Source organism: Burkholderia sp. IT-111MI5 (assembly GCF_949752865.1).
Lineage (GTDB): Bacteria > Pseudomonadota > Gammaproteobacteria > Burkholderiales > Burkholderiaceae > Burkholderia > Burkholderia pyrrocinia_C.
Genome location: NZ_CATKIF010000015.1, coordinates 1 through 57,103, shown reverse-complemented (window position 1 = coordinate 57,103; position 57,103 = coordinate 1). Strand labels below are relative to the sequence as shown.

Sequence of the window (57,103 nt, the reverse complement as noted above, 5' to 3'; positions counted from 1 at the left end):
CGCTCGACCCGGTCGTCCGGGTTCTGGTCGACGACGATCACTTCGAGGTCGGCGTAGGCCTGCCGCAGCAGCGAATCGAACATGCGCTCGATCTCGTCGCTACGGCCGAGCGTCGCCATGATGAGAGAGAATTTCATCGCGTAGGTCCGGACGGGAAAATGGATCGGGGCCGCAACACGCGCGGCACAGCGCGCGCTTTCCGGCGTGCCGCCCGCGGAACGAACGCGAACGACGCGAGGTAGCCGACGAACAGGTACGACGTTTCGCTCTGGTGCATCGGGTTGATCAGCGACCATGCCGCGATCGGCGCGAGCAACACCATCGCGCGCCGGCCCTGGCCGAGGCCCGCAAAGAACACCGCCCATGCGAGCAGCCCGATCGGGCCGGCCACCAGCATCAGATCCAGCGGCGCGCAAAACACGGCGCTCGTGCCCTCGCCGAGCCCGCGGACGGCGACGGCCGAGTGCGAGAAGTAATGCTCGACGAAGCCGAAGCCGTGACCGATCCAGTCGCGGCCGACCAGCTTGATCGATTCCATGAAGGCAAGCCCGCGCTCCTGTTGCAGCCGGACCTGAAGCTGGTCGCCGGTCAGTTCGCGCGTGAACATGTACAGATAGAACCCGGCCCCGGCGGCCATCGTCAGCACTTTCGCGAAAAAATGGCCGCGCACCTGCAGCAGGATCACGATCGCGCATGCGATCAACACCGTCTTCGATTCGCTCAGCAGCGTCACGACGAGTGCGAGCGCAACGAACCTCACGACGTCGGGAATGCGGCGCGGCGACTGCAGGAAACAGGCGTAGGCGGTCAGGAAGAAAAACGCCGCGAACCAGTTGCGCTCCTTGAACGAACCGTGAATCGCGTTCTGCATGAAGTCGACTTTTTCGTACAGCACCGGGACGTCGAAATACTGCAGCGCGTACTGAAACGCCAGGAACCCCGCGATCGCGACATAGCCGAACGGCAACGGCCGCGTGCGTGCCCGCGCGCCGTAATAGCGGCCGATCAAATAGAACGCGGGCATCACGAACCCGAATTTCACGATCTGCTCGGTCGCCTTGAAACGCGGATAGCCGGACAGGAACGTCGTCGACAACGCGACGCCGACGAACAACGCGAAGGCCCAGATTTCCCATGCGCCGACGGGAATCCGGCGCCGCACCAGCAGCACCGGCAGCACGAGCACCGCGAACAGCTGACCGAGTTGCGCGCCGCCGATCTTCAGGAACTGGATCGAACTCAGCAGCAGCAGCACGAGCAGGACCGCGTCCGCGAGGTCGAAGCGCACCTGCGGCCCGCTCGTCGCCCCACCGAGTGACGACGCGCGTTGCCGCGGCACCTGCAGCGCGAGGCGGCTCATGTCCGTTGCCTCGCATCGCGTAATGCGATCAGCATCGCCACGGTTTGCCGGGCGGCCTGACGACGCAACGTCCAGGTTGCGCCGACATAAGCGGCGCCGAAGGCGACGATCAGCAGCGGCAACCTGACCAGGGCCGGCACACCGCCGAGGTGCGCGCCAAGCCGCGATACGATCAGCGCGCAGCCGAACGCAATCAGATACGGCGGCACCAGCCGACCCAGCAAGCGGCCGGGATCGATCGACAGCTCGACCACGACGGCACCGAAGCTGAGCGGCGTGATGAACAGCACCGCGCCGACATACAGCCACGCCAGCCCGGCGACGTCGTGCGACGGCAGGCAGACCATCGCGCCCAGCACCAGGACGAGCTTCACGACCGTCAGCCACATCGTGACGTTCGGCCGCCCGCGTGCCGACAGGAATGCACCGTTGACGAACTGGACCGTCTGAATCGCGCCGAGCCCCATCAGCGGCGTCATGATCGCGGCACTGTCGGCCCAGCGCGCGCCGAACAATACGACCGTGATGTCGTGGCTCGACACGGCCATCAGCACGAACAGCGGCGCCGCGACCATCGCGGCAAGCCCCGTGACGTCGAGGTAGGTGGCCGCCATTTTCCCGGCGTCGTGCGCGACACGCGACAGCACCGCGAGCGCGACGTCGGTCGCGGCGCGGCACAGCAGTTCCAGCGCCGTCTGGTACAGCCGTGCCCCGATCGCATAGATGCCCAGCCCGGCCGCGCCGTACAGCGCGACGACGATCAGGTCCACGGTGCGCGTCGCGCACCAGTCGATCAGCCTCGACGCAACGACGTGGCCGCCGAAGCGCGCAATGGGCCAGAACGTCGACGCGTTCCGGCGGCCGCGCGGACGCCAGACCGGTTTGCGCCAGAGCCAGAGCGCGGACATCGTCATGAAGGTCGCCGCCTGCGCAATCAGGCTCCACGCACCGGCGCCCGCGATCGCCAGCGCGACCGCCACGGCGCCTGCGACGCTCACCGAGCCGAGTTGACGCATCGCAAGCGTACGGAAATCCAGCCGCCGCTTGTACAGCCCCTCCTGGAACGAACTCGCCGAGCCGATCGGCACGAACACGCACGCCACCCGCAGATACGGCGCCAGGCCCGGTACGCCCAGCCACGTTTCGACGCGCCCGGCGAGGACGAACAGCGCGGCCGCGAGCACGATCGCCATGCCGATCGAGCACACGAACGGCCATTCGAGATCGTCGTCGTCGAGCGACGCGCGCTGAACCAGCGCGTCGCCCAGGCCGCCCTCGGCGATCATCAGGACCAGCGACAGCGACAGCGTGACCGCGGCCGCAAGCCCGACGTCCGCCGGGCCGAGCCAGCGCGCGACCAGCAGATAGGTGACGAGCGTGACGAGCTTGCCGCCCCATGCCTGCACCAGCGCCCACGCGAGGCTTCGCACCGTGCGCGCACCGAGCCGCTCGCCAGCGGGCGACGCGCGGTCGCTCGCGGCGCGCAGCGCGATGTCGCGAATCGCGGGCTCAGTGCTCGGTTTCATACGCGTATTTCCCTTCGCCATACGCGCCGTAGACGGCCTGACGCCGCGGCACGTCGTTCAGCACGACGCCGCTGATCGCGATGCCGGCGTTGCGCAGGCGACGCTCTGCCTCGCGAATTTCCGGCATCGAACTGCGGCCATGCCGGACGCACAGCAGCGTCGTCGCGCCGTGGCGGCCGATGGTCGCCGCATCGTGCAGCGCGAGGATCGGCGCCGTATCGACGATGACGATGTCGTAGAGACGCGCTGCCGTGTCGAGCAGCAACTTGAAGCGGCCGTCGTTGAACAGCTCCGACGTGCGGGCGACGGCACCGCGCGCGAGCACGTCGACGCCGGCGACCGCCGATTTCTGGACGCCGCGCTCGAGCGTGCCGCTCGCGATCGCGTCGGGCAGGCCGGGCGCCGCCGGCAGCCCGAAGTGGCGATGCGACTGACCGCGGCGAATATCGGCATCGATCAGCAGCACGCGCTTGCCGCCCGACGCGAACAGCGAAGCCAGGTTCGCGCAGAGGAACGATTTGCCCGCACTGGGCTGCGGGCTCGTGACCATGATCACGTTGTGCCCCGACTCGGACATCGTGAACTGCAGCGTCGTGCGCAGGCTGCGGATCGCGTCGACGGTCACGTCCTCCGGAATTTCCGATGCGAGAACATGCGCGCCCTGTCCCGCATGCTGCTGGTTGCGCACGAGACGCCGCTGCTCCCGGCTATGCGGCACCACCGCATAGACCGGTACGCCCAGCGCCTGCTCGAGGTGCTCGGAATGTTCGACGCGGCCCCATACCGCCCGCTGGGCGAACGGGGCGGCGATGCCGAGGGCGATCCCGACACACAACGACAGCGCGACCAGCAGCAGGCGCCTGGGCTTGACGGGCTTCACCGGCAGGACCGGCAAGTCGACGGCGCGGACATTGCCGATCTCGCTGCGCCTGGCGATCTCGAGCTGTTGTCCGGTGTTCAGCAGGTTCGTATACAGCTCGGTGTTGACGCGCACGTCACGCAGCACGCCGAGGCCCTCGCGCTCCGTATCGGGCAACCTGGCTTCGAGCGCCTTCAGCTCCTTCGCCTTGCCCGCCAGTTCCGCCAGGTTGGCGTCGAGCGCCTGCACGGCCGGATGGCCGTCGGCGAACCGCGCGATCAGGTCGACGCGCTTTTGCTTGAGTTCGAGCGTGCGCGTCTCGATGTCCACTTCCTGGCCGAGCAGCAGCTTGCCCTGTTCGTCGAGATCGACCGTCCCCGTGCGCGCGCGAAACGCCGCGTATTTGTCCTCGGCATCCTTCAGCGCCTTCATGACGGTCGGCATGCTGCTCTTCAGCGATGCCAGCGTCGCAGCGGCCTCCTCGCTCCGGTACTCCTTGTTCTGCTGGACGTAGCCGTCGACCACGGCCCGCAGGATGTCCCGGATGCGGGTCCGGTCGTCGCCCTCGAGCGTGACGGTCAGGATGCCGGATTGCTTGGCCTTTTCCTCGACGGTCAGATCGTCCTGGAGCTGGGAGACCGCTTCGAGCTGCGGGATGCGCCTGAGCCGAAACGCCGTGCCCGGCCGGGCGTCGAGGGCCGCGACCAGCAGCGTCAGCGGCTGCGCCTTGTACTGCCCGTGCGCCGGCACGCCGACCTCGCCTTTCAGCACGACGTCGCCGTCCTCGTCCCTGACCACGTAGCGTCCGCCGCCTTCGGCGGTCACGTCGAACCAGAGCCCGTCCAGCGCGTCGATGCCGTCGTGGCTCTTCTTGCCGGCCGTCTCGAACGTGACGACGTCGAATCGCTCGCCGCCCCAGGCAAACCGCGACAATCCCCAAAGCGGTCGCGCCACGCCGTCGTCCCGATAGCGACGCGCGACCCAGCGGCCGATCAACGGGACATAGCGCGGTTCGGCGATGAGGTTCAGATGCTGCTTCGTGACGACCGAGTCGATCACCATGCGCGCGCGCACGAGTTCGAGTTCGGCAGCGGTCGTGCTCCCGTTGTCGAGCAACGCCGCGATGTCGTGCAACGGCGAATTGCCCGCCGTGGTCGATTCGTTGACCTGGATCGTCGCGTCGACCCGATAGACCGGCGTCGCGAATACGACATACAGCAGCCCGAGCAGGAACACGCCGGCCGCGATGCCCAGCACCATGCGCCACCGGGCCAGCACGATGTCGACGTAGGACGAAAGGGGCGCATCGTCGTACAACGCCGCGTCGTACAGCCGTGCATCGGAAAGGTCTGTCATGGCAAATCCAGTGTCGATCGGGTTCCGGCGGTTCATTTCGCGACCAGCGCGCCGGTCATGCCGGCATTGATGGCGGGCAACAGCAGCGACAGCACGCGGCTGAGTCGGACGAGGCCGTTGCCGTCGACATAAACGACATCCTTCGGCGCCAGCCTGAAGTCGTTCGCGAGCACCATCGCGACCGGCGACTTCGCGTCGAGATGAAACACGTCGGGGGTACTCGAGCCGCGCCCGCGAATCACGTAGACCTGCGCCGTGTCGGCGGTGCCGCTGTTGAAGCTGCCGGCTTGCTGCAACGCATCGCCGAGCGTCAACGAGCCGTCGCGCAGCGGCAGCGCGAGCGTCGGCTTTGCGACCTCGCCCATCACGAACGCGCCGTTGTCCTCGCGCGACTGCACGCGCAGCACGTCCCGGTTGCGCAACAGGATGCTGGCCGGGTCGATACGTCGTGCGACGAACCGGGACAGGTTCAGCACGTAATGCTCGTCGCCGCGCATCAGCTCGATGCGGCTCCGATCGGCCGTTGGCTGAAGCCCGCCCGCGCGATCGATGGCCTCGATCAGCGTCATCGGCACGTCGTTGATCGGCTGGACGCCCGGATTGCGCACCTCGCCTTCGACGTAGACCTGCTGGCTGCGGTACGACGTGACGCGCACGGTGACCTGCGGGTCGCGGAAGGTTTTCGTCAACGCGACGCGGAATGCATCGCGAACCTCGGTCGTCGTCCTGCCCGAGACCGCGAGCGTGCCGACATAAGGAAACTGCACGCTGCCGGTTTCATCGACGACGAAGCCGCCGACGGGGTCGCTCTGCCGTTGTGTCGACGACGACTGATTCGTCGGCGCCGCCGCGGAAAGTTCGGGGTGATCCCACACCGTGATCTGCAACACGTCGCCGGCGCCGATCCGATAGCCGCCCTTCGCGCGCTCGCGCAACAGCGCGTCGACGTGCCCGATCGAGTCGCTGTCGTCGCGCATCGATTGCAGCAGGTTGACGTCGATTTCCCGGATCGGCACATCGAGCGACTGCGCCGGTTCGCCGTTTCGCGCGCTGGCCACCGGCAGTTCCTGCGAGCCGGTCATCCGCATGCCGGGCGCAACGGCACATGCCGTCAGGAACACGGACAGCACGAGCGGGGCCAGCGCGCGGCCCCGTCTGCTGCCTGTCGATACACCGTCGAATGATTTGCCCATTGCTGCCTCGTATGTCGCGCTGTCGTCAATTCCGTCCGTGGCACCGTGCTCGCGGATGTGTTCATTTCGTCGCGTGAGGGTTCGGCCTGCTTCGCCCTCATGCCGCACCGCCCGGTCGATCACCATGACGAACGGGACCAGGGCGGCGCCATGCCCGGCCAGTCGTCTGTCGCGTTGTCGTTTCCGCCGCGCGGCCGAATCGGGACGCGTGCCGCGCCGCGCGTGCGATGTGCCGCCGGCATGCCCAGCGCGTCGATCGACAACGCCCGCATCTGCCGCTCGATCGGCAGCGGCGCGTAGTTGCCGACCGCCGGCGCCGCGACGCCCGACGCGACCGCCGGCTTTGCGATCGATCCGCGCCACGGATTCGAGGTCTGGGAAGCGCTATCCGCGAGGCCCGCGATCCACCGCGGCGCATTCGTCGAAGGGCGCGCCACCGGCGCATTGCCGTGCGCAGCCGATGCACACGACAGGCCGAGGAGCATCGCGAATCGACCGACGTGGCGTCGCATCAGCCGTGCCCCCGTGCGGCAGCTGCGGGAATCCGCACAATCCAGTGCGCCACCGCGCGCTCGATGTGGCGCGCCACGGCATCGAACACTTGCGCCGACTTGCCGACCGGATCCGCGATATCGCATTTCGCGGCATGGTCGAGCTGGAAGACGCGACCGCGCGCGAACGGGTAACGGCGCTCGATCTCGCGACACTGCACGAGCGTCATCGCGAGGATCAGCTGCGATGCGCGCACGTGGCCGAGATGCACCGGTTGCGCGATATGCGACGTGATGTCGAAGCCGCGTTCGCGCATCACGTCGATCGCGGCCTGTGCGGCCGGCCGGCCCGCCAGCGCGATCAGTCCTGCGCAACGCACCTGCACGGACGGCAGCGCGCGTGCCAGCATCGCGCTCGCCATCGGGCTGCGGCATGCGTTGCCGTCGCAGACGACCAGAATGCGTTCGATCATGGCCGGGCTCAGTACGCGTTCGGATGGACGAAGCCCTTCAGCACCGTGGCGGCGACAATCTTCATGTCGAGCCCGAAGGACCAGTTGCGCAGGTAATAGAGGTCGTGCTGGACACGGCCGACCATCTTGTCGAGGTGATCCGTCTCGCCGCGATAACCGTTGACCTGCGCCCATCCGGTGATGCCCGGCTTGATCCGGTAGCGATGGATGTATCCCTCGACGAGCGGCCGGTACAGGTCGTCGTGCTCGATCGCGTGCGGTCTCGGCCCGACGACCGACATGTCGCCGCGCAGCACGTTGAAGAACTGCGGCAGCTCGTCGAGGCTGGTGCGACGCAGGAACGCGCCGACGCGCGTGATGCGCGCGTCGCCGCGAGTTGCCTGCCGCACGATGCCGGCCGGTTCGGCATGCACGCGCATCGTGCGGAACTTGTAGATCCTGAACACCCGGCCATCGGCGCCTTTCCGGTACTGCGTAAACAGCACCGGGCCCGGGGACGACAGCTTGACCGCCAGCGCGATCAGGCCGAGCAGCGGCGCCAGCGCGACGAGCGCTGCCGCCGCGAATACCCGGTCGAACAGCGCCTTCTGCATCAACGCGTGATGCGACATCGGCGATGCGACGAGGTTGATTGCCGGCATGCCGACGAGATCCATCATCGTTCCGCCGAGCAACGCGATGCTGCACATGTCCGGCATGAAGCGGATATTGATCAGATCGTCGCCGAACGTCTTCAACACGCGCCGGATCGTCCGTTCCTCGGAGATCGGCAACGCGAGCCAGATTTCCGTCGCGGCTTCGGCACGCACTGCCGCGGCGAATTCGGTGAAATCCGCGATCGCCGGGATGATGCCGCTGGACGATCCCGCGGGATCGTGGAGCACGACGGCGCGAAACCCGCTTGCCGGCGACAGCGCAAGCGTTTCGATCACACGCACGGCATGCGCGCCGTTACCGACGATCGCCACCTTGCGAAGATTCAGGCCCGCATGCCTGACGCGCGCGAGCATCGTATAGGCAGCCACGCGAATGACGATGAATCCGCATCCCGCGATCGCCGTCCAGTAGACGAACCACAGCCGCGACACCTGATCGGCGCGATGCATCGCGAACAGCAGCACGAGGTTGCATGCCTGCACGGCGACCCATGCGGCACTGATGCGGCTGATCATCGCGATCCACGACCGCCCGCGCCACGACTGGTACACCTGACATGCCGGAAAGACGGCGAGCGTCAGCATCGCGACAAACGGGACGACCATCGCGTCCGGCCGGCCGAGCGTATCGTCATCGAACCGCACGTGCGACGCGGCCGCCGCTCCGAGCACCACCACGAGCGCATCGAGCAGGCGCGCGATAATCGACTGAAATCCGAACATGGATATTCTCCAGGCGGCGCATGGTGGCGCCTTATTTGCGGTCAAACGCGTCCGTGCCGCTCACCACGCCGACGGACATTTCCCGAGCGACGCCGGACATGCTCCGCCCTCGGTATCCCGATGCATCGACAACGCTCATCCCGGGCATCATTGGCCCGTCGATGAATTAATCAAGAAATTCGCATTCCTATATGAAATTGAATGCGCCTTTATCGAACGGACGGTTCAATTCACGCCGGGAATCCAGACCGCGGACGAACTACCGGTTACTTGGGCTCACGCCCCCGCGTCGATGCATGGCCGCCGCGAGGACGTGTCAACACGATTCGGCATGGCAATGGAAATGCCGCGCCCGAACCATCCTGAATGGATTGGCGAATTGACGCGATTTATCGATTGAATGTCCGGAATCGACCGCTTCGCCCCCGCGTCGCGTCCGGATATAGGAGTGTTGATCTGATTCATGATTGGTCTAGCGTTATGGTATTAACTACTTCTGCACATGGCATTTGACGCACGATCCGTGCCACCGAGACGTTCTCTCGTGCTGCAGCGCGGAAAATCCTCGATAAACCAATGACCTATGTCCCAAATTTGAAAGGTATGAATAAATCAAAATAATCCTGTGTAACGTTTGCGCGACTGCGGCGTTCGCATACGTTACGTAACGACACGCCGTAACGCGGCCGACATGAACGGCATTCGGGAGGCTCAGGTCGCTGTCATGTGCATTGCCATCGACAGGCGCACGTCTCTTCCGCGCACGCTTGGCCGTGCGAGTCCGGGGCTGGGCCCGGTCAGGGCTGCAACGACCATGGACCGATATCGTTGCCGACATGCGGGAGGGGGATGCGGATGCTCGCGAATAAGGGCTGAATCGAGGCGAGTCAGTTCTCGAAGCATGATCGGGCTTCGAGCGATCAGCTATCGAAAATAGGGGTAGACATTCGAGTTCTGACACGGCATGAGCGTTTTTCCCGATTTCCCCCGGGAAATGGCCGATGCGGCAAGAGAGACGTATGGCGCGCTTCTTTCATCGCCTCCGGGCGATTTTTTTAATGCGTGTGCCCTTTATATCGACAGGGGCATAATTTCCGGCTCACCGGCAGCCAACTTTGCGGAAGGCCCGTCCCGCGCTCACGGCTTCGAATGCCGCACGTTCATTCCGCTCTCCGAACGGGTACGCTCGTACCGATTCGACACGACGTCGACATTCAGACGAACGCCCCCGCCGCTTCGGCATCGCCTGCGAGCCAGTCGTTCATCACGCGCGCATCCGCCTGCCGGTCCAGCGACAGACACACGTCGCCCAGTGCATCGACCTGCGCGCGGTCGAGCGCCATGCCCGCCAGCGCCCGATATTTCGCCAACAGCGCCGCGTCCGACAGCGGATTGCGCGGGTCGCCGAGCGCGATCGGCACGTGGCGCGATTCCCGCCGTCCGTCGGTGCGATGCAGGATCACCGTCGGCTCGTCGAGATCGCCGAGCGCAGGATCGACGTCGACCGCAACGCGCGCGAGCAGCGCGGTCACGCGCGGATCGGTGCGTCGGTCCGCGCGATACACGCCGATCCCCGTGTCGCCGAATGCCAGCGCCGTCGCCACCGCGTACGGCAGGCTCATCTGCGCGGACGACAGCGTCGACAGGTCGCGACCGCCGCACATGCGGGCCACGAACGCGCTCGTGCGCACGACCACCCGCTCGATCTCGCCGGCCTCGACGAGGCGGCCGTCTGCGAGCTGCAGCGCCGCGTCGACGGCCGCATGCGCGCTGCGGCACGATGCGTGCGGCTTGATCGAACAGCGCATCAGCTTCCAGTGCGCGCCGAGGCCGTCGGTCAATGCGTCGGGCACATGCGACTGTGCGGCGAACGTGTTGAAAAAACCGCCCCACACGTCGTCGAACACGTGCGCGGGGCCGCTCACGCCTTCGCGCGCGAGCAGCGCCGCGAGCACGCCGCCCTCCGCCGCACGCCCGGCGTGCAGCCGCTTCGTCTGCGCTCCGTCGTGGATGAAGCCCCACAGGCCGCCCGCAAAACTCGCCGCATGGCCGAGCGCGTCGCGCGTGCGCGCGGCGTCGAGCCCGAGCACGCGCGCGCTCGCGGCCGCCGCCCCGAACACGCCGCAACTGAGCGTCGAGTGCCAGCCCGCCCCGTTGTGAACCGAGTAGCCGCCCGCTGCCTCGAGCACGCGCCGGCCGACGTCGTAGCCGAGCACGATCGCCGCCACGCATTCGCGGCCCGTCACCGGGCGCCCCGCGCACGACAGCGCGGCGAGCACGGCCGGCAGCACGACCGCGCCCGAATGATCGCAGCCACCGGAATCGTCGAGTTCGAGCGCGTGCGCGGCAATCCCGTTGACGAACGCCGCATCGCGCGCGCCAGCGGTCCGCCGCGTGCCCCACAGCGACGCGCCGCCCTGCGCGACGGCGCCGGTCAGCGCACGGGCGCTGCGCGTCTCGACGGCGGACGTGCCCGCCAGCGCGGCACCGAACGTGTCGAGCACATGGCGCTTGGCCTTCGCGACGACGTCGTCCGGCAACGCGTCGGCGGGCGTCTGCGCGACGAACGCCGCGAGCCGCGTGGCGCGCGTATCGGCTGTCATCGTCATCGCGCCGACTCCTCCGCCACGCAGTGCGCGAAAACGTCGACCGGATGTCCCGGGGCATTGACGGGCGCTTGGGCACGCCACCAGCGCGCGACGTCGCGCCCCGTCGCGAACCAGACGTCGCCCGCGTCGCGCAGATGCGCGATCAATGCGCGCAGCAGGTCGATCCGCCCGGCCGTGCCGATGATCTCGGGATGCAGGCGCAGCACGCAGCACAGCCCGAAGCGCCGAAACCCGTCGACGTCGCGCCGCCAGTTGTCGAGCACGTCGCGGTACGCCGCGATGCGCGGCTGACCGGCCGGCACGGGCGGCGACAGGTTGAACTCGAAGTACGGCTCGTCCTCGAGTTCGTAGTGCAGTGGCAGCTCGACGAGCCGCGCGCCGTCCGCGCCGCCGTCGCCGCGCGGATGCACGTACGGCAGATCGTCGCCGCGCCACGACGACGACCACGTGAAGCCTTCCGCGACGAGGAAATCCGCAAAACCATCGGCCCAGTTACCGGTGAACGAGCGAAAGCCCTGCACGTCGCAGCCGATCGTGTCGGCGAGTGCCGCCCGCCCGGCGCGGCACGCGTCGATCTGCGCGGCAAGCGGCAGCGCATCGAAATCCTCGCAGCGATAGCCGCTGACGCCGAGCTCGTGGCCGGCCGCGGCGATCGCGCGCACCGCTTGTGCATGCGTTTCGGCGACGATGCCCGGGACGAACCAGCTCGCCGGTACGCGGAACGCGTCGAATGTCTCAAGCAGCCGGTCGACGCCGCGGGCCGCGCCGTAACGCCAGACCGACAGCGATTTCTCGCGGCCGACGATGCGCGGCTCGCGCGTCTGGATGCCATGAATGTCGTTGAAGTCGACCGTGATCGCGACCGCGCATCGCGCGCCGCCCGGCCATGAATGGGTCGTCGTCACAGGCTGCTCCGTTGCGTGGGTTGCGCGTCTCGCGCGTGCTGCACAAGCCACCAGTCGGCCACTTCGCGGCAGCGCGCGAACCATACGCCGTCCTGTGCGCGCATGTGGCCGAGCCACGCCTCGAGCAGCGCGATGCGGCCGGGCTTGCCGCACACCTTCGGATGCAGCAGCGTCGTCAGGCACAGTCCTTCGCGGTATACGCCGTCGAATTCGCGCGTCCAGTTGTCGAGCGTCGCGCCGTAGCCGGCGATCCGGTCGAGCCCGGCCGGATAATCGGGGTTGCGGTGATACGCAAGCGACGCGTAGTCGTCGGTCTCCCAGCGGCCGGGTATCTCGACGAGCGGCGCCTCGCCGTCGTCACCGTGCAGCAGGTACGGCCGGTCGTCGCCGCGCATCGAGCTCGAATAGCGCACGCCAGCTTCGCGCAGCACGGCGACCGTCGCCGCGCTCCAGTCGCCGGACGGCGTGCGGAACCCGACCGGCCGCACGCCGAGCGTACGTGCGAAGACGTCGGCCGACTGCGCCATGATCTCGCGCTGCCGCTCGGGCTCGAGCGTCCAGAACGCTTCGTGCCGATAGCCGTGGTAGCCGATCTCGTGGCCGCGCTCGACGATCGCCGCGCATTGCGCCGGCCAGGTCCGCGCGACCCACGCGGGCACGAAGAACGTCGCGGGCAGGTCGAACGCCGCGAGCATGTCGAGCAAGCGGCCGAGCGCGCGCCACGGCCCGTAGCTGCCGAGCGTGAAATACGCGGGGTTGCGCCAGATCGACCCGTTCAGCATCGCGTCGCCGGTCGGGCCGTCGAGATCGAACGCGAGCGCGACGCACGCGCGCTTCGCGTCCGGCCAGCGGGGAGCCAGGGCCGTCATCGCACGCTCAGTGAGTGCCGTTGATCATCGCCTTCGTCACCGCGTGCTCCTGCAGCCCCCACTTCGCCAGGATCTTCTGGTAGGAACCGTCAGCGATCAGCTGGTTCAGCGCCGTCGTCAGCGCGCTGCTCAGCGCGGTGTTGCTCTTCGCGACGCCGATGCCCGTGTATTGCGACAGGAACGGCTTGCCGACCGGCGCGTATGCATTCTGCTCGAGGCCGTTCTGGTACGGCAGCGTCTCGCCGCCCTGCACGGCCGCGTCGATACGGTTCTGGCGCAACTGCATGCGCGCGTCCGACGAGCCGTCGGTGCCGACCACGACGATCGCCGGCTTGCCGGCCTTCACGCAGTTCTCCGCGCTCCACGCGGTCGTGTTGTCCGGGAACGACGTGCGCCGGCTCGAGCCGACGCGCTTGCCGCACAGCGCGCTCATCTGCGCGAACTCGCCGGCGCGTGCCTTCAGCGTATAGAACTGCGGGCCCGTTTCGATGTAGTCGACGAACGTCACCGCGTCGCGGCGCGTCGGCAGGTCGGTCATGCCGGACAGGATCATGTCGACGCGCTGCGTCGCGACCGCGCTCATCATCTGGTCGAAGCTCGTCTCGACCCAGTTCAGCTTCGCGCCCATCTTCGCGGCGATCGCTTCGCCGAGATCGACGTCGAAGCCCGCGAGCTTGTCGGTCGCCGGGTCCTTGTATTCGAACGGCGGATAGTTCGGCACGATCGCGACGTTCAGCGTGCGCTTCGCGCCCGCGGCCTGCGCGACTGCGAAGGAGGCATGCAGCGCGAACGCGCCGAATGCGACGGCGGCCAGCGTGCGGGTCAGGACGGATGCTTTCATGGGGAGTATCGCCTTGTCGTGGTGGGCTTGTATCGTTGACGGTGGAATCGTTCGGGCGCTTCGGTACGGGGCGCCCGGCCCGGTCATGCAATCACGGCCGAGATGAAATCGCGCGTGCGCGCGTGCGTCGGCGCGGACAGCACCTGGTCGGGCGGCCCGCTCTCGACGATCCGTCCGCCGTCCATGAACACGACGCGGTCGGCCACCTCGCGCGCGAAGCCGAGCTCGTGCGTGACGACGATCATCGTCATCCCGCTCTTCGCGAGATCGCGCATCACGGCCAGCACTTCGCCGACGAGCTCGGGATCGAGCGCCGACGTCGGCTCGTCGAACAGGATCAGTTGCGGATGCATCGCGAGCGCCCGCGCGATCGCGACACGCTGCTGCTGGCCGCCCGACAGCTCGACCGGAAACGCGTCGCATTTGTGCGCGAGCCCGACGCGCGCGAGCAGCGCGCGCGCTTCCTCCTCCGCTTGCCCGCGGCGGCGCTTGAGCACCTGCACGGGGCCCTCGGTCACGTTCTCGAGCGCGGTCTTGTGCGGGAACAGGTTGAAGCGCTGGAACACCATGCTCGTCGCCAGCCGCTGGCGCGCGACCTGGCGCTCCGACAGCTCGTGGAGCCGGTTGCCGGTGCGGCGGAAGCCGGCCAGTTCGCCGTTGACCCACAGCGCGCCCGCGCTGATCGTCTCGAGCTGGTTGATGCAGCGCAGGAACGTGCTCTTGCCCGAGCCCGACGGCCCGATGATGCACAGCACTTCGCCCTGCGCGACGTCGAGCGTGATGCCGTGCAGCGCCTGGAAATCGCCGTACGACTTGCGCACGTCGACCGCGCGAACGACCGCGTTCGTCATGACGTTCTCCCGATGGTTGAGGGTCGTGTCGTTCATGTGCGGCCCACCGCGCGACCCGCGCCGCGCGCGAAGCGCCGTTCGACGCGCGCCTGCGCGAGCGACAGCACGGTGACGACCGCGAGATACCAGATGCCCGCGACGATCAGCAACTCGATCACGCGGGCGTTCGCGTAGTAGATGTTCTGCGCGTTGTGCAGCATCTCCGCGTATTGCACGACGCTCGCGAGCGACGTCAGCTTGACCATGCCGATCAGCTCGTTTCCGATCGGCGGCACGATTACGCGCATCGCCTGCGGCAGGATGATCCGGCGCAGCGCCTGCAGGCGCGGCATGCCGATCGATTTCGCGGCCTCGTACTGGCCGGTGTCGACCGACAGCAGCCCCGCACGCACGACTTCCGACGTATACGCGCCCTGGTTGATGCCGAGCCCGAGCACCGCCGCGAGGAACGGCGTCATCACGTCGACGGTCCGGAATTCGGCGATACCCGGAATGCCGAGCGTCGGGAACACCAGCGCGAGGTTGAACCACAGCAGCAGTTGCAGGATGATCGGCGTGCCGCGGAACAGCCAGATGTAGCCCTGCGCGATCGCGCCGAGCACCGGGTTCGACGACAGCCGCATCACCGCGGTGACCACGCCCAGCACGACGCCGAGCGTCATCGCGAGAACGGTCATCACGATCGTGTTGCCGAGCCCCGTCAGGATCGAGCGGGCGGTCAGGAACTGGCCGACGACGCGCCACTCGATCTGTCCGCGCGCGAACGCGGCGGCCACGTAGGCGAGCGCGGCAACGATCGCGATCGACGCGACATAACGGCCCCAGTAGCGCCGGCGCACGCGCACGAGGCCTGCGGTATCGTCTGCCGCGGCGCCGGCCGGCCCGGGTGCGCCGTCGAGACGGCTCGAATCGGATGCGCTCAGCATGACGGCCCCCGGTAGTCGGCCGCCCAGGCGGCCTGGCGTTCGATCGCACCGCTCAGGCGGCCGATCTGCTCGCGCACGCGCGCGGGCGACGTGCCGCCCGCGCCGCCGCGCGCGGCGACGGCCGCGTCGAGCGTCAGATGCGCGCGCACCGCCGGCGCGAGGCGCGGGTCGACGGCCTGCAGCTGTTCCGCGCTTGCGTCCGCGAGCTCGATGCCGTCGCGTTCGCACGCCCGCACGAGCGCGCCGGTGATCTCGTGCGCTTCGCTGAACGGCACGCCCGTCAGCGCGAGCCAGTCCGCGACCTCGGTCGCGAGCGTGAAGCCGAGCGGCGCCTGGCGGCGCATCTCGTCGACGTTCACGCGCATCGTGCGGATCATCCCCGCCATCGCCGGCAGCACGAGTTCGAGCGTGTCGATCGAATCGAACGCGGCGATCTTGTCTTCCGCGAGATCGCGGTTGTACGCGAGCGGCAGCGACTTCAGCGTCGCGAGCAGGCCCGTCAGGTTGCCGATCAGGCGCCCGGCCTTGCCGCGCGTCAGTTCCGCGATGTCCGGGTTCTTCTTCTGCGGCATGATCGAGCTGCCCGTCGCATAACCGTCGTCGAGTTCCACCCAGCGGAATTGTCGCGACGTCCACAGGATCACTTCTTCCGACAGGCGGGACAGGTTCACGGCCAGCATGCTCGCGACGAACGCGAATTCGGCGACGTGATCGCGTGCGGCCACCGCGTCGATCGAGTTCTCGCACGGCGCGTCGTAGCCGAGCTCCTGCGCGGACAGTTCGGGCCGCACGCAAATCGCCGAGCCTGCCAGCGCGGCCGCGCCGAGCGGCGAACGCGCGGTGCGGCGGTCCCAGTCGACCAGGCGGTCGGCGTCGCGATACAGCGACTGCGCGTGCGCCAGCAACTGATGGCCGAACACGATCGGCTGCGCGGGCTGCAGGTGGGTGAAGCCGGCGGTCACCGTGTCGACGTGCCGGCTCGCCTGGCCGACCAGCGCCTGCTGCAGGTCGAGCACGCCGCGCACGAGCTGGCGCGCCTTGTCGCGCAGGTACAGGCGCAGATCGTTCGCCGCCTGGTCGTTGCGCGAACGCCCGGCGCGCAGCTTGCCGCCGAGCGCCGGCAGCCGCTGCGTGAGCACGCGCTCGAGGAACGTGTGCACGTCTTCGTCGGCAAGCGACGGCGCGATCGCACCGGCCGCGTAGTCGCGCGCGATGCCGTCCATCGCGGCCAGCAACTGCGCGAGGTCGTCGTCGTTCACGATGCCGGCGCGGTTCAATTCGCGCGCATGCGCACGGGAGCCGGCCAGATCGTACGGCACGAGGCGGTAGAAACTCGGATCGGAGCGGGACAGGTTCTGCAGCGCGTCGGACGGCTCCGACTGGAAGCGGCCGCCCCACAGGCGTTCGATCGGTTCGGTAAGGCTCATTGCGGTCGACCTCGACTCGGTTGAATTGCCCCCACTGTAGGCATTCAATTTTTTTTGTTGTAGCGAGAAATTGGCTCCGCTTAAATGAAGTTTTTCTCAGCACCGTCGCCTTCGACGCGCCCGCCGATGCGCAACCGCCTGCCCCCGCTGAACCCGCTTCGCGCATTCGAGGCCGCCGCCCGGCGCGGCAGCGTGTCGGCCGCCGCCGACGAACTGCACGTGACCGCGAGCGCGGTCAGCCACCAGATCCGTATTCTCGAAAGCACGCTCGGCGTCGCGCTATTCGTCCGATCAAAGGCGCGCGTGAAGCTGACGCCCGAAGGCGAGGCGCTGCTGGAACCGGTCGGCGCCGCGTTCGACCTGATCGCGAACGCCACCGTCAGGCTCGATTCGCCGGCCGCCGTCGGCGATCTCGTCGTGTCGACGCCGCTGTCGCTGACGTCGCGCTGGCTCGCCCGACACATCGGCGATTTTCTCGAGCGCTATCCGGGCATCCATCTGAAGGTGATTCCGTCGAACGACGAACGCGAGATCTATTCGACGGACGTCGACGTCTGCATCCGTTACGGGGAAGGCACCTGGCGCAATCGGCACGTCGAGCTGCTCGAGCATCCGGCGCTGTTCCCGGTCGTGAGCCCGGCGTTGATGAACGGGCCCGATGCGATCCGCAAGGTGCAGGATCTCGCCGGGCGCACGCTGTTCTGCGAGCATGCGGGCTCGTGGATGCGCTGGCTGGCGGAAGCGAACGCCGACAAGCTGCCGGGCATCCGCATCCTCGAAATCGGCAACGCGCACATCGGCGTCGAAGCCGCGGTGCACGGGCAAGGCGTCGCACTCGGCGACAGCCTGTCCGTGCGCGACGACCTGATCGACGGCACGCTCGTGCGGCCGTTCAGCGCAACGGTGCCGTCACGTCATGCGTACTATCTCGTCACGCGTCACGAGCTGACCGGGACGCCGCTCGTGACCGCGTTCACGTCGTGGCTGCGAGCATGCCTCGCGTGATGCGCGTCGTTGCTTGCGGCAGGGTTTCGGTCAGGAAATGAGATTCGCCAGGTCGTCCCACACCATGACGATGTTGTGCGACCGCCAGATCGGCCCCGCATCGACGTACTCGCCGGCAAACCGCGCATTCAGCGCCTCGTAAAAGGCAATCGCGGATTCGTTTCCGTTGACGACACTCAACGCGGCACCCCGATACCGCAGCCTTCTCAAATGCGTTGCGAGTTGGGCAAGCAGCTTGCGGCCGATGCCGCGACGCTTGAATTCGGGATCGACATACAGGAATTTGATCTCGCCACGGCCGTCGAATATCGGTTCCGACGGCGCGCCAGCCGCGCCGATTCCGACGATCCTGCCGTCGGTCTCCGCAACGAGCACTAGCTGGTCGCCGTCGTTCGACGCCAGCTTTTCCTGCCATTTCCTGCCGCGATAGCGCTCGTCGAGCACGGCATGCGCTTGCGCCGGTGCGAGATCCCGATAGGTGTGCCGCCAGACCTTGACGTGGAAATCGGCGATCGCCTGTGCGTCGTCGATGTTTGCGGACCTGATGGATATTCCAGTCATTGAGGACTCCCTGTCGGGTGGCTTTGCGCCAGTGGGTGCGGTGTATGCAGCGGATTGTAACGATCCTGGCAGCGATGTCGAATGACCGCTGGTGGCCCGCGGCTGGCCACCGGTCACGATCTCCGAAGGCCGGCGGCCGACACGTCCGTCGTTTCGTACTCCCTCCTTCGCACCAGCCAACGACCGCTCACACGGCGAGTTCGAAGAACGATTGCGCCACGACCCGGCCGTTGACGATCAGCTCGACCTCATGCCGGCCCGCATAGTGCCGGCGTGTAGTGAAATCGCGGATCGGCCGACTGTGCCTCAGCGTGATGCGCTGGCCGGGTTCGAGCGTCAGTACCTTCAGCTTGAACACCTTCGGCGACGCATCGCCATTTTGCTTCACGTAGGCGATACGATAATCGACGACGAGCCGCTGCGCCGTGCCGGCCGTCGAATGCAGCTCGCAGGCGAGCGTGATCGACTCGCCGAGCACCACCTGCGCAGGCGTCACGCCAAACGGACCGGCTTCCACGAGAGGCGCGCTTTCGGCACCCAGTATCGCGAGCGCTCGCGCATCGCACTGCTTCACGAGGGTGCGAAGCGCATGACGAACGATCCAGCGCGTATACGGATGGTCGCCGCCCCATCTTTCGGCTCGATCGAGCACCCATGCAGGATGCGTCTTCGCCACATCGTTCAGGTGATTCGCGACCGAGCGGCGTACATAAGCGCTCGAGTCAGCGCGAAGATTGTCGAGTATCCGCGCGGCCAGCGCCGGGTCGGCCTCGATCTCGCGCAGCCGGAACGACCATGGCAGGCGCGGGCGGCTTCCCTCGCTTGCCAGGCGGCGCACTGCGTCGTCCGCGTCGTACGACCAGGTTTCCATCACTGCGAGCGCGCGAGCGCTGTCGATGCGCAGGAATTCGCGCACCGCGAATTCCGACGAGCCGAACGGCGTGAAATATTTCAGCGCGTCCATCGAGCGGTCGAATGCGTGCCGACCGTACTGCCCGACGTAGTCGGGGGCGATCAGCGAGACGAAACCCCGGCCCAATCGAGGTGCCGCCTCCTGCAACAACGCCAGCACGCCATCGTATCCGCCAGGTAGCGACCGCGCCCCCGTGTCGATCGCCACGCTGGCGCGCCTGACGCGCTCCATCAGCGTCAAGCCGTCGAGGCCGTCGAGCGCCGTCGCAAGAAATGCCGCCCGGTCGAAGGCGGGCTCGATCGAATGCAGCACGTCGGACAGCGCGTGGAACTGCCGCGCTGCCAGCGATTCCTTCAGCGGGACGGGAGCTTGAGTGGTGGTCATTGCGAGTGGATCCGACGTGCGCCGCAGATCGATGATTGCGAAAGCACACAGTATCGCCGAAGCCCCTGCCAGTTCCTGTCAGCAGTCTTTGCCCGGCCGGCGCCCCCGTACGGGACGCAATCGACACGCGCGGAACGCGAACCGCGAGCGGGCGGGCAGTGTTCATGCGTCCGTTCGCCGCTGCTCGCGGGATGGATCGTGCGAATCGCCGCTGGAGAACCTGTTTCGCAGCTGACCGCCGGCGAACGCGGCCGCAATCAATGACAGATACCCGGCGACGAGGAGATGTCGCCAGCCGTCGAGCGCGGCGCGGTGCGCGACCAGCGCCGCGTCGGGTGCCGGTACGGCGAGACTTCCCGGCACGATCGCACGCGTCATCTGCACGAATCCCGCCGCCGACAGCACGGGCAGCAGGACGAGCATCGCCAGCAGCACGAACTTCGCACGCCGAAAAAATGCATGGCGGCGCAAATGAAACCACAGCCCGAGACTGCCGTGTACCCATCCCGGTGCGAGCAGCGCGATCTGCAAACCCTGCGTGCCGCTCGTGAGGAGCGACACGATGACCCGTTCGTAGTTCGGCTCGAAGCCGTAGAACGATGTCGCAACCCGTGTCCCGACGACGTGACGTATCAACAGCAAGGGCAGGCTGAGGCCCGCCCACAGACGAAGCCATTCGGCGGGCGGCAGCGCCCAGTGTCGGCGGCCGTAGATGGTGCGGATCGCCAGCGCGAAATGCAGGCCGGCCGCGCCATACAGCAGGATCGTGCCGGGCGCGCTTTGCCAGAGCCCGATTGCCAGGTGCAGCCCGCGCTCGGCGATATCGATCGACCAGATGCCGAGCGCGTGATTGACCATATGGACGGAAATATAGAGCCACAGCAGGATGCCGGAACCGAGTTGCAGCCTTCGCGCGGCCTTGTGCATCCCGTCGTGCGCCGACGCCGGTTTACCGGCATCGGAGTCGATCGCCTGCAGCGCGGGACGCGGCGCGCGGTTGCGCCGCGGCGGGCGCATGCCGATGCGATCCTGGAACAACGATGGCCGCCATGCCTCGTTCACCTGCGGGGCACCGTCGCGATCGCGCCGCGATCGGCCCGGAATGTTCCGGGTTTGCCTCTCCTTGCCGTTCATTGGCGCCTCCCCGTCGATGCGTCCGGTGCTTGATCGGCATACCGCGGAGCGGGCCCGTTTATTCCAGCGACGCGCGACATCCCGCGCAAGAAGTGCATCGCGCGGTTTCGGGAATAGACGCCGTACTCGCCAGGTATACGGTGTGTGGGCCGACGGATGACGACCGCGACGCGTCGGCGCCCTTCACATCGAAGCGAACGGAGTCAAGGAGACCATCATGTCCAACGTTCTGTCCCACTGGATTCTGATCGGTTGCGACGCATATGACGAGTATGTGTTCGTGCCATGGCTCGATAAATCCGTCTATCTGAGAACGGTCACGCTGCGTCGGATCTGCCTGTTGTGACGGAAGCGGTTCCAGCACACCTCGCCGCTCCCAACGGACAATCCGGACCAGAATCCACACTGCTTGCCGTCTCAGCGCCCCCCCGGCACAACAGCACCTGTCACGTGCCGCGGAGCCGATGGCCACCGCGGCCACGACACAAAGCGGAGTTACCCCGCAGTCCCGGACCCAGCCTCACACTACGGTCGATGAATCCACCGCGCGTCGAAACTCGCGTGGTGAGCGATATTTCAGCGCGCATCCGGGGATGCTTCTCGTTGCAATACTCGAACGCAACGGCGAGATTCCGCGCGGCCGTCGCTGCATCCGGTTTCAGCACGAGAAGGCCCCATAGTCGCGCTTCATCGTCTTCACGAAGCTCTCAGCCATGCCGTTGCTCGGCGGGCTGCACACCGGCGGCGTCAGTGGCTTCAGTTGCTACGCGAGCCACGACTTGATGTTCGCCTGCATCGCGCCGGTCGAGATCCCGTAGCGCTCGTGCAACGTCGGCAACGCGCCCGCGGCGAGGTACGCATCCGGCAGCGCGATCTGGCGAAACGGTACGGCAACGCCGGCCCCGATCAACGCAGTCGCCACCGCTTCGCCGAGCCCGCCGATCACCGTATGGTTCTCGGCGACGATCACCATGCGTCCCTTGCGCGCCGCCTCGCGAACGATGGTTGCCGTATCGAGCGGCTTGATCGTCGGCACATGCAGCACGGCCACATCGACGCGATCGGCTTCAAGTGCCTTCGCAACCTCGAGCGCGCGCATCGTCATGATCCCGGACGAGATCAGCAGCACGTCGTTGCCGTCGCGCAGCAGCTTGGCCTTGCCGAGTTCGAAACGGTAATCGTATTCATCGAGCACGGCCGGCACGTTTCCACGCAGCAGGCGTGCGTATACCGGCCCCTTGTGCGCAGCAATGGCCGGCACCATCTGCTCGATATCCAGCGCGTCGCACGGGTCGATCACCGTCATGTTCGGCATCGCACGCATCAGCGCCAGATCTTCGGCGGCCTGGTGGCTCGGCCCGTAGCCGGTCGTCAGTCCCGGCAACGCGCACACCAGCTTCACATCGAGATTGTCCTCGGCAATCGCCTGATGAATGAAGTCGTATGCACGGCGCGTGGCGAATACCGCATAGGTCGTGACGAACGGCTGCGCCCCTTCGTGCGCGAACCCGGCGGCCGCGCCCATCAGCAACTGCTCGGCCATGCCCATCTGGTAGTAACGCTCCGGAAATTCCTTCGCGAAGATGTGCAGGTCGGTGTACTTTCCGAGATCGGCGGTCATTCCGATCACATGGCTGCTCGTTCGCGCGAGCTTCGCGAGCGCATGGCCGAACGGCGCGGGACGCGTAGTCTGCCCTTCTGCCGCGATGGACGCGATCATCGCGGAAGTCTTCAGGCGCGGCTTGTTGTCGACGGTGCTCATGCGTGTCTCCCTGCTTCGAGTGCGTCGAGCGCGAGCTTCCACTCGTGCGCATCGACGCGGATGAAATGGCTCTTCTCGCGTGCTTCGAGGAACGGCACACCGCGCCCCATCTTCGTGTCGCAGACGATGATCCGCGGCTGCGGCTTGTCATGTCGGCGCGCGTTGTCGAACGCGCGCTTTACCGCGTCGATATCGTTGCCGTCGACTCGCTGCGTATACCAGCCGAATGCTTCGAGCTTGTCGACCAGCGGCTCGAACGCCATGACTTGCGTCGACGGGCCATCGGCCTGCTGGTTGTTCACGTCGACGATCGCGATCAGGTTGTCGAGCTTCCAGTGCGCGGCCGACATGAGCCCTTCCCAGATCGCACCTTCGTCGAGCTCGCCATCCGAAAAGAGCGTATAGACGAAGGCATCCGAGCCCTTGCGCTTGAGGCCCAGACAACGACCGACCGCGATCGTCAGGCCCTGCCCGAGCGAACCGCCGGACATTTCCATGCCGGGCGTATAGCTCGCCATCCCCGACATCGGCAGGCGACTGTCGTCGCTGCCGTAGGTTTCGAGTTCCTCGGCCGGCAGGATGCCGGCTTCGAACAGCGCCGCGTACAGCGCGATCGCGTAGTGGCCGTTCGACAGCAGGAACCGGTCGCGCCCTTCCCACTCGGGATCGTCGGGGCGATAGCGCATCGCGCCGAAATACGCGACGGCCAGCACGTCGGCGATGTCGAGCGCCTGGCCGACATAGCCCTGCCCCTGGACTTCGCCCATCAGCACGGCGTTTCTTCGGATGCGGTACGCGCGCTCGGCGAGCGTGACCGCTTCATGGATGGTTTCGGTATCCATCGATAGCTCCAGTATTGAGTCGGAAGGAATGCAAATCGAATCAGCGGTTGACGGATCGGGGCACCAGGAACACCAGCAGAGCGCCGACCGTGATCGCGACGGAGATGAAGAGCAGTCCCGCAGTGGACTTGCCGGTCAGGTCGTTCAGCCAGCCGACGATCGCAGGCGAGAAGAAGCCCGCGAGATTGGCAAAGCAGTTGACCGCGGCGATGCCCGCCGCCGCCGACATCCCGCCCAGCAGGGCCGTCGGCAGCGACCAGAACTGTGACGACGACGCGAGGATGCCGGCGGACGCAATGCTCAGGCACACGATCGACGCGCTGACGCTGCCGAGCGTCGGCAAAGTCGCGAAGCCCGCCGCCGCGATCAGCATCGGCACCGCGAGATGGAAGCGGCGCTCGCGGCGGCGATCCGCGCTCATGCCGATCAGCGGCAGCGCGACGATTGCGCACGCATACGGGATCGCGGTGAACAGGCCGACCCACAGCGGATCGGCGACCCCGGCCTTGCGAATGATCGTGGGCAGCCAGAACGTGAGGCCGTACTGACCGAGCACGACGCAGAAGTAGATCGCGGCCATCAGCCACAGGCGGCGGTCGGCGACGAACGCACGAATCGACAGGTGGGCGGTAGTGTGCTCGGCGTCGGCCGACACGTTGCGCGCCAGCAAGGCTTTTTCGGCATCGGTCAGCCATTTCGCGCCGGCAATGCCGTCATCGAGATACAGCAGGATCGCAAAGCCCAGCACGAACGAAGGCAGCGCCTCGAGCAGGAACAACCACTTCCAGCCCGCCATCGACATCGCGCCGTGCAGCGAATGCATGATCGCGCCCGACAGCGGCCCGCCGATGATCCCCGCCAGCGGAATCGCCATGAAGAACAGCGACAGTGCCTTCGCGCGGCGTGCCGACGGGAACCAGTACGTGAGGTACAGGATCACACCCGGTGCGAAGCCCGCTTCGGCGACGCCGAGCAGAAACCGCAGCACATAGAACGCGGTGGGTGACTTGACGAACACGAAGCTCGCCGAAATGACTGCCCACGTCAGCATGATGCGGGCGAGCCAGCGGCGCGCACCGACGCGATGCAGGATCAGGTTGCTCGGCACTTCGAACAGAAAGTAGCCGAGAAAGAAAATGCCTGCACCCATGCCGTACACCGTCTCGCTGAAACGCAGGTCGTTGAGCATCTGCAGTTTCGCGAACCCGACGTTGACGCGGTCGAGATAGGCGCCCAGGTAGCACAGCATCAGGAACGGGATCAGCCGTCGCGCCACCTTCGCGTAGGTGGCCGCTTCGAACGTCCGCGCATCGTCCCGTTGCAGCATCTCGCCCGGAACCGGCGGTGCGGGGTATTTTGCTCTCATGTTTGTCTCCTGCCATGGCCCCGGGTTGTCCCGGGTGCATGATGGGCGGCGCCGCGCGTTTCGCGGCACCGTTTCAGTGGATCAGCATCCCGCCGTTGACGTCGAGCGTGATGCCCGTCAGGTAGCTCGACAGGTCGCTCAGCAGGAACAGGCATGCGTTGGCGACATCGGCGGCATCGCCGAGGCGGCCGAGCGGAATGCCCTTGATGATCTCCTCGCGCATGTCGGGCGTCAGCTTGTCGCCGGTGATGTCGGTCTGGATCAGGCCCGGCGTGATCGAATTGATGCGGATATGGTCGGCGCCGAATTCGCGCGCCATCGCCTTCGCGAGGCCGAGCACGCCGGCCTTCGCGGCGCTGTAGTGCGGGCCGCCGAAGATGCCGCCGCCGCGTTGCGCGGACACCGACGACATGCATACGATGCTGCCGCCGCGCTGCTCCTTCATCGCCGGCAGCACCGCTTGCGACATGTAAAGCGTGCCGCGCAGGTTCACGTCGACGATCGCGTCGAAGTCGCGCCCGGAAATGTCCATCGTGCGCACGGGCTGCGTGATGCCGGCGTTGTTCACGAGGCCGTCGATGCGGCCGAAGCGCTCCAGCGTCGCGCGGGCCGCGGCCACGCACGCGTCGCGGTCGGTCACGTCGCATGCCAGGCCGAGATGGTCCGTCCCGAGTTCGGCGGCGGCGGCCTCGGCGTCTTCGCGGCGAAGGTCGAGAATCGCAACCCGTGCGCCATGTGCAGCCAGCGTGCGGGCCGTGGCCTTGCCGATACCGCGCGGCGATGCGGCGCCTGTCACGATGATGGTCTTGTTGTCGAGCAACATCGGTCGTCTCCAGTTGTTGATGTGTGTCCAGAGTGTCGGCTCACCGGACACCCGCATCAACGCGGAAACGCTCAGCCATAGTTGAGAAAATTTCAGATGACGCCGCACGGCGCGCCGCGGGTGCTGCAACGCAATATCGCGTGCGGACCGGAGGGCGTGGCGCTCAGCCCGGCCGCCCGTCAGCCGCGACCTCCCGCTCGATCCATGCAAGGAAACGCTTCACGCGGGGCAGTTCCGCGTTCTGCCGCGGGTAAACGAGGTGATGAGCGCCGACTTCGACCGCATGAGTGTCGTCGAACACCGGAACCAGCAGCCCTTCGCGGATCTTCACCGACGCAAGCATCAGGCTTTCGAGTGCGATGCCCAGGCCCAGCGCAGCGGTTTCGAGCGACATGTATGACCGGTCGAATGAAAAATCGAAGGTCTTCTGAGCCGCGAGCGATACGCCGGCTCGACCGAACCACTGCTTCCACTGGACCAACGGCGTTTCGGAATAGATCAGCCGATGCGCGAGCAGTTCTTCCGGCGCCTTCACCGGATGCCGTTCGAGATATTGCGGCGAAGCGAGCGGCGCAATGAACTCGCCGCGCACCGTCCTGACCTCGAGGTTGTCCCAGTTGCCGTAGCCGTGCCGGACATCGATATCGTAGAAGCCGTTCGAGAACGACACGTTTTCGTAAGAGCACGCGAGGTTCAGCTGGATATCGCCGTTCGCCTCCTGAAACGACGACAGCCGCGGCAGCAGCCACATCAACCCGAAGCTCGGGCTCGAATGCACGCGCAGGATATCGACTTCGGTGCGGCTCGACGCGCGCTCGGTTGCGCGGCTCAGGTCGGCCAGCGAGCCGGTGACGTCCGCCAGGTAGCGCTCGCCGGTCGGCGTGAGGACGAGTCCGCGCCCCGATCGCTGGAACAGCGGCTGACCGATCAGCGATTCGAGGTTGCTGAGTTGGTGGCTCACGGCGGATGCGGTCAGGCCGAGCTCGTCCGCAGCGCGATTCACGCTCTTGGTCCGGGCCACGCTTTCGAACGCGATGATTGCCTTTAGTGGTGGGATGCGCATGTTGGAATCCGTTGAGGAGGTCTACTCGCCCGACCGGCCGGCGTCGACATGAACGTCGAACGGTTTGTCCGGGCAAAGGCGCTTCGGCACAGGCATCAATTCTAGAGCGCCGGTCGATCCGGGCTCCTGCCGCCCACCTCCTTGCCGACGAAACGCGCTTCCACGCCGCTTCGCATGACCAGATCAAAACGCTCAGGCAAATATGGCACACGGTGGACTCGCATGCCCTGACGTCGTGGCCGCGAAGAGGCCGATCGTTTGGTGGAACGTCGCTTTCGGAAGGGAATCTCAGGAAGTCAGGGGCACCGCCAAGCTGGGGTAGATCTATCCGGAAAATTGCACCGGAATCAAAGCGACCCCTGCTGCATACCATAGCGATACACCTTCACCCTCTCCGGAGTAACGAACCTCAGGCGCGCCCGCCAGCACGCACCCCGTAGAGGCAGTTGTGGTGACCGAAGAAGTACCTGGTAGAGACGGCCACGCGCGACGCGTCATTGCAACGTGTCGCGCGCGACCTGCTGCCGGATGCCTGGCCTGCGATGTGCGTGGTTCATCTTTTCGCGGTTCGCGAACCCGCAGTGGAGGTATGAGTCCAGTGCCACCATTCATGGTGGTCCAGATTTCTAAGCAGTTCCGCGCGACGATGTTCGCGGCGATAGCGGTTCATTGCGGCAATTGCCGCAAACGCCAGCACGAACGCGCCGACCACGAACCCGACCCATGCTCCGCTCATAGCAGCCTCCGTCATTTTCGGCCAACTCGGATCACTTAGCGCATTCGCGACACCGCTCTCAGGACAGCGCGGCCCTCTGCAGTAACCTGGACACGCCGACAACCCGATGCCGGCTGATCAAGGGCGATCAGGCGATGCTCGATGAGCGTGACGAGTTCGTCGCGATCCAGTTCGATCTGATCTGGCGCATCCCGAACGATCATTAAAGTAGTAATTTCGTGCGGACTTAGCATGGTCTGCATGGAATGTTCGTATCGGACAATTGGATTGTGTATACATGCGCGAACGCATGCCTCCCGCTTTCAACGTAACGAGGTGCTCGAGAGTTTGTAACGCCCTCACCATTTCCTGCGACGATTCAATGCGAAATTTAGTGGGCACATTCTAACGCGCTCGCATCCATTTCGGTCCGCTACCTCATAGGTGGATGCCCTGATTCGGAAACGTTATCATTGATCTAAATTAAGAAAACATGCGAAATGGTATGAATATATAAATACCACCGTATTTCATATAATCACCAAATCATTCATTTTTGAAGCTGTCAGATAATGCAGGTCGATATCTTCAAGAAACATTCTCCTGCATTCATTCGAAATCCTCACATTCGCTGTATCGCCGGAGAGAAACGGCCAGTGCGTCGACATCGCTTTGATAGCTTGAAATCACATCCGCCCGCTCCGGAAATCGTTCGCGTTGCAACGACAGTGTCTCCACGGCTGCGGCATGACGCCTGACAAGCTGCCCGCGCGTCACCCATTCGTCATTTCCGCCGGTGCAGGACTTGATGTGCTTCAGCACGCCGTCGCCGAGCACCTTGAGCGGCGCGTGCCCATTGATGAATTCCGCGTAGTGTCCCGAGAAAAACCGCTCCCACTCGTTCCCCTCCGAGTCGTGCCGAAACGCGACGATATGCCCGCCGAGATCGACCAGGTAGCGATAGGACAAATTCTCGTGCGCGTCGGGTGAAGTCAGCTCGGCAAACCTGTTCGCTCGATGAAATCTGTCGGCGAGCGATCCGGCGCCATCGGACAGATGCGCGGCAAGGAAAAACTGGGCCGCGCCGGATGGGCAGCCGTTCTGAGGAATCAGGAACGTCACATGGCTGCCGTGCTGCAATGCGAACGTGTAAGTCGCAAGTATGCTCATTACGATTTCCTCTTGATCCTCATGAAGACGATCGCACCTGGACGCTATTTCCCGGATCACTCGTCTGCGGGTCAATCTCAGTAGCAAGCGATATGCCATCGCAATGCACTCGATTCGCACGGCGATACGAACCGCCGGAATACACGGAAAGTCGCCGTGAACGGATGAAAATGTTTCAGCGTTGATACGTTTCGCACGGCTCAAGCGCCTGCACACGTCGCTCGCCCTTGTCGAAACCTTCGGGGTCGATGCGGAAGGTTCCCCTTCCCGATCCCATTGGGCTCGCCATTTCCCGACTCGCCTGCCCGGTTGCAACGCTGAAACAGACCGGTTGGCCGGTCGAAGCGCATTCGGGAACACGAATTGCGCCATCGTTTCGGTGCAGCCCAACCCGGGAGTGAAAGATGCGCAACGGCCATACCGTCGGCAAGGTGGCTGCGTGGCTCGCCGTTGTCGTTGCCCTGACGATTGCCGCGCTGTTCGTCTTCATCGTGACGTTCGACTGGAACCGCGCGCGCCCTTGGGTCGACGACAAGGTATCGGACGCGATCGGACGGCAGTTCGCCATCAACGGCGACCTGCGTGTCGGGTGGCACCGGCCCGTGAGCGAGCACGGCTGGCGCGCCTGGGTGCCGTGGCCGCGATTCAGCGCCGGCAATGTCACGATCGCCAACCCGGACTGGGCGCGCACGAAGCATTTCGCCACGCTCGACGCGATCAGCTTCGAAGTCGAGGCGCTGCCGCTGCTCGCGCGCCGCATCGTGATTCCGGCCATCGACCTCGTCAATCCGTCCGTCGACCTCGAACGCCTCGCGGACGGGCGCGTCAACTGGACGTTCCAGCTCAAGAATGCCGATCATCCGGGCAAGTGGACGCTCGACCTGCACGATATCGCGTTCGCCACCGGCAAGCTCCGCTACTACGACCAACAGAAGCAATTCGACCTGAGCGGTGTGATCGACACACTCGGCAAGCCGATTGCGTTCGGCGATGCGCTGAAGCAGCAGGCGGCGCTGGCGCGCAGCGAATCGGCGCAGGCCGTCGGCCAGGAGGGCCAAAAGAAACTCGCGGCACAGGTACACCAAGGTGCGGCACGATCCCCGGCGCCCGGGTCGGGTATCGAAGCGGCATCCCGCGCATCGGCAGCGGCGTCGCAAGCGGTGGCCGCGGCGTCGCAAGCGTCGGCCGCGATATCCACTACCGCGATCGCCCCGGCGGCATCGGCTGCATCGGCTGCGTCGAGCACGTCCGCGACGGCGGCGTCGGGCGCGCCGGCCTCCGCAGCGTCCGGCGCGTCGGCAGGCGCCGCGCCCGCGGCGTCCGCAAGCACGGGCGATTACACGATCGGGTGGACCGTCGACGGAACCTACAAGAAAGGGCACGTCGCCGGCACTGGCAAGATCGGAAACGTGCTGGGGCTGCAAAGCGTTCAGCGCCCGTTTCCGGTCCAGGCCAATTTGCGCTTCGGCGATACGAAGCTGGCGCTGGTCGGCACGCTGACCGATCCGGCGCACCTGGCGGCGGTCGACCTGCGACTGTGGCTCGCGGGCACCAGCATGGCGCACCTGTACGACGTCACCGGCATCACGCTGCCCGAGACCCCGCCCTATGCGACCGACGGACGACTGATCGGGCAATTCCGCGCGTCCGGCAATGTCTTCAAGTACGAGGACTTCACGGGGCGTGTCGGCGGCAGCGATCTCACCGGCACGCTGGTGTACGTTTCGCGCGAACCGAGGCCGCTCCTGTCGGGCACGCTGGTGTCGAAGGTGCTGCGGTTCGCCGACCTTGCGCCGCTCATCGGCGCCGACACGAATGCCAGCAAGGCGCGCCGCGGCGCCGCGGTCGCGCAGCCCGCGAACAAGGCACTGCCGGTCGAGGCGTTCCGCACCGAGCGCTGGAAGAAGATCGACGCCGACGTCCGGTTCACCGGGCAGCGCATCATCAAGTCCCCGAGCTTGCCGATCACCGATCTGAAGACCCACGTCGTCATGCAGGACGGCGTGCTGACGCTCAACCCGCTGAACTTCGGCGTCGCGGGCGGCACGCTGGCGTCGAACATCCACCTGGACGGCAGCGGCACGCCGCTCAAGGGGCGGTTCACGCTGCAGGCGCGGCACCTGAAGCTGAAGCGGCTATTCCCGACGTTCGAGGTCATGCAGACGGCGCTCGGCGAAGTCAACGGCGATGCCGCGCTGTCGGCCACCGGCAACTCGCCGGCGGCGCTCGCCGCCACGTCCAACGGAGAAGTGAAGACGCTGGTCACGGACGGCACCGTAAGCCTGTTGCTGATGGAAGCGGCCGGGTTGAACGTGGCGAACGTGGTGTACGAGAAGCTGTTCGGCGATCGCGACGTGAAGATCAACTGCGCGGTGGCCGATTTCGTGGTCACCAATGGCGTGCTCGACTCGCGCGTATTCGCGCTCGACACCGCAGATGCGGTGATCGGCATGAACGGGAACGTGAACCTGCGGGACGAGACCATGAACCTGACGATCCATCCGCATACCAAGGGGTTCCGGGTGGTATCGCTGCGCTCGCCGCTGTACGTCACCGGTACCTTCAAGCAGCCTCACGTGGGCGTGAAGCCGGGGGCGCTCATCGCGCGCGGCGGGGCGGCGGTGGCGCTGGGCCTGCTGAATCCGCTCGCGAGTTTGCTCGCATTGCTCCAGCCGGGCCGCAATCAGCCGCTGCCGTGCAAGCAGATGCTGACCGACATGGAGCAGCGCCCGACCGCGCCGCCACCGGGAGTACGAAAGGAGAAAAAGGCTGCACCGGCGTATATGAATGCGGCGCCGCCGGCTTCACAGGCTCACGCGCCGGCGGCTGTCGAACCCGAGCAAGCGACGCGTGCGGGCCGAACCGCCGCTCCTGGCCGGTAAGGCCGCGGTATTCGGGTTCGGACGGAGACGTCGACCTGCTGCGTCGAGCAATGGCGGCACGGGAGCGTAAGGGCCGGCCGCACTCGAACGCGTCGCGCAGGTCGGCTTCCAGCGCCGAGCACCACCACAACGCTTGCCGGCGCGCCGCCGATCTGATTAGCCAGCGACGGCACACTCAGCACAGGCCCACTACCGAATCCTTACATGCCCGCGAGGCTGGCCTGGCTTTGCTCAATCATCTAAAAGGGCTGATCGAAGACCCAGATATCGAACGAATGGATCAAAGTCCCGACCGCTGTACAGCAGCGAAACGCCGTTCTCGATACAGTAAGTCGCGATCAGCGTGTCGATGGTCTTGCGGACCGTCACGCCTCGCGCCCTCAAGTCGCGATAATTTCGTGCGGCCTGGACGGCGTTATCGGTACCGACCAGCGACACGACATTCAAGCGCGTCGTCATCAACTGGCGGGCCACATTGAATTCGGATTCAGCCGGGAAACCTTGCAACACCTCTGCCACGATCAGGTCGCCCGACAACAGCGCCTCGTTGCCGAGCAAACCGTCCAGCTTGTCGGTTTCCGGCGAAACCTTGCCACGAAAATAGTCAATCCAGACGCTCGAATCCACGAGCGTCATCGATCCGTCCTCATCGCGTCGAGATCGCCTTCCCAGTGGAGTTTTCCGCGAAACTGGCGAATCTGCTCTTGCTGTTTGAGCCTGATGATCGTCTTCAAACCGAGCTCGACGGCTTCCCGCTTGGTTTTGACACCGGTTGCGGCAAGTGCCTCGGCCATCAGCTTGTCGTCGATTTCAATGTTGGTACGCATGGCATGCCTCGCTATGTGTATAAATCAATTCGATTACACACATTGCAGATGGCTGCATCCGGCCCGGGCGCAATCAACCTACCACCCCTCAGGCAGAGCAACCCCACGGATTTCAGCAAATATCTGCGGCTCCCCCCGAGAGCCCCCTGTCTGCCGGCGCTTGAACGGATTCCGGCGTCCCCCGCAACAACACCCAGACATCACAATTCATTTACTTTTGATCGTGCCTGTTCTGTGAGCCAATGTCCGTAAGGCGACGCGGAGGTGATGTTTGTTTTCTCCGTGCCGGTTCTTATCGCGGCTGTTGGAATCATCCTGATCGTCGTGGGCCTCATCGAACGATTCAGGACGCGCGATTGCCCCAACCACGCGGCAGGTGCCGCTTTACTTTACGGCGCGAAAATCGGTGTGATTGGATAGCGGTGTTTGCGTCGAGCCAGAATCAGGAGCAGGAACTTCCATGCGCGGGATTATTCGGGTCGGCGACGTACATCAACATCTTCAGATGGGTCCAGCTCAATTCTCTCCGCAGTGCGGAGAGAATTGGTTCATCCGGGAACACCTCGGCCGCGCGGATGCAGTGGCGCAATTGCTGCTCGCTCCAACCACGGCCGTACTCAGCTCTCAGTTGTCGTGCGAGCGCGGGGAGGATCTGTTGTCCGTAGCCCGCGCGCTCCCCGCCCAGCACATCATCTCGAATGCGACGACCAACCTGCCAATAAAGTAGGGTCAGCTCTGCGTTGACGGCCGCGGCCGCCCGGGCGCGCGCCGAATCAATCATGCAGCGGATGTCGGTCAAGAGGGATGCGGGGACGAGTTCGGTAATCTTGTTGGGAATGGAGGAATCGGCGGGCCGGCGCGCGCCAGCAGTGGCCACGTTACCGGAATCTCAGCAACGGCGGAACCCTGCTGGGCGCTCCCCCAATTCTCTCCGCACCGCGGAGAGAATCCAGCCATCTTCCCGCCGAAGCCCTCGCCCCCTCACCGCGCTAAATGTGGGTGCTCGCAATTGAGCTTCGGCGTCGCCAGAGACGAAGCCACCCTCCAGTCGCCCGGCTCGGATCGAAGAACCTCCAGGCCCGCGTGTGACGCAATGCCCAATGAACCCGCCCACCGGCACGTCGTCGCCCGCGCCAGAAATACAGGGGCGCCGAGACGGTGGCGGCAGCGTTTTTCGATCGCCGCGGCGGGGGCGCTTAATGCCCCTCGGACACGGTGCCTCGTACGCGGAGGCTTCGCTTATGTCCCGAAATGAAGGGTAACATAGCCCTAACTATGTCCCCCTTCATTCCGCCGGATCCTGCCTATGAATGGACCACCTCAGCGGAGCGCATCGCGTCGCCATTTCACTGCACAACGGCGCACGTCCTAACTCGCTTCTTGAAGTTTCTACGTAGAAACTGTCAAACGTCCGCGTCCACACGCGCACCACGCGTCGGTCGCGATAGCTTGCAAATTCATCCGTCTATCAATGCGCATCAGACGCTCGATGTGATTCGCGACCGCAGTCAAACAACGCTCGTGTCTCAGTCCGATTCGATCGGCAAACCAAAGTCCCGATTCGCCGCGCCACTCGACGAACACTAAAAAGACACTAAAAATCGCGGCGCGAACAGGTGCTCGGTAAGCATCTGCGGCTCACCCGCTCGAAGGCCCTTGCCAGCTGGAGCTTCGACGGATTTCAGCGCGCCTCGACGGAACACCCAGACATCACAAATCATTTAACTTTCCGTGAGGACTTCGACACCGGCCGCTGCCTACGATAGGCGCATGTTTTCAGGACCTGCTTCCAGGAGCCCATCATGCCCACCCGCAGACATCTGCTGCTGTTCGCCGGCGCCACCGGCCTCGCCGCGCTCGCGGCGCTGTCGTCCACCGGCCGCCGCGCGCTGGTCGGCCGCGCATTCGCCGCGCCGCCGCCGGCAGCCCCACGGATGGCCGCCCCTTTCGAAATCACGCTCAGCGACGCCGAATGGCATCGCCGGCTCACGCCCGCCCAGTTCGCGATCCTGCGCGAAGCCGGCACCGAGCGGCCGTACAGCAGCCCGCTGAACGACGAGCACCGGCCCGGCACGTTCGCATGCGCCGGCTGCGACCTCGCGCTGTTCTCGTCGGCCACCAAGTTCGACAGCCATACGGGGTGGCCGAGCTTCTGGAAATCGCTCGACCACGCGGTCGGCACCCACGCCGACGCGTCGTTCGGGATGGTCCGCACCGAAGTGCACTGCCGCCGCTGCGGCGGCCATCTCGGCCACGTGTTCGACGACGGCCCGCCGCCGACCGGCCTGCGCTACTGCATGAACGGGCTCGCACTCGCCTTCCACCCGGCCGCCGCCTGATCCGGCCCCGCTCCCGACCGACTGGAGAACGCACCATGCTGCTCATCGTCCTTGCCTATCTCGGCGGCGTGCTCACGATCCTGAGCCCGTGCATCCTGCCCGTGCTGCCGTTCGTGTTCGCGCGCGCCGACCAGCCGTTCGTGCGCACCGGCCTGCCGCTGCTGGCCGGCATGGCGCTCACGTTCGCCGTCGTCGCGACGCTCGCCGCCGTCGGCGGCGGCTGGGTCGCGCAGGCCAACCAGGCCGGCCGCTGGATCGCCATCGTGCTGCTCGCGGTGTTCGGCCTGACGCTGCTGATGCCGCGCTTCGCGGAACACCTGACGCGCCCGCTCGTCGCGGCCGGCAACCGGCTCACCGGTCTCGCGCAGCGCGACGGCCGCCCGGCCGGCCCCGCGTCGTCGCTGCTGCTCGGCGTCGCGACCGGCCTGCTGTGGGCGCCGTGCGCGGGCCCGATCCTCGGGCTCGTGCTGACCGGCGCCGCGCTGCGCGGCGCGAGCGTCGGCACGACGCTGCTGCTCGTCGCGTATGCGGCCGGCGCGGCGACGTCGCTCGCCGTCGCGCTCGTGATCGGCGGCAAGGTGTTCGCCGCGATGAAGCGCTCGCTCGGCGCCGGCGAATGGATCCGGCGCGGGATCGGCGCGGCGCTCTTGGCCGGCGTCGGCGCGATCGCGCTCGGCCTCGATACGGGTGCGCTCGCGCAACTGTCGACCGTCACGACGGGCGGGCTCGAGACGAAGCTCGTCGACAGGCTCGGCGGGCGCTCGAACGGTGCGCCCGCAACGACAGCCGCCACGGGTAATACGGCAGGCAACGCGTCCGGCAACGCAAGTGGCGGCGCGATGATGGCCGCGACTGCCGATGGCGCGCAGTCCGGCGGCGGTGCGACGGCCGGCAGCGCGATGATGCGCGCGGCCGACGTGAAGCCATCCGCGCTGCCCGTCGAAGGCACGCTGCCGTCGCTCGACGGCGCCGTGCAGTGGCTGAACTCGCCGCCGCTGACGGCGGCCGGCCTGCGCGGCAAGGTCGTGCTGGTCGATTTCTGGACCTATTCGTGCATCAACTGCCTGCGCACGCTGCCGTACACCAACGCGTGGGCGCGCAAGTACGCGCCGTACGGGCTCGTCGTGATCGGCGTGCACGCGCCGGAGTTCGCGTTCGAGCGCGACATCGGCAACGTGAAGAAAGCCGTGCACGACCTCGGCATCGACTACCCGGTCGCGATCGACAACGGTTATTCGATCTGGCGCGCGTTCGGCAACGAATACTGGCCCGCGCACTACTTCATCGACGCGCAAGGGCGCATCCGCCATCACCACTTCGGCGAAGGCGAATACGCGCAGTCGGAACGCGCGATCCAGTCGCTGCTCGCCGAAGCCGGCCATCCGGAAGCGCTGAACGTGCCGCTCGGGCTGGCCGGTGCGCCCGCGAAGGGCGCGCTCGCGGCGGCGGACCCCGCGGACGTCCGCTCGCCCGAAACCTATGTCGGCTATGCGCGTGCGGAAGATTTCTCGTCGCCGGGCGGCGTCGTGCGCGACGCGGCGCATCGCTACGACGCGCCGGCGCGCCCCGGTCTCAACGACTGGGGCCTCGCCGGCACCTGGCAGGTCGGCGCCGAGCGCGCGTCGCTCGCCGCGCCGTCCGGCCGGATCGTCTACCGCTTCCATGCGCGCGACCTGCACCTCGTGCTCGGCCCGGGCGCGAACGGCCAGCCCGTGCGCTTTCGCGTGACGCTCGACGGCGCGGCGCCCGGTGCCGCGCACGGCGCCGACGTCGACGCGCAGGGCTACGGCACCGTCACCGGGCAGCGCCTGTACCAGCTCGTCCGGCAGCCCGGCGCGATCGCAGACCGCACGTTCGCAATCGAATTTCTCGATCCCGGCGTCGATGCGTACGCATTCACTTTCGGTTGAACGCGGGCGCCGCACGCGAGCGCCGCACGCGGGCAACGCCGCCACCCGAGCACCGTCTTCCACAACGCATTCCGAAGGAGCAAACGATGAACCCGACACCCACCCGCGATTCCGCGCCACGACGGCGCGCAGCGATGCTGCGCCGCATCGGCGCCATCGCCGTCGCGGCCGCCGCCGTGTTCGGCTTCCAGCGCATCGTCAATTCCGCCGAGCCGATGCGCACCGTGCCCGCGCCGACGCTCGACGAAACGCCCGGTGCATCGCACGACGAAACGGCCGTGCTCGCCGGCGGCTGCTTCTGGGGCGTGCAGGGCGTGTTCGAGCACGTGAAGGGCGTGAAGCAGGTCACGGCGGGTTATGCAGGCGGTGCATCCGAAACCGCGCACTACGCGCTCGTCGGCTCGGGGCTGACCGGGCACGCGGAATCGGTTCGCATCGTCTACGACCCGACGCAGATCACGTACGGCCGGCTGCTGCAGGTGTTCTTCTCGGTCGCGCACGACCCGACCGAACTCAACCGGCAGGGCCCCGACGAAGGGCCGCAGTACCGGTCCGCGATCTTCCCGACCAACGCGCAGCAACGCGCGGTCGCGACCGCATATATCGCGCAGCTCGGCAGCGCGCACGTGTTTCCGGCGCCCGTCGTCACGCGCGTCGAGGCATACAAGGGGTTTTATCCGGCCGAGGCCTATCACCAGAACTACCTCGAACTGCATCCCGACGCGCCGTATATCGCGTTCAACGACCTGCCGAAGGTCGCCGGGCTGAAGCAGCGCTTCCCGGCGCTGTACCGCACGGACGCGGTGCTGTGGCGCGATGCCGGCTCGTGACCGGCAGCCGGCCGCGCGGCAGGGTTGCCGCCCGCCGCGCAGCCGGGGCGGGCGCGCACCGCCTGCGGCCCGGTTTGCGCCGCATCAACGAAACCCCGGCCGTCATGCCGGGGCAAACCCGCATCGTGTCCGCCACATCGGGCAACTTCGCGTAGACTTCTCAAGATCCCCGCCGTTTCTTGCGGCGCCCGGACTTTCTGCCCAGCCAGGAGACGTCACGCATGCTCGCAGTGCCTTTGCCTGACAGCAGCACCCTCGAAGAATCGTCTTCCGGCGCGCTCGTGCGCGATCTGCGCCGCGTGCCCATTCACCCCGATCACTGGTATCCGCTCGCGTGGTCGCGCGAGCTCAAGCGCGGCAAGACGCTCGGCGTGCGCTTCGCCGGCGATCCGATCGTGCTCGTGCGCACCGAATCGGGCGCCGTGTACGCGCTCGAAGATCGTTGCGCGCACCGCCAGGTGCCGCTGCATGCTGGCGTCGTGAGCGGCGAAACGCTGCGCTGCTGCTATCACGGCTGGACCTACGCGTGCGACAGCGGCCGCTGCGTCGACGTGCCCTACCTCGGCCGCGAGCGTTTGCCGAACGGCGTGCGCGCGTATCCGTGCCGCGAAGCGCACGGGCTGATCTTCGTGTTCCCCGGCGACGCGACGCTCGCCGACACGCGGCCGTTCCCCGCGCTCGAATCGGCGGACAACCCCGCGTACAAGACCCGCCGCTTCGGCCGCGAGGTCAAGTGCCACTACTCGTTCATGCACGAGAACCTGATGGACATGAACCATCAGTTCCTGCATCGCAAGCAGATGGGGCAGATGCGCGCGCGCTCGGTGGGCCGTCGCCGCGGCGACGACTGGGTCGAGGTCGACTACACGTTCGCGCGGATGGAAGGCAAGCAGCCGGTCGGCGAGGCGCTCGTGTTCGGCGCGAGCAAGAAGCCGGCCGACCAGTCCGACAAGAGCGTGATGACGGTGCGCACCGGCTACCCGTACCAGACGCTGCGGATCCGTTCGAGCGAAGGCACGCTCGTGATGGACCTGTGGATCGTCTACGTGCCGCTCGACGCCGAGCAACGCACCAACCGCACGTTCGGACTGCTGTCGATCCACAAGCCCGGCATCCCGTTCGCGCTCGATCTCGCGTGGCCGCTGCTCGTCTGGTTCACCGAGCGCATCTTCCGCGAGGATCGCTGGATCGTCGAGCGCGAGCAGGAAGCGCACGATCGCCAGGGCGCCGACTGGAACCACGAGGTGTTTCCGGTCATCAACGAACTGCGCGACCTGCTGCGCCAATGCGGCGGCCGCACCGTGATCCCGATCCGCGAAGCACGCGACGGCGCGTAATACGCGCGGCGCGCCGCACGACCGCGCAGGCTCGCCGCGGCGCGCTCCGCTACAACCGGAACGCGCCCGGCAGCAACGCGTGTGCCGTCGTGACCTCGACATCGCCTTTCAGGTTGCCCAGGATCACTTCGATGTCGGGCATGCCGATCTCGATGATCACCTGACGGCACGCGCCGCATGGCGCGATCGGGCCGTCCGTGTCGCCGACGACCGCGAGCCGCGCGAAGTCCCCCGGACGATAGCCGGCGGCGATGGCCGAAAACATCGCCGTGCGCTCCGCGCAATTGCACAGTCCGTAGGACGCGTTCTCGACGTTGCAGCCGCGAAAGATCGTCCCGTCGCGCGCCTGCAGCGCCGCGCCGACCTTGAAGCGCGAATACGGCGCATACGCGCGTTCGCGCGCCGCCTTTGCCTGTTCGAGCAATTCGTCTCGTTCCATCTCGATGATGCCTCCGGTGGTGTGCCGGGATGCATCGACGCAGCCGCATCCCGGCGCGCACGATACATCCCGTGATGTGAAGCGGCCGCCGACGCCCGCACGCACCCGCCGTGCCGGCACCGGCGGCCGGTCAGCCGATCCGCTGGTAAATGGTCGGCGGCGCATCGCCCGTTTCGCCCAGCACGTAGCTGCGCTGGACCGCGTCCACCGCGCGCGCCGCCGCGGCGGCGTCGCTGGCGTGCACGCAACCGAGCGGTTGGCCGGCCTCGACGCGCTGCCCGATCTCCGCGAGCGCGGACAGGCCGACACGGGTGTCGATCGCATCCGCCGCGCGCGTGCGGCCACCGCCGAGCGCGACGACCGCCAGCCCGAGCGCACGGCAATCGACCCGCTGCACGACGCCGCTCGCGCGCGCCGGAACCGGCACGATCACCGCCGCCCGCGCGAGATGACGCCCAGGCGCATCGATCAGGTCCGCGGGGCCGCCGAGCGCCACGACCATTCTCGCGAAGCGTTCCGCCGCCGCGCCCGAGTCGAGCGCCTGTTGCAGCATCGCGCGCGCCTGCGCGGCATCGCCTGCCAGCCCGCCGGTGACGAGCAACTGTGCCGACAGCGCCATCGTCACTTCATGCAGCCGGGCCGGACGCGACTTGCCGGTCAGGTAGTCGATCGCGCACGCCACTTCGAGCGCATTGCCCGCGCACGGTGCGAGCGACTGGTTCATGTCGGTGAGGATCGCGGTCGTCTTCATGCCGGCGCCGTTGCCGACGTCGACGATGCTGCGGGCCAGTTCCGCCGATTGCTCGACGGTCGGCATGAACGCACCGGAGCCGACCTTGACGTCCATCACGAGCCCGTCGAGTCCTGCCGCGAGCTTCTTCGACAGGATCGACGCGGTGATCATCGCGACCGACTCGACGGTCGCCGTCACGTCGCGAATCGCATAGATGCGCTTGTCGGCCGGCGCCAGCCGCGCGGTCTGCCCGATGATCGCGACGCCGGCGTCGCGCACCGTGCGGCGAAACGCATCCGTATCGGGCGTCACGTCATAGCCGGGGATCGCGCTGAGCTTGTCGAGCGTTCCGCCGGTGTGGCCGAGCCCGCGCCCCGAGATCATCGGCACGTAGCCGCCGCACGCGGCCACCATCGGCCCGAGCATCAGCGACACGACGTCGCCGACGCCGCCGGTCGAATGCTTGTCGATCACGGGTCCGCCGAGATCGAGCGCGCGCCAGTCGAGCACGTCGCCCGAGTCGCGCTGCGCAAGCGTCAGCGCGACGCGTTCGTCGACGCTCAGGTCGTTGAAATACACGGCCATCGCGAATGCCGCCACCTGGCCCTCGGTCACGCTGCCGTCGGTCACGCCACGCACGAACGCGGCAATCTCGTCGCGATCGAGCGGCTGCCGGTCGCGCTTCTTGCGGATGAATTCCTGCGGTAGAAACATCGTTGCATCTCCTCGTTCGGTCAGTGGCCGCTGCACGGTCAATGCAGGGAGAAGAACAGGCCGGCAATCGCGGCGCTCATCAGGTTCGACAGTGTCGCGGCCGTCAGCGCACGCAAGCCGTGCCGGGCGACTTCCGACCGACGCTCCGGCGCGACCGCGCTGAAGCCGCCCGCGAGAATGGCGATCGACGAGAAGTTCGCGAAGCCGCACAGCGCGAACGACACGATCGCGAGCGTCTTCGGGTCAAGCACTTGCAGGCCGGCCGCCGCGACGTGCTCGCTGCCCTTCAGGTACGGCGACAGGTCGCCGTACGCGACGAACTCGTTGAAGATCAGTTTCTCGCCGATGAAGTTGCCGGCCAGCGCCGCGTCGTGCCACGGCACGCCGATGATCCACGCAAGCGGCGCGAACAGGTGGCCGAGGATGCCCAGCAGCGTGACCTGCGGAAAGCCCGCGAACGCAGCCACGCCGCCGACGATGAGGTTCATCAGCGCGATGAGCCCCACGAACGCGATCAGCATCGCGCCGACGTTGATCGCGATTCGCAGTCCGACCGACGCGCCGGACGCCGCCGCCTCGATCACGTTGGCGGCCCGCTTGTCGTCGAAATCGAGACCGTCGACCACGACACGGCTCGGCTCGACGGTCGGAAACAGCAGCTTGCCGAACAGCAGCCCGCCCGGCACCGCCATGAACGACGCGGCGAGCAGATACTCCATCTTCACGCCGAGGCCGGCATAGCCGACCAGCACCGAGCCCGCGACCGACGCCATGCCGCTCGCCATCACCGTGAAGATCTCGGCGCTCGTCATGTTCCGCACGAACGGCTTCACGAGCGCGGGCATCTCGCTTTGCCCGAGGAAGATCGTCGCGACGGCCGAGCACGCCTCGATACGGCTCACGCCGAGCACTTTCGCCAGCCCGGCGCCGAGGATCGCGACAATCCACTTCATCACGCCGACGTAGTACAGCACCGCGATCAGCGCGGTGACGAAGATGATCATCGGCAGCACGCGCAGGCCGAATACGAACCCGCCGTCGCCGAACAACTGGAACATCCGGCTGTCGACCAGCCCGCCGAACACGAACGCGATGCCGTGGTTGCCCATGTCGAGCACGCGATTGACGCCGTTCGCGGCCGCTGCCAGCGCCGCGCGGCCGGACGGCACGAACAGCACCAGCGCACCGATCGCGAACTGCGTGAGCAGCGCGGCGATCAGGGTTCGGCCGCTCACCGCGCGCCGGTTGTTCGACAGCAGATAGGCAACCAGCAGCAGGAACAACATACCCAGGAGACTGCGCAGAATATCCACCTTGTGCTCCTTTCTCTCAATGTTATTGATCTGTCCCGCACGCCGCCGGGAACGTTCGTGCAACGCTGTCGGTGGATATTACCCGGTCGGCACGCTCAAATGCATGCGGGGCGTGCCGTGCGAACGGACACGCCCCGCGCGACACGCGTCGCTCAGCCCGCGCGCTCGACCGGATGCGGTTCGCGTAGCCGGTTCGCAATGCGCGCGGCCTCGTAGTAGCCGGCCGCAGGCGGGCGTTTCAGATAGCGGCCCGCGCCGCGCACCGCGCGCAGGTCGCCGTCGGCCCACGCGAGCGCGCCGCGCGTGAGCGTGTGCGTTGCGACGCCCTGCACCGTCATCCCCTCGAACACGTTGAAATCGACCTGCTGGTGGTGGGTCTTCACCGAGATCGTCTTCGTCGCGGCCGGATCCCACACGACGAGGTCGGCGTCGGCGCCCACCTGCACGGCGCCCTTGCGCGGATACAGGTTGAAGATCTGCGCGGCGTTCGTCGACGTGATCCGCACGAACTCGTTCGGCGTGATGCGGCCGTGATTCACGCCGTGATGCCACAGCACCGACATGCGATCCTCGACGCCGCCGCAGCCGTTCGGAATCCTCGTGAAATCGTCGCGGCCCATCGTCTTCTGCGACGCGCAGAACACGCAGTGATCGGTCGCCGTCGTATGCAGCTGCCCCGCCTGCAGCCCGCGCCACAGCGCCTCGCGATGCTCGGCCGAGCGGAACGGCGGGCTCATCACGTGCGCGGCCGCCCGCGTCCAGTCCGGGTCGCGATAGACGGCCTCGTCGATCACCAGATGGCCCGGCAGCACTTCGCCGAACACGCGCAGCCCTTCGCTGCGCGCGCGCGTGATCGCGTCGACCGCATCCTTCGACGATACGTGCACGATATACACGGGCACGCCGAGCACCTGCGCGATGCGGATCGCGCGGTTCGCGGCCTCGCCTTCGACTTCCGGCGGCCGCGACAGCGGATGCGCCTCCGGCCCCGTCATGCCGCGCGCGAGCAGCGCCTGCTGCAGCCGGAACACGAGCTCGCCGTTCTCCGCGTGCACGGTCGGCAGCGCGCCGAGTTCGAGCGAACGCGAGAAGCTGTTCACGAGGATCTCGTCGTCGGCCATGATCGCGTTCTTGTACGCCATGAAGTGCTTGAAGCTCGACACGCCGTGCTCGCGCACGAGCGTGCCCATGTCGCGATGCACGCTCTCGTCCCACCACGTCACCGCCACGTGGAAGCCGTAGTCGGCCGCCGCCTTCTCGGCCCAGCCGCGCCATTCGCGGAACGCGTCCATCAGCGGCTGCTTCGGGCTCGGGATCACGAAGTCGATGATGCTCGTCGTGCCGCCCGACAGCCCGGCGGCCGTGCCCGAGTAGAAATCGTCGCTCGCGGTCGTGCCCATGAACGGCAGTTCCATGTGCGTATGCGGATCGATGCCGCCCGGCATCACGTACTGGTCGTGCGCGTCGACGACGCTCGCGCCGGCCGGCGCGTCGATCTTCTCGGCGATCTGCAGGATCGTGCCGCCATCCTGCGGATCCGCGCAGAGCACGTCCGCGCGATAGGAGCGGTCCGCATCGACCACGGTGCCGCCGCGAATCAGGATTGCCATTTGGTTGCCTCCTCGTTGACTGTCGGGTGCCGCATGCGGCGCTCGGGTCACATGCACAGCACGCGTCATGCGCTCGCGATCTGCGCGCGCTGTCCGGCGCGCCACTTCATCCAGGTGCCGTACACGCCCGACGCCAGCACGAGGCCGACGAACCACGCGTACGTGTAAAGCGTGTTGAAGAACGCCGGCACGTTTGGAAACGACGCCGGAAATGCCGTGTGCAGGAAGCCGGGCAGGTTCGGCAGCACGCCGACCGCGAGCGCGGCCAGCGCGGCCGGGTTCCAGCCGCGCGCGTAGCTGAAGCCGCCGCGCTCGTCGAACAGCGCGCGCGTGTCGAGCTGCGTGCCGCGAATCAGGAAGTAGTCGACCATCATGATGCCCGCGACGGGCCCGAGCAGCGCCGAATAACCGACGAGCCAGGTGAAGATATAACCGTCCGTCGTCGCGAGGATCTTCCACGGCATCATCACGATCGCGATCGTCGCGGTGATCATCCCGCCCGTGCGGTACGAGATGGCCTTCGGCCACAGGCTCGAGAAGTCGTACGCGGGGCCGACGAGATTCGCGGCGAGGTTGCAGCACATCGTGTCGAGCGTGAGGATCACGAGCGCGATGCCCACGCCGATGCCCGTCATCCGGCTCGTCAGGTCGATCGGGTCCCAGATCGCGTTGCCGTAGATCACGACCGTCGCCGACGTCACGACGACCGACACCACCGACAGCAGCGCCATCGGCAGCGGCAGCCCGATCGACTGCCCGATCATCTGGTCGCGCTGCGAATGCGCGAAGCGCGTGAAATCGGGAATGTTCAGCGCGAGCGTCGCCCAGAAGCCGACCATCGCGGTCAGGCCCGGCCAGAAGGTCGCCCAGAACAGCCCGGCCTTCTTGCCGCCCGCCGCGAACTGCGACGGCGCCGACAGCATCGAACCGAAGCCGCCCGCCTTCGACGTCGCCCACCATACGAGCGCCACGCACATCACGACCTTGATCGGCGCGGACCAGCTTTCGAGCCAGCGGATCGAATCGGTGCCGTGCAGGATGAAGTAGATCTGCAGCGCCCAGAACACGAGGAAGCACGCGAACTGCCCGAACGAGATGCCGACTATCGGCAGCGCCGCGCCGTGCAGCGCGTTGCCGGTCAGGATGTTCAGCAGCGTGTAGATCGCGCTGCCGCCGAGCCAGGTCTGGATGCCGTACCAGCCGCACGCGACGATCGCGCGCAAGAGCGCCGGCAGCTTCGCACCCTGCGTGCCGAACGACGCGCGCACGAGCACCGCGTACGGAATCCCGTGCTTCGCGCCCGCATGGCCGATCAGCAGCATCGGCACGAGCACGATCAGGTTGCCGAGCAGCACGGTCATCACCGCCTGCCACGGCGACATGCCTTCCTGGATCAGCCCGGCCGCGAGCATGTACGACGCGATGTTCATCACCATCCCGACCCACAGCGCCGCGAAGTGATACCACTTCCACGTGCGCTGCGCCGGCGTCGTCGGCGCGAGGTCGTCGTTGTACAGGCTGCCGCCCGGCGCCGCGGCGCTGTCGGGTTCGGCGGGGGTCGCTGCTGGCTTCATCGGAGGCACTCCACGTAAACGTCAGCGCCGGCATCGCGCGATGCCGGCTCACGGAAACGAAAAACGGCGGCGCCGGATCTCGCGCGCCGCCGGACGCAGGTCAGGCCGCCTTCGCGTGCTTCTCGGGCGCCGCCGGGCTCGCCCCCGCATCGGTGCGCGCCGGATTGTTCGGATGCGTGGTCCAGTTCGCGTACTCGCCCGAGTCGACGCGCTCCATCGTGATGCATTGCTCGACCGGACACACGTGCATGCAAAGATTGCACCCGACGCACGCCGAATCGATCACTTCGAAGTGCCGCACGCCGTCCTTCTCGCGCGTGATCGCCTGGTGCGACGTGTCCTCGCACGCGATATGGCACAGCCCGCACTGGATGCAGCGGTCCTGGTCGATGCGCGCCTTGATGTCGTACTTCAGGTTCAGGTATTTCCAGTCGGTCACGTTCGGCACCGCGCGGCCGCGCACGTCGTCGAGCGTCGCGTAGCCCTTCTCGTCCATCCAGTTCGACAGGCCGTCGGCGAGATCCGACACGATCCGGAAGCCGTAATGCATCGCCGCGGTGCACACCTGCACGCTGCCGGCGCCGAGCACGATGAATTCGGCCGCGTCGCGCCACGTCGAGATGCCGCCGATGCCCGAGATCGGCAGGTTCGGCGTTTCCGGATCGCGTGCGATTTCCGCGACCATGTTCAGCGCGATCGGCTTGACCGCCGGACCGCAATAGCCGCCGTGCGTGCCCTTGCCGTCGACGGTCGGCATCGGCGCCATGTGGTCGAGATCGACCGCGACGATCGAGTTGATCGTGTTGATCAACGACACGCCGTCGGCACCGCCCTTGTACGCGGCGCGCGACCCCATCCGGATGTCGCTGATGTTCGGCGTGAGCTTCACGAGGCACGGCAGCTTCGTGCCTTCCTTGACCCAGCGCGTGACCATCTCGACATATTCGGGCACCTGCCCCACGGCCGCACCCATCCCACGCTCGCTCATCCCGTGCGGGCAGCCGAAGTTCAGCTCGACCGCGTCGGCGCCCGTATCCTCGACGAGCGGCAGGATCCATTTCCAGTCGCGCTCGTTGCACGGCACCATCAGCGATACGATCAGCGCGCGGTCCGGCCAGTCGCGCTTGACCTGCGCGATCTCTCTCAGGTTCACGTCGAGCGGACGGTCGGTGATCAGCTCGATGTTGTTCAGCCCCGCGATGCGCTGGCCGTTCCACTGCACGGCGCCGTAGCGCGAACTGACGTTGACGACGTGCGGATCGAGCCCCAGCGTCTTCCACACGACGCCGCCCCAGCCCGCCTCGAATGCGCGGTTGACGTTGTAGGCCTTGTCGGTCGGCGGCGCGGACGCGAGCCAGAAGGGATTCGGCGAAGTGATGCCCGCGATGGTGCAGCGAAGGTCGGCCATGTTCGGCTCCGTGAGAGTGGGGTCGTTGTCGTGGAGTGGATGCGTGCGCGGGCGCTTATGCCGCCTTCGCGTCGCGCAGCGCGAGCGCCGCGTCGATCGACGCGGCCGCGCGCTTGCCGTCCTGCACGGCCTGCACCGTGAGGTCGATGCCGTCCGTCGCCGCGCAATCGCCGCCGGCCCACACGTCGGGCAGTGCCGTGCGCCCGTCCGCGTCCACCGCGATGCGCGCGCCGTCCGTCGTCAGCAACGCGGCCGCGATGCCGTCGGGCACCAGCGTCTGGCCGATCGCCTTCAGCACCATGTCCGCATCGACGGTGAAGCGCTCGCCCGATGCCGCTTCAAACTCGACGCCCGTCACCTGCCCGTTCGCGCCCGCGATGCGCACCGGCTTCGCGTGCGTGACGAGCGTGACGCCGCTCTTCTGCGCGAACTCGCGCTCGGCCCACGTCGCGCTCATCGCATCCACACCGCGCCGGTAAACCATCGTCACGCGCTCGGCGCCGAGCTTGCGGCTCTGCACGGCCGCATCGATGGCCGTATTGCCGCCGCCGATCACGACCACGCGCCGCCCGACCGGCACGCTCTCCAGCCCGTCGGCCTGCCGCACCTGCTCGATGAAGTCGACCGCGTTCATCACGCCGGCCAGTTGCTCGCCGTCGATCGCAAGCGCGCGCACGCCGCCGAGGCCCATCGCGAGAAACACCGCGTCATGCTGCTCGCGCAGCGTGTCGAGCGTCATGTCGCGTCCGAGCGCAACACCCGTTTTCAGCGTGATGCCGCCGACCGACAGCAGCCATCCGACTTCACGCTGCGCGAAATCGTCGACCGTCTTGTACGCGGCGATCCCGTATTCGTTGAGACCGCCGGCCTTCTGGCGCGCGTCGAACAGCGTCACGCGGTGCCCGGCGAGCGCGAGCCGGTGCGCGCACGCGAGCCCGGCCGGCCCCGCGCCGACCACCGCGACATGGCGGCCCGTATCGGGCGCACGCGTAAAACGTACCGCCCCGGTTGCCATCGCCCAGTCGGTCGCGTGCCGCTGCAGCGCGCCGATCGCGACCGGCTGCGCATCCTGATGGTTGCGCACGCATGCGCCTTCGCACAGGATCTCGGTCGGGCACACGCGTGCGCACATGCCGCCGAGCGGATTCGCGGACAGGATGTCGGTCGCGGCGCCTTTCAGGTTGCCGTTGCCGATCTTGCGGATGAAGCTCGGGATGTCGATCTGCGTCGGGCACGCCTGTACGCACGGCGCGTCGTAGCAGTAGTGACAGCGGCTGGCAGCGGCCGCCGCCGCAGTCGGATCGAGCAGCGGCGCGATATCGGCGAATTCGCACGAGAGTTGCGTGGACGACAGGCGATGCGCGGCGATATCGCCGGTTGGCTTGGTGGTCATACGCGTTCCTTCGACTGGGTGGAGACAAAGCCGTCCCCGCCGGCTGCGAATGCACAGTCGGGGCGGTCATGCTGAGGAATCCTGCGGTCAGGCGATGCGCGGCCTGCCGGCTGCTACGGTCGATTCGTCATGAAGCCGGCTCGCATGCGCGCGACAGCATCGCGTGCAGCAGCACATTCGCGCCGGCCTCGATCCACGCGGGCGTCGCGTCCTCGATCTCGTTGTGGCTGATGCCGTCGACACACGGCACGAACACCATCGACGTCGGCGCGACCTGCGCCAGATAACATGCGTCATGCCCTGCACCCGACACGATGTCGCGGTGCGAGTAGCCGAAGCGATCGGCCGCGTCACGCACGGCCGCCACGCACGCCGCATCGAATGCGACGGGCTTGTAGTAGAAAATCTGCTCGAGTTCCGTTTCGAGCCCGATGCCGGCCGCAATGCGCGCGACGCCGTCGCGCAGCGCGGCGTCCATCTTCGCGAGCACGGCGTCGTCCGGATGACGGAAATCGACGGTGAAGAACACGCGGCCCGGAATCACGTTGCGCGAGTTCGGATGGACCTGCATCATGCCGACCGTCGCGCAGCCGAACGGCGCATGATCGAGGCCGATCCGGTTGACGAGATCGACCACGCGCGACGCGCCGAGCAGCGCGTCGCGGCGGCGCGGCATCGGCGTCGGTCCCGCATGCGCCTCCTGGCCGGTGAACGTGATCTCGTACCAGCGCTGCCCCTGCGCATCGGTCACGACGCCGATCGTCTTGCACTCCGCTTCGAGAATCGGCCCCTGCTCGATATGCAGTTCGAACGCCGCGTGCAGCTTGCGTCCGCCGCACGGCACGTCGCCCGCGTAGCCGATGCGCGCCAGCTCCTCGCCGATCGTCTTGCCGTCGACGTCCTTGCGCGACAGCCCGTATTCGAGCGGGAACACGCCCGCAAACACACCGGACGCGACCATCGCGGGCGCGAAGCGCGAGCCCTCCTCGTTGGTCCAGATCACGACCTCGACCGGATGCTCGGTCTCGATCCCGTGATCGTTGAGACTGCGAATCACCTCGAGGCCGCCGAGCACGCCGTAGATGCCGTCGAAGCGGCCGCCCGTCGGCTGCGAATCCGCGTGCGAGCCCGTGACGACCGGCGCCGCGTCCGCCACGCGGCCCGCGCGGCGCATGAACACGTTGCCCATCGTATCGACCGTCACCGCGCAGCCGGCGGCCTTCGCCCAGCCGACGATCAGGTCGCGGCCGGCCTTGTCGAGATCGGTCAGCGCGAGGCGGCACACGCCGCCTTTCGGCGTCGCGCCGATCTTCGCGACTTCCATCAGGCTGTCCCACAACCGCTTGCCGTCGACCTTGATCGACGGGTCGAAGACCGGCCGCTTCACTGTTTCCGATACCGCGTTCATTCGCATCGCTCCTGTGGGGTAGGTGATGTCGTCGGACCGGTCTGCGCCGGTGCGTGCAATACCTGTTTCGGGGCATACCCGCCCGTGCGCGGTGCATGTCCCGGTCGTGCGCGAAGTTCGTCCGACGAATTGCCGGAACCGCATTGCGCTGCTCGTCGAATCCTGTCCGATTGGACAGGTTTTAGACGATCAAAATGACCAAGGCAATGTCTTTCTTTCGTGGTTCGATAGAGCGAGAAACGTGCCATCGCAACGCAGCATCGCTGCGGATGCGCAGTGTCCGCACGCGTGCGTCCGACACGAATCAGCGGCTAGAATGAAGCCCAACGCGGCATGCCCGCCGCGCGAGGGTAACGATGAGACATGACGAGGCGGCAGCCGAAGCGACCGACAGCGAAGAAACGTCCGCGCCTTTGCGGCGACGCAAGGCGCACATCCGCGAGTCCAACGAAGCGCATCTGCTCGCCTGTGCGGAAGCCGTGTTCGCGGAGCGCGGGCTCGACGGCGCGAGCACCGCGATGATCGCGGAACGCGCCGGCCTGCCGAAGGCAAACGTGCACTACTACTTCCCGACGAAGCTCGCGCTGTACCGCCGCGTGCTCGACGACCTGTTCGAGGACTGGCATCGCGCGGCCGGCTCGTTCGAGGCAAGCGACGATCCGGTGGAAGCGATCGGCGGCTACGTGCGCGCGAAGATGGATCTGTCGCGGCGGCGCCCGCTCGGCTCGAAGGTCTGGGCCAACGAGATCATCCATGGCGCGGAGCACATGCATGACATCCTGTCGCAACGCGTGAAGCCGTGGTTCGACACGCGCGTGAAGGTGATCGACGGCTGGATCGCGCGCGGGCTGCTCGCGCCGATCGACGCGCATGCGCTGATGTACCTGATCTGGGCGACCACGCAGCACTATGCGGATTTCGATGCGCAGATCCGCGCGCTGAGCGGCAAGCGCGCGTTCACGCGGAAGGCGTTCGACGAGAAGACCGAGCAGGTCGTGCAGCTCGTGATACGCGCATGCGGGGCCGTGTCGCCGAACACGAAGCCGTAGCGCAACCACGCGAGCCGCCGAATAAAAAACGGGCGACGAGCACCACGCAGGCGTTTCCTGCGCGATACCCGTCGCCCGCGTCGCAGCGTGCGTGTTATGCGCTACACGTTACGCGATGCGCTCGATCGCGATGGCCGTCGCCTCGCCGCCGCCGATGCACAGCGACGCGACGCCGCGTTTCAGGCCATACGTTTCGAGCGCGGCCAGCAGCGTCACCATCACGCGCGCGCCCGATGCGCCGATCGGATGTCCGAGCGCGCACGCGCCGCCGTGCACGTTGACCTTCTCGTGCGGCAGGTCGAGATCGCGCATCGCGGCCATCGGCACCACCGCGAACGCTTCGTTGATCTCGAACAGATCGACGTCGCGCAGGTTCCAGCCGGTTTTCTCCGACAGCTTGCGCAGTGCGCCGACCGGCGCGGTCGCGAACAGGCCCGGCTTGTCTGCGTAAGTCGAATGCCCGACGATCACGGCCTTCGGCGTGAGGCCCAGGCGCTCCGCTTCCGAGCGGCGCATCATCACCAGCGCCGCCGCACCGTCCGAGATCGACGATGCGTTCGCTGCCGTCACCGTGCCGCCTTCGCGGAATGCCGGTTTCAGCGTCGGGATCTTGTCGAGCTTCGCCTTGCCCGGCTGCTCGTCGATCGACACGACTGCTTCGGTCTTGCCGGCCTTCACGGTCACCGGCGCGATCTCCGACACGAAATGCCCTTCGGCGATCGCGCGTTGCGCGCGCGTCAGCGACGCGATCGCAAACGCATCCTGCGCTTCGCGCGTGAACTGGTACGCCTGCGCGCAATCCTCGGCGAACGTGCCCATCAAGCGGCCTTTGTCATACGCGTCCTCGAGCCCGTCGAGGAACATGTGGTCGAGCACCTGGCCGTGGCCCATCCGCATCCCCGCGCGCGCTTTCGGCAGCAGGTACGGCGCATTCGTCATGCTTTCCATCCCGCCCGCAACGGCCACGCCCGCCGAGCCTGCCAGCAGCAGGTCGTGCACGAACATCGCGGCCTTCATCCCGGAGCCGCACATCTTGTTGACCGTGGTCGCGCCCGCCGCGAGCGGCAGCCCGGCCTTCAGCGCGGCCTGCCGCGCCGGCGCCTGGCCCTGCCCGGCCGGCAGCACGCAGCCGAACACGATTTCATCGATACGCTCGGCCGGCACGTTCGCGCGCTCGAGCGCCGCGCGAATCGCTACCGCACCGAGCTCGCTCGCGCTAGCCGCAGCCAGGTCGCCCTGAAAACCACCCATCGGCGTACGCGCCATACCAACGATTACGATCGGATCCTGATTCGCCATGATTCGTTTCCTCCAGTGTCAGCGCGGTGCCATGCGCAACGCGCCATCGAGACGGATGACTTCGCCGTTCAGCATCGTGTTCTCGGCGATGTGGCGCACCAGCGCCGCAAATTCTTCCGGGCGGCCGAGCCGCGGCGGGAACGGCACGCTCTTGCCGAGCGCGTCCTGCACGTCCTGCGGCATGCCGGCCATCATCGGCGTCGCGAAGATGCCGGGCGCGACCGTCACGACACGAATACCGAACCGCGCGAGTTCGCGCGCGATCGGCAGCGTCATGCCCACCACGCCGCTCTTCGACGCCGCATACGCGGCCTGCCCGATCTGCCCGTCGAACGCCGCGACCGACGCGGTGTTGACGATCACGCCGCGCTCGCCTTCCGCGTCGGCATCCTGCTTCGACATCGCTTCGGCGGCCAGCCGGATCATGTTGAACGTGCCGACGAGATTGATCGACACAGCGCGCGCGAAACGGTCGAGCGAGTGCGGACCGTCGCGGCCGACGACCTTCTCGCCGGGTGCGACGCCCGCGCAGTTGACGAGCGCGTCGATGCGGCCGAACGCGTCGCGCGCGGCGGCCACGGCTGCGTGCCCGTCGGCTTCGCTCGTCACGTCGGTCTTCACGAAGCGCGCGGCCGCGCCGAGTTCGTGCGCGAGGCTCGCACCGGCATCGTCATTGACATCCAGCAGCACGGCCTTGCCGCCTTCCGCGACGACCATGCGCGCTACCGCGGCACCAAGGCCCGAACCGGCGCCCGTAATCAAAAAAACGCGATCCTTGATATTCATTAGCAATCCGTATTCAGGGTTGAGCGGCCTTCTCGGCTTCCATCTTGCGCAACACGAAGCGCTGGATCTTGCCGCTCGGGGTTTTCGGCAGCGCGTCGACGAAGTCGATCGCGCGAGGATAGGCGTGGGCGGACAGCCGCCGCTTCACGTGCTGGCTCAGTTCCTCGGCCAGCGCCGACGTGCCGTCGAAGCCCTTCGACAGCACGACGAACGCCTTGACGATCTCCGTGCGCTCCGGATCCGGCACGCCGATCACGGCGGCTTCGCTGACGGCAGGATGCTCGATCAGCGCGCTTTCCACGTCGAACGGGCCGATCCGGTAGCCGGACGACGTGATCACGTCGTCCGCGCGACCGATGAAGCTCACGGTGCCGTCCGGCTCCAGCTCGACGTTGTCGCCGGTCCGGTAGTAGCCACCCGCGATCGCCGGCGTGTCCTGCTGCCAGTAGCCGTGGAACCACAGCAGCGGCGAGCGCGCGATGTCGATCGCGAGGTTGCCCGGCTCGCCGGGGCCGAGCTCGTGGCTCGCTTCGTCGAGCACCGCGACGCGATAACCGGGCATCGCGAAGCCGGCCGAGCCGGCGTGCACGACGTGTGCGAGGCCGTGGTGATTGTTCACGACCATCCCGAGTTCGGTCTGGCCGTAGTGATCGTAGATCGGTGCATCGAGCGCCGCGTCGAACCAGCGCACGACTTCCGGATTCAGCGGCTCGCCCGCGCTGCTGACCACGCGCAGCTTGCCCTTCACGCGCGCCGCCGCTTCCGGACCGGCCGCCATCAGCATCCGGTACGCGGTCGGCGAGCCGGCGAGGCTCGTGATGCCGAGCCGTTCGATCACGTCGTACGTGCTGTCGACCGTGAAGCCACCCTCGTAGAGCGTCGTCGCGTGGCCCAGCAGCAGCGGACCCGTGATCGCGTAATAGAGGCCGTACGCCCAGCCCGGATCGGCGATGTTCCAGAACCGGTCGCCTTCGCGCAGGTCGACCGCGTCGCGCATGTACGCGCCGAACGCGAGCAGCGCGCGCAGCGGCACCGGCACGCCCTTCGGCAGGCCCGTCGTGCCCGACGTCGACATCATCATGAACAGATCCGTACCCTTGCGCAGCACCGGCTCGAACGTGTCGGGCTGAGCGTCCAGCGCCGCGCGGAAATCGATGTCGCGTTCCGGCAGCGCGTCGCCCGGCTCGCGCACCGTCGCGACCGGCGGGCAACCGGCGATCTCGTCGAGCTTCGCGCGATTCGCGACGTTGGTCACGACCAGGCGCGCGTCGCTCATCCGCAGCCGGTGCTCGATCGCCTTCGGGCCGAACGCAGTGAACAGCGGCTGATAGACGGCGCCCGCGCGCCACGTGCCGAGGATCGTCGCGACGAGCTCGGGCGTGCGCGGCAACAGGCCAGCCACCACGTCGCCCGGCTTCACGCCTTGCGCGACCAGCAGGTTCGCCACGCGTGCCGACAGCGCCCGCATCTGCGCGAACGTGAAGCGGCGGTGCTGCCCGCCCGCATCGATCCAGTCGAGCGCGATCGCGTCCGCCGATGCGTGCCGGTCGCAGCATTCGACACATGCGTTCAGGCCGCGCTCCAGGTCGCCGTGCAGATGCGCGGCGGCGGTCTCGATACTAAACCGGGCCACGGCGTCGGCGTAAGCCGGCACCGCCCGGGCGGTTGCTCCATCAGGCATGCGTGTCTCCTGTGCGTTATGGCCGCCGACGAGCCAGCGGCGCGACGGGGATACATCGATAGTAGACAGCCGTCACATTGCAATCAATGACAAACAGAATCTAGAATCGTGATCGCTTTTGCCATGTCGGGAGGACACAGGAAAATGGGGCCGCAGATGATTTCGCCGGATTTCGTCGACGACGCGCTCGCGTGCCTGCGCCGGCAACGCATCGCGACGGCGCCCGTGCTGCGCGCCGCGGGCCTGCCGGCCATCGTGTGCGAGCCCGTCACGCCGCAACAATACGGCCGCCTGTGGCTCGCGATCGCCGGCACGATCGACGACGAATTCTTCGGGCTCGCCGCGCGTCCGATGCGGCAAGGCAGCTTCAAGCTGCTGTGCCACGCGGTGCTGCATGCCGGCACGCTCGACAAGGCGCTGCGGCGGGCGCTGCAGTTCCTGCGCGTGGTGCTCGACGAGCCGCACGGCGAGCTCGTCGTGGCCGACGGGCAGGCGCAGATCGTGCTGACGCAATCGGGCGCGCCGTATCCGGCATTCGCGTACCGGACGTTCTGGCTGATCCTGCTCGGCGTCGCGTGCTGGCTGACCGGCCGGCGCATCCCGCTGCAGCGCATCGATTTCGCGTGCCCGAGCCCCGACCAGCGCAGCGACTATCAGCAGTTCTTCGGCGTGCCCGTGCATTTCGACCGCCCCGACAGCCGGCTCGCGTTCAACGCCGCCTATCTCGCACTGCCGACGATCCGCTCCGCGCAGGCGCTGAAGACTTTCCTGCGCGGAGCGCCCGGCAACCTGCTGGTCCGCTACCGGCACGACACGGGCTGGGTTGCGAAGACGCGCGCGCACCTGAAGGCGCTGCCCGCCGCCGAGTGGCCCGACTTCGATTCGCTGGCTGTGCGCCTCGGCACGACGCCCGCGACGCTGCGGCGGCGTTTGCGCAGTGAAGGACAAAGCTTCGCTGCGATCAAGGACGAGTTGCGCGGCGCGCTGGCCCAGTCGCTGCTGCGCGGGCACGCACTCAGCGTCGCGGAGATCGCGGCCGAGCTCGGCTTCACCGAGCCGAGCGCATTTCATCGCGCATTCCGCAAATGGACGGGCACGAGCCCCGGCGCGTTCCGGCGCGACGTGCATGCGGCGAATCCGGAACCTTGAATCGCACGCCGAGGAGGCGTGTCGTACGTAGCGGATACGGATATCCCGCCACACCACGCTGATACGATGCGAACCTCTTGCTGCCATCCGCGACCGATATGCGACGGCAAACGACCGACAAACCACCACCGCCCCCGCGCCGATACTAGGTTATTTCTATTCATTCGGCCGTCATGCAGTGGGTGCTCCAGCTGCTTCACGATCCCTGTGCCGTTTGTTTGGGTTTGTTTGGGTTTGCTTGGGTTCGTTTGCGTTTGACCGCATCGGTCGCCGGCATCGGCATTCCGGTGCGATGCACCGCGCAACTGCCCGCGGCGCTGCCCGGCGCGACATTGCGCCCCGGTCCTTCCGGCCACATACTGGTCAGCCCGCGCGAACAAGATTGCGTCGATGGTGAGTGTCGATCAGGGTGCCGCATCGTTCTTTGGCGCTATCGGAACTGCCGTGTCTTTGCTGGCAGCGATTCCGTACGCGCTCGCGATCTACCGGCGCACCGTTCGTCCGCATCTGTTCACGTGGCTCGTGTGGTCGGTCGTCACGGCGATCGCGGCCGCCGGCCAGTTCGTCGCGGGTGCGGGGCCCTCCGCGTGGTGCACGGCGGCGATTGCCGTCACGTGCTTCCTGACGTTGGTCGCCAGCATTTTTCGCGGCGAACGCGGCTGGACCGGCATCGACTGGTTTTTCCTGTGCGCAGCCCTTTCGGCCATTCCGCTCTGGATGCTAGCCGACGATCCGACGGTCTCGATCTGCCTGGTCACGCTGATCGAGCTTGCCGGTCTCGGCCCGACCGTCCGCAAGACGATCCGCGATCCGTGGAGCGAGAGCCTCGCGTATTTCGCGCTGTGCGTGCTCAAGTACGCGCTGGCGTTGCTGGCACTGAGCACGTGGAGTATTGCGGTCGCGTTCTATCCGGCCGTCAACATCATCGCGTCGATCGGCATCTGCCTGATCATGCTGGTTCGACGTCAATCGCTGTCGAACGCGCGGTAGGCTCTTGCCGTCGCCGCAGTGTTTGGAACGCGTTGCGTGCTGCAACAGGTCACCGCCGATGAGCGGAACCACAAACCTTCAGAGATGGTGAGAGGTCCCGAGATGGATGCAATCAGTACAGTCATCGAACCCTACGAAACCGCGCTTCGTGCTGCGATGCTGGCCAACGATGTCGACGCGCTCGATGCGTTGCTGGACGACGATCTGGTGTTCACCGTTCCGACCGGCCAGATCATCTCGAAGGAGGACGATCTGTCCACGCATCGCGCGAAGCTGCTGCGTCTCGACAGACTCGATTTCCTCGAAACGCGGGCATGCGAGATCGGCGAGATGATCCTGACCACGACGAAGGCGACACTTGCCGGCCGTTTTGACGGCGCTGCGTTCGACGGCACATTTGCCTATACGCGCCTGTGGCGTCGATCGGATACCGGCTGGCGCGTCGCCGCCGGGCATGCATCGCAGATCATGTAGCCCTCGCTGGATGGGTGAGGGCGAGGGAAGCGGTATAGCTCACCGTGTCGCGCTCGAGAGAATCGAGGCGACCGACACCGACGGTCGTGAATAGGATTGCTGTTGATGCGATGATGGAGCACGCTACCCGTTGCCCGGCCGCCTCGCATTTCCGC

General features: G+C 66.8%; 51 protein-coding genes and 2 pseudogenes (1 of these 53 cut by a window edge). 12 read left to right on the top strand and 41 right to left on the bottom strand.

Annotated features, from left to right (window positions below; translation table 11 throughout):
- From ACM6JT_RS16510 to ACM6JT_RS16475, 8 genes are all read right to left on the bottom strand, one after another.
- Positions 1-137, bottom strand: the 5' portion of a protein-coding gene (locus ACM6JT_RS16510) for a glycosyltransferase family 2 protein (RefSeq protein ID WP_407972638.1). Its footprint begins 700 nt before the window's first position; only the first 137 of its 837 coding nucleotides appear in the window; the start codon lies at positions 135-137; its stop codon lies off the left edge, out of view.
- On the bottom strand, positions 134-1,360 hold the full coding sequence (locus ACM6JT_RS16505; RefSeq protein ID WP_414856863.1) for a hypothetical protein: 1,227 nt from the start codon (positions 1,358-1,360) through the stop codon (positions 134-136). Before ACM6JT_RS16505 ends, ACM6JT_RS16510 begins: the two co-directional genes overlap by 4 nt.
- The gene (locus ACM6JT_RS16500; protein ID WP_175748120.1) at positions 1,357-2,886 is read right to left on the bottom strand and encodes an oligosaccharide flippase family protein; all 1,530 of its coding nucleotides are present in this window, start codon (positions 2,884-2,886) and stop codon (positions 1,357-1,359) included. The genes ACM6JT_RS16505 and ACM6JT_RS16500 overlap by 4 nt, the downstream gene beginning before the upstream one ends.
- The gene (locus ACM6JT_RS16495) at positions 2,870-5,101 is read right to left on the bottom strand and encodes a polysaccharide biosynthesis tyrosine autokinase (protein WP_131947599.1); all 2,232 of its coding nucleotides are present in this window, start codon (positions 5,099-5,101) and stop codon (positions 2,870-2,872) included. Before ACM6JT_RS16495 ends, ACM6JT_RS16500 begins: the two co-directional genes overlap by 17 nt.
- Positions 5,102-5,133: 32 nt before the next feature.
- On the bottom strand, positions 5,134-6,294 hold the full coding sequence (locus ACM6JT_RS16490) for a polysaccharide biosynthesis/export family protein (protein WP_414856862.1): 1,161 nt from the start codon (positions 6,292-6,294) through the stop codon (positions 5,134-5,136).
- A gap of 119 nt (positions 6,295-6,413) precedes the next feature.
- Positions 6,414-6,779, bottom strand: coding sequence for a hypothetical protein (locus tag ACM6JT_RS16485; protein ID WP_414856861.1), 366 nt, complete (start codon positions 6,777-6,779; stop codon positions 6,414-6,416).
- 26 nt (positions 6,780-6,805) lie between these two features.
- A complete protein-coding gene (locus ACM6JT_RS16480) occupies positions 6,806-7,258 on the bottom strand; it encodes a protein tyrosine phosphatase (RefSeq protein WP_105391490.1) in 453 nt (150 codons plus the stop codon).
- Between the two features lie 8 nt (positions 7,259-7,266).
- A complete protein-coding gene (locus ACM6JT_RS16475) occupies positions 7,267-8,637 on the bottom strand; it encodes an undecaprenyl-phosphate glucose phosphotransferase (protein WP_414856860.1) in 1,371 nt (456 codons plus the stop codon).
- Between ACM6JT_RS16475 and ACM6JT_RS16470 the strand changes: the two genes are divergently transcribed.
- The gene (locus tag ACM6JT_RS16470) at positions 8,636-9,037 is read left to right on the top strand and encodes a hypothetical protein (protein WP_414856859.1); all 402 of its coding nucleotides are present in this window, start codon (positions 8,636-8,638) and stop codon (positions 9,035-9,037) included. The genes ACM6JT_RS16475 and ACM6JT_RS16470 overlap by 2 nt on opposite strands.
- A gap of 814 nt (positions 9,038-9,851) precedes the next feature.
- Here the strand turns inward: ACM6JT_RS16470 and ACM6JT_RS16465 are convergent.
- From ACM6JT_RS16465 to argH, 7 genes are all read right to left on the bottom strand, one after another.
- Positions 9,852-11,246, bottom strand: coding sequence for an MmgE/PrpD family protein (locus ACM6JT_RS16465; RefSeq protein ID WP_414856858.1), 1,395 nt, complete (start codon positions 11,244-11,246; stop codon positions 9,852-9,854).
- On the bottom strand, positions 11,243-12,151 hold the full coding sequence (locus ACM6JT_RS16460; RefSeq protein WP_414856857.1) for a polysaccharide deacetylase family protein: 909 nt from the start codon (positions 12,149-12,151) through the stop codon (positions 11,243-11,245). Before ACM6JT_RS16460 ends, ACM6JT_RS16465 begins: the two co-directional genes overlap by 4 nt.
- Positions 12,148-13,020 carry a polysaccharide deacetylase family protein gene (locus tag ACM6JT_RS16455; protein ID WP_414856856.1) on the bottom strand — a complete coding sequence of 291 codons (873 nt, stop codon included), beginning with the start codon at positions 13,018-13,020 and terminating at the stop codon, positions 12,148-12,150. Before ACM6JT_RS16455 ends, ACM6JT_RS16460 begins: the two co-directional genes overlap by 4 nt.
- A 7-nt stretch (positions 13,021-13,027) precedes the next feature.
- Positions 13,028-13,861, bottom strand: a complete 834-nt coding sequence (locus tag ACM6JT_RS16450) for an ABC transporter substrate-binding protein (RefSeq protein ID WP_131947606.1) — start codon at positions 13,859-13,861, stop codon at positions 13,028-13,030.
- An 83-nt stretch (positions 13,862-13,944) separates the two neighbouring features.
- Positions 13,945-14,748, bottom strand: coding sequence for an amino acid ABC transporter ATP-binding protein (locus ACM6JT_RS16445; RefSeq protein WP_414856855.1), 804 nt, complete (start codon positions 14,746-14,748; stop codon positions 13,945-13,947).
- A complete protein-coding gene (locus ACM6JT_RS16440) occupies positions 14,745-15,638 on the bottom strand; it encodes an amino acid ABC transporter permease (protein ID WP_414856854.1) in 894 nt (297 codons plus the stop codon). Before ACM6JT_RS16440 ends, ACM6JT_RS16445 begins: the two co-directional genes overlap by 4 nt.
- A complete protein-coding gene (argH, locus tag ACM6JT_RS16435; RefSeq protein ID WP_111021030.1) occupies positions 15,632-17,065 on the bottom strand; it encodes an argininosuccinate lyase in 1,434 nt (477 codons plus the stop codon). The genes ACM6JT_RS16440 and argH overlap by 7 nt, the downstream gene beginning before the upstream one ends.
- A 126-nt stretch (positions 17,066-17,191) precedes the next feature.
- Here argH and ACM6JT_RS16430 point away from each other — a divergent pair, with 126 nt between their 5' ends.
- Complete coding sequence (locus ACM6JT_RS16430) at positions 17,192-18,070, top strand: LysR substrate-binding domain-containing protein (protein ID WP_034185008.1); 879 nt, start codon at positions 17,192-17,194, stop codon at positions 18,068-18,070.
- Positions 18,071-18,100: 30 nt separating this feature from the next.
- Here ACM6JT_RS16430 and ACM6JT_RS16425 read toward each other — a convergent pair whose 3' ends face one another.
- The 3 genes from ACM6JT_RS16425 to ACM6JT_RS16415 form a co-directional block, all read right to left on the bottom strand.
- Positions 18,101-18,748, bottom strand: a complete 648-nt coding sequence (locus ACM6JT_RS16425; protein ID WP_235212589.1) for a GNAT family N-acetyltransferase — start codon at positions 18,746-18,748, stop codon at positions 18,101-18,103.
- 70 nt (positions 18,749-18,818) lie between these two features.
- A complete protein-coding gene (locus ACM6JT_RS16420) occupies positions 18,819-19,928 on the bottom strand; it encodes a DNA alkylation repair protein (protein WP_414856853.1) in 1,110 nt (369 codons plus the stop codon).
- A gap of 162 nt (positions 19,929-20,090) precedes the next feature.
- Positions 20,091-20,855: a hypothetical protein gene (locus ACM6JT_RS16415; RefSeq protein ID WP_414856882.1), complete on the bottom strand. Its 765-nt coding sequence runs from the start codon at positions 20,853-20,855 to the stop codon at positions 20,091-20,093.
- Positions 20,856-21,279: 424 nt separating this feature from the next.
- Between ACM6JT_RS16415 and ACM6JT_RS16410 the strand changes: the two genes are divergently transcribed.
- Positions 21,280-21,408 carry a hypothetical protein gene (locus ACM6JT_RS16410; protein ID WP_258285093.1) on the top strand — a complete coding sequence of 43 codons (129 nt, stop codon included), beginning with the start codon at positions 21,280-21,282 and terminating at the stop codon, positions 21,406-21,408.
- Positions 21,409-21,582: 174 nt separating this feature from the next.
- Here ACM6JT_RS16410 and ACM6JT_RS16405 read toward each other — a convergent pair.
- The 9 genes and pseudogenes from ACM6JT_RS16405 to ACM6JT_RS16365 form a co-directional block, all read right to left on the bottom strand.
- A pseudogene (locus tag ACM6JT_RS16405) lies at positions 21,583-21,822 on the bottom strand (integrase core domain-containing protein); the annotation flags it as partial.
- Between the two features lie 3 nt (positions 21,823-21,825).
- Positions 21,826-22,824, bottom strand: coding sequence for a transketolase family protein (locus ACM6JT_RS16400; RefSeq protein ID WP_217589040.1), 999 nt, complete (start codon positions 22,822-22,824; stop codon positions 21,826-21,828).
- Complete coding sequence (locus tag ACM6JT_RS16395; protein WP_111021075.1) at positions 22,821-23,666, bottom strand: transketolase; 846 nt, start codon at positions 23,664-23,666, stop codon at positions 22,821-22,823. The genes ACM6JT_RS16400 and ACM6JT_RS16395 overlap by 4 nt, the downstream gene beginning before the upstream one ends.
- A 40-nt stretch (positions 23,667-23,706) precedes the next feature.
- Entirely contained in the window at positions 23,707-25,032 is a 1,326-nt protein-coding gene (locus ACM6JT_RS16390) for an MFS transporter (RefSeq protein WP_217589037.1), read from the bottom strand.
- Between the two features lie 73 nt (positions 25,033-25,105).
- Positions 25,106-25,855 carry an SDR family NAD(P)-dependent oxidoreductase gene (locus ACM6JT_RS16385; protein WP_414856852.1) on the bottom strand — a complete coding sequence of 250 codons (750 nt, stop codon included), beginning with the start codon at positions 25,853-25,855 and terminating at the stop codon, positions 25,106-25,108.
- 163 nt (positions 25,856-26,018) lie between these two features.
- On the bottom strand, positions 26,019-26,918 hold the full coding sequence (locus tag ACM6JT_RS16380) for a LysR substrate-binding domain-containing protein (RefSeq protein ID WP_217589035.1): 900 nt from the start codon (positions 26,916-26,918) through the stop codon (positions 26,019-26,021).
- A gap of 553 nt (positions 26,919-27,471) precedes the next feature.
- Entirely contained in the window at positions 27,472-27,654 is a 183-nt protein-coding gene (locus ACM6JT_RS16375) for a hypothetical protein (protein WP_072444060.1), read from the bottom strand.
- 35 nt (positions 27,655-27,689) lie between these two features.
- Positions 27,690-27,896, bottom strand: coding sequence for a hypothetical protein (locus ACM6JT_RS16370; RefSeq protein WP_105393474.1), 207 nt, complete (start codon positions 27,894-27,896; stop codon positions 27,690-27,692).
- 346 nt (positions 27,897-28,242) lie between these two features.
- Positions 28,243-28,803: a hypothetical protein gene (locus ACM6JT_RS16365; RefSeq protein ID WP_131947611.1), complete on the bottom strand. Its 561-nt coding sequence runs from the start codon at positions 28,801-28,803 to the stop codon at positions 28,243-28,245.
- Positions 28,804-29,207: 404 nt separating this feature from the next.
- On the opposite strand from ACM6JT_RS16365, the gene ACM6JT_RS16360 reads away from it, so the two are divergent.
- Complete coding sequence (locus tag ACM6JT_RS16360) at positions 29,208-31,685, top strand: AsmA family protein (RefSeq protein WP_414856851.1); 2,478 nt, start codon at positions 29,208-29,210, stop codon at positions 31,683-31,685.
- A gap of 231 nt (positions 31,686-31,916) precedes the next feature.
- Here ACM6JT_RS16360 and ACM6JT_RS16355 read toward each other — a convergent pair whose 3' ends face one another.
- The 3 genes and pseudogenes from ACM6JT_RS16355 to ACM6JT_RS16345 form a co-directional block, all read right to left on the bottom strand.
- Positions 31,917-32,321 carry a PIN domain nuclease gene (locus ACM6JT_RS16355; RefSeq protein WP_131947613.1) on the bottom strand — a complete coding sequence of 135 codons (405 nt, stop codon included), beginning with the start codon at positions 32,319-32,321 and terminating at the stop codon, positions 31,917-31,919.
- Positions 32,318-32,512, bottom strand: coding sequence for a type II toxin-antitoxin system VapB family antitoxin (locus ACM6JT_RS16350; RefSeq protein WP_095400851.1), 195 nt, complete (start codon positions 32,510-32,512; stop codon positions 32,318-32,320). The genes ACM6JT_RS16355 and ACM6JT_RS16350 overlap by 4 nt, the downstream gene beginning before the upstream one ends.
- Before the next feature lie 475 nt (positions 32,513-32,987).
- A pseudogene (locus ACM6JT_RS16345) lies at positions 32,988-33,338 on the bottom strand (DUF1016 N-terminal domain-containing protein); the annotation flags it as partial.
- A gap of 976 nt (positions 33,339-34,314) precedes the next feature.
- On the opposite strand from ACM6JT_RS16345, the gene msrB reads away from it, so the two are divergent.
- From msrB to ACM6JT_RS16325, 4 genes are all read left to right on the top strand, one after another.
- The gene (gene msrB, locus ACM6JT_RS16340) at positions 34,315-34,851 is read left to right on the top strand and encodes a peptide-methionine (R)-S-oxide reductase MsrB (RefSeq protein ID WP_414856850.1); all 537 of its coding nucleotides are present in this window, start codon (positions 34,315-34,317) and stop codon (positions 34,849-34,851) included.
- Positions 34,852-34,886: 35 nt separating this feature from the next.
- Positions 34,887-36,761 carry a cytochrome c biogenesis protein DipZ gene (locus ACM6JT_RS16335; protein WP_414856849.1) on the top strand — a complete coding sequence of 625 codons (1,875 nt, stop codon included), beginning with the start codon at positions 34,887-34,889 and terminating at the stop codon, positions 36,759-36,761.
- An 86-nt stretch (positions 36,762-36,847) separates the two neighbouring features.
- Positions 36,848-37,591 (top strand): peptide-methionine (S)-S-oxide reductase MsrA, encoded by a 744-nt coding sequence (gene msrA / locus ACM6JT_RS16330; RefSeq protein ID WP_072444023.1) that lies wholly within the window; start codon positions 36,848-36,850, stop codon positions 37,589-37,591.
- A gap of 221 nt (positions 37,592-37,812) precedes the next feature.
- Entirely contained in the window at positions 37,813-38,928 is a 1,116-nt protein-coding gene (locus tag ACM6JT_RS16325) for an aromatic ring-hydroxylating oxygenase subunit alpha (protein WP_072444024.1), read from the top strand.
- 49 nt (positions 38,929-38,977) lie between these two features.
- On the opposite strand, the gene ACM6JT_RS16320 is transcribed toward ACM6JT_RS16325, so the two are convergent.
- The 8 genes from ACM6JT_RS16320 to ACM6JT_RS16285 form a co-directional block, all read right to left on the bottom strand.
- A complete protein-coding gene (locus tag ACM6JT_RS16320; RefSeq protein ID WP_105393467.1) occupies positions 38,978-39,367 on the bottom strand; it encodes a cytidine deaminase in 390 nt (129 codons plus the stop codon).
- 130 nt (positions 39,368-39,497) lie between these two features.
- Positions 39,498-40,814, bottom strand: a complete 1,317-nt coding sequence (gene deoA, locus ACM6JT_RS16315; protein WP_414856848.1) for a thymidine phosphorylase — start codon at positions 40,812-40,814, stop codon at positions 39,498-39,500.
- A 38-nt stretch (positions 40,815-40,852) separates the two neighbouring features.
- On the bottom strand, positions 40,853-42,127 hold the full coding sequence (locus ACM6JT_RS16310) for a NupC/NupG family nucleoside CNT transporter (RefSeq protein ID WP_034184951.1): 1,275 nt from the start codon (positions 42,125-42,127) through the stop codon (positions 40,853-40,855).
- A 152-nt stretch (positions 42,128-42,279) separates the two neighbouring features.
- Complete coding sequence (gene hydA, locus ACM6JT_RS16305) at positions 42,280-43,737, bottom strand: dihydropyrimidinase (RefSeq protein ID WP_414856847.1); 1,458 nt, start codon at positions 43,735-43,737, stop codon at positions 42,280-42,282.
- A gap of 65 nt (positions 43,738-43,802) precedes the next feature.
- Positions 43,803-45,311 (bottom strand): NCS1 family nucleobase:cation symporter-1, encoded by a 1,509-nt coding sequence (locus tag ACM6JT_RS16300; protein ID WP_217591151.1) that lies wholly within the window; start codon positions 45,309-45,311, stop codon positions 43,803-43,805.
- A 100-nt stretch (positions 45,312-45,411) separates the two neighbouring features.
- The gene (preA, locus tag ACM6JT_RS16295) at positions 45,412-46,719 is read right to left on the bottom strand and encodes an NAD-dependent dihydropyrimidine dehydrogenase subunit PreA (RefSeq protein ID WP_131947620.1); all 1,308 of its coding nucleotides are present in this window, start codon (positions 46,717-46,719) and stop codon (positions 45,412-45,414) included.
- 55 nt (positions 46,720-46,774) lie between these two features.
- On the bottom strand, positions 46,775-48,112 hold the full coding sequence (locus tag ACM6JT_RS16290; protein ID WP_414856846.1) for an NAD(P)-dependent oxidoreductase: 1,338 nt from the start codon (positions 48,110-48,112) through the stop codon (positions 46,775-46,777).
- A gap of 127 nt (positions 48,113-48,239) precedes the next feature.
- Complete coding sequence (locus tag ACM6JT_RS16285) at positions 48,240-49,520, bottom strand: Zn-dependent hydrolase (RefSeq protein ID WP_414856845.1); 1,281 nt, start codon at positions 49,518-49,520, stop codon at positions 48,240-48,242.
- 356 nt (positions 49,521-49,876) lie between these two features.
- On the opposite strand from ACM6JT_RS16285, the gene ACM6JT_RS16280 reads away from it, so the two are divergent.
- Complete coding sequence (locus ACM6JT_RS16280; protein WP_414856844.1) at positions 49,877-50,569, top strand: TetR/AcrR family transcriptional regulator; 693 nt, start codon at positions 49,877-49,879, stop codon at positions 50,567-50,569.
- Positions 50,570-50,677: 108 nt separating this feature from the next.
- On the opposite strand, the gene ACM6JT_RS16275 is transcribed toward ACM6JT_RS16280, so the two are convergent.
- From ACM6JT_RS16275 to ACM6JT_RS16265, 3 genes are read right to left on the bottom strand one after another with little or no spacing between them, the layout of a single operon-like run.
- Positions 50,678-51,868, bottom strand: coding sequence for an acetyl-CoA C-acetyltransferase (locus ACM6JT_RS16275; protein ID WP_414856843.1), 1,191 nt, complete (start codon positions 51,866-51,868; stop codon positions 50,678-50,680).
- A gap of 18 nt (positions 51,869-51,886) precedes the next feature.
- Positions 51,887-52,654, bottom strand: a complete 768-nt coding sequence (locus ACM6JT_RS16270; protein WP_414856842.1) for a 3-hydroxyacyl-CoA dehydrogenase — start codon at positions 52,652-52,654, stop codon at positions 51,887-51,889.
- Between the two features lie 13 nt (positions 52,655-52,667).
- Positions 52,668-54,335: an acyl-CoA synthetase gene (locus ACM6JT_RS16265; RefSeq protein WP_414856841.1), complete on the bottom strand. Its 1,668-nt coding sequence runs from the start codon at positions 54,333-54,335 to the stop codon at positions 52,668-52,670.
- Positions 54,336-54,479: 144 nt separating this feature from the next.
- Between ACM6JT_RS16265 and ACM6JT_RS16260 the strand changes: the two genes are divergently transcribed.
- The 3 genes from ACM6JT_RS16260 (at position 54,480) to ACM6JT_RS16250 (ending at position 56,948) form a co-directional block, all read left to right on the top strand.
- Positions 54,480-55,484: an AraC family transcriptional regulator gene (locus ACM6JT_RS16260; protein WP_105393456.1), complete on the top strand. Its 1,005-nt coding sequence runs from the start codon at positions 54,480-54,482 to the stop codon at positions 55,482-55,484.
- Between the two features lie 390 nt (positions 55,485-55,874).
- A complete protein-coding gene (locus tag ACM6JT_RS16255; RefSeq protein WP_414856840.1) occupies positions 55,875-56,474 on the top strand; it encodes a hypothetical protein in 600 nt (199 codons plus the stop codon).
- A 102-nt stretch (positions 56,475-56,576) separates the two neighbouring features.
- Positions 56,577-56,948: a nuclear transport factor 2 family protein gene (locus tag ACM6JT_RS16250; RefSeq protein ID WP_414856881.1), complete on the top strand. Its 372-nt coding sequence runs from the start codon at positions 56,577-56,579 to the stop codon at positions 56,946-56,948.
- The last annotated feature ends 155 nt before the right edge of the window (positions 56,949-57,103 follow it).

Coding starts and splice junctions, on each gene's coding strand:
- ACM6JT_RS16350 (WP_095400851.1), bottom strand. CDS start 32,512: ATGCGTACCAACATTGAAATCGACGACAAGCTGATGGCCGAGGCACTT.
- ACM6JT_RS16490 (WP_414856862.1), bottom strand. CDS start 6,294: ATGGGCAAATCATTCGACGGTGTATCGACAGGCAGCAGACGGGGCCGC.
- ACM6JT_RS16290 (WP_414856846.1), bottom strand. CDS start 48,112: ATGACCACCAAGCCAACCGGCGATATCGCCGCGCATCGCCTGTCGTCC.
- ACM6JT_RS16495 (WP_131947599.1), bottom strand. CDS start 5,101: ATGACAGACCTTTCCGATGCACGGCTGTACGACGCGGCGTTGTACGAC.
- ACM6JT_RS16505 (WP_414856863.1), bottom strand. CDS start 1,360: ATGAGCCGCCTCGCGCTGCAGGTGCCGCGGCAACGCGCGTCGTCACTC.
- ACM6JT_RS16400 (WP_217589040.1), bottom strand. CDS start 22,824: ATGAGCACCGTCGACAACAAGCCGCGCCTGAAGACTTCCGCGATGATC.
- ACM6JT_RS16255 (WP_414856840.1), top strand. CDS start 55,875: ATGGTGAGTGTCGATCAGGGTGCCGCATCGTTCTTTGGCGCTATCGGA.
- ACM6JT_RS16385 (WP_414856852.1), bottom strand. CDS start 25,855: ATGTTGCTCGACAACAAGACCATCATCGTGACAGGCGCCGCATCGCCG.
- ACM6JT_RS16455 (WP_414856856.1), bottom strand. CDS start 13,020: ATGACGGCCCTGGCTCCCCGCTGGCCGGACGCGAAGCGCGCGTGCGTC.
- ACM6JT_RS16360 (WP_414856851.1), top strand. CDS start 29,208: ATGCGCAACGGCCATACCGTCGGCAAGGTGGCTGCGTGGCTCGCCGTT.
- hydA (WP_414856847.1), bottom strand. CDS start 43,737: ATGGCAATCCTGATTCGCGGCGGCACCGTGGTCGATGCGGACCGCTCC.
- ACM6JT_RS16375 (WP_072444060.1), bottom strand. CDS start 27,654: ATGAGCGGAGCATGGGTCGGGTTCGTGGTCGGCGCGTTCGTGCTGGCG.
- ACM6JT_RS16260 (WP_105393456.1), top strand. CDS start 54,480: ATGGGGCCGCAGATGATTTCGCCGGATTTCGTCGACGACGCGCTCGCG.
- msrB (WP_414856850.1), top strand. CDS start 34,315: ATGCCCACCCGCAGACATCTGCTGCTGTTCGCCGGCGCCACCGGCCTC.
- ACM6JT_RS16365 (WP_131947611.1), bottom strand. CDS start 28,803: ATGAGCATACTTGCGACTTACACGTTCGCATTGCAGCACGGCAGCCAT.
- ACM6JT_RS16390 (WP_217589037.1), bottom strand. CDS start 25,032: ATGAGAGCAAAATACCCCGCACCGCCGGTTCCGGGCGAGATGCTGCAA.
- ACM6JT_RS16445 (WP_414856855.1), bottom strand. CDS start 14,748: ATGAACGACACGACCCTCAACCATCGGGAGAACGTCATGACGAACGCG.
- ACM6JT_RS16420 (WP_414856853.1), bottom strand. CDS start 19,928: ATGACCACCACTCAAGCTCCCGTCCCGCTGAAGGAATCGCTGGCAGCG.
- preA (WP_131947620.1), bottom strand. CDS start 46,719: ATGGCCGACCTTCGCTGCACCATCGCGGGCATCACTTCGCCGAATCCC.
- deoA (WP_414856848.1), bottom strand. CDS start 40,814: ATGTTTCTACCGCAGGAATTCATCCGCAAGAAGCGCGACCGGCAGCCG.
- ACM6JT_RS16355 (WP_131947613.1), bottom strand. CDS start 32,321: ATGACGCTCGTGGATTCGAGCGTCTGGATTGACTATTTTCGTGGCAAG.
- ACM6JT_RS16470 (WP_414856859.1), top strand. CDS start 8,636: ATGGATATTCTCCAGGCGGCGCATGGTGGCGCCTTATTTGCGGTCAAA.
- argH (WP_111021030.1), bottom strand. CDS start 17,065: ATGAGCCTTACCGAACCGATCGAACGCCTGTGGGGCGGCCGCTTCCAG.
- ACM6JT_RS16485 (WP_414856861.1), bottom strand. CDS start 6,779: ATGCTCCTCGGCCTGTCGTGTGCATCGGCTGCGCACGGCAATGCGCCG.
- ACM6JT_RS16500 (WP_175748120.1), bottom strand. CDS start 2,886: ATGAAACCGAGCACTGAGCCCGCGATTCGCGACATCGCGCTGCGCGCC.
- ACM6JT_RS16430 (WP_034185008.1), top strand. CDS start 17,192: ATGCGCAACCGCCTGCCCCCGCTGAACCCGCTTCGCGCATTCGAGGCC.
- ACM6JT_RS16395 (WP_111021075.1), bottom strand. CDS start 23,666: ATGGATACCGAAACCATCCATGAAGCGGTCACGCTCGCCGAGCGCGCG.
- msrA (WP_072444023.1), top strand. CDS start 36,848: ATGAACCCGACACCCACCCGCGATTCCGCGCCACGACGGCGCGCAGCG.
- ACM6JT_RS16335 (WP_414856849.1), top strand. CDS start 34,887: ATGCTGCTCATCGTCCTTGCCTATCTCGGCGGCGTGCTCACGATCCTG.
- ACM6JT_RS16450 (WP_131947606.1), bottom strand. CDS start 13,861: ATGAAAGCATCCGTCCTGACCCGCACGCTGGCCGCCGTCGCATTCGGC.
- ACM6JT_RS16270 (WP_414856842.1), bottom strand. CDS start 52,654: ATGAATATCAAGGATCGCGTTTTTTTGATTACGGGCGCCGGTTCGGGC.
- ACM6JT_RS16370 (WP_105393474.1), bottom strand. CDS start 27,896: ATGCAGACCATGCTAAGTCCGCACGAAATTACTACTTTAATGATCGTT.
- ACM6JT_RS16415 (WP_414856882.1), bottom strand. CDS start 20,855: ATGCACAAGGCCGCGCGAAGGCTGCAACTCGGTTCCGGCATCCTGCTG.
- ACM6JT_RS16480 (WP_105391490.1), bottom strand. CDS start 7,258: ATGATCGAACGCATTCTGGTCGTCTGCGACGGCAACGCATGCCGCAGC.
- ACM6JT_RS16325 (WP_072444024.1), top strand. CDS start 37,813: ATGCTCGCAGTGCCTTTGCCTGACAGCAGCACCCTCGAAGAATCGTCT.
- ACM6JT_RS16440 (WP_414856854.1), bottom strand. CDS start 15,638: ATGCTGAGCGCATCCGATTCGAGCCGTCTCGACGGCGCACCCGGGCCG.
- ACM6JT_RS16300 (WP_217591151.1), bottom strand. CDS start 45,311: ATGAAGCCAGCAGCGACCCCCGCCGAACCCGACAGCGCCGCGGCGCCG.
- ACM6JT_RS16380 (WP_217589035.1), bottom strand. CDS start 26,918: ATGCGCATCCCACCACTAAAGGCAATCATCGCGTTCGAAAGCGTGGCC.
- ACM6JT_RS16475 (WP_414856860.1), bottom strand. CDS start 8,637: ATGTTCGGATTTCAGTCGATTATCGCGCGCCTGCTCGATGCGCTCGTG.
- ACM6JT_RS16265 (WP_414856841.1), bottom strand. CDS start 54,335: ATGCCTGATGGAGCAACCGCCCGGGCGGTGCCGGCTTACGCCGACGCC.
- ACM6JT_RS16285 (WP_414856845.1), bottom strand. CDS start 49,520: ATGAACGCGGTATCGGAAACAGTGAAGCGGCCGGTCTTCGACCCGTCG.
- ACM6JT_RS16250 (WP_414856881.1), top strand. CDS start 56,577: ATGGATGCAATCAGTACAGTCATCGAACCCTACGAAACCGCGCTTCGT.
- ACM6JT_RS16280 (WP_414856844.1), top strand. CDS start 49,877: ATGAGACATGACGAGGCGGCAGCCGAAGCGACCGACAGCGAAGAAACG.
- ACM6JT_RS16275 (WP_414856843.1), bottom strand. CDS start 51,868: ATGGCGAATCAGGATCCGATCGTAATCGTTGGTATGGCGCGTACGCCG.
- ACM6JT_RS16410 (WP_258285093.1), top strand. CDS start 21,280: ATGTCCAACGTTCTGTCCCACTGGATTCTGATCGGTTGCGACGCATAT.
- ACM6JT_RS16465 (WP_414856858.1), bottom strand. CDS start 11,246: ATGACGATGACAGCCGATACGCGCGCCACGCGGCTCGCGGCGTTCGTC.
- ACM6JT_RS16320 (WP_105393467.1), bottom strand. CDS start 39,367: ATGGAACGAGACGAATTGCTCGAACAGGCAAAGGCGGCGCGCGAACGC.